Origin of the sequence: Burkholderia sp. BKH01, from assembly GCF_025685725.1 — a bacterium.
GTDB classification, from domain to species: domain Bacteria; phylum Pseudomonadota; class Gammaproteobacteria; order Burkholderiales; family Burkholderiaceae; genus Burkholderia; species Burkholderia pyrrocinia_C.
On record NZ_JAOTQT010000028.1, the window covers coordinates 1 to 56,412 of the forward strand.

A 56,412-nucleotide genomic window follows, 5' to 3' on the forward strand; every position below is an offset into this window, starting at 1 on the left:
GCTCGGGGCGCTCGAGCGCGCGCCGGAACGCGGCGGCCTCGTTCGCGCCGGCCGCCCATTCGCCGCGTGCGACGCCGAGGCCGGCGCGCGCGTCGCCGAGCGAGCCGGACACCCAGACGTCGTCGCCGTCGCGCGCGGCATCGCGCCGCAGCACCGCGTCGGGCGCGACTTCGCCGAATACGGTCACGCACAGGTTCAGCGGCCCGCTCGTCGTGTCGCCGCCGATCAGCTCGCAGCCGAACCGCTCGGCGAGCGCGAACAGCCCGTTGCTGAACGCCTCGAGCCACGCCGCGTCGGCACGCGGCAGCGCGCACGCGAGCGTGAATGCGCGCGGCTCGGCGCCCATCGCCGCGAGGTCGGACAGGTTGACCGCGAGCGTCTTGTGGCCGAGCGCGTCGGGTGCGACGTCGGGGAAGAAGTGGCGGCCTTCGACCAGCATGTCCGTCGAAATGGCCAGCAATTTCCCGGATCGAGGCGCGATCAGTGCGCAATCGTCGCCGATGCCGAGCGTCGACGCGCGTGCGCCCTGTGCCGCGCGGCGCGCGAAGAAGCGATCGATCAGCGAAAACTCGGAGAGGGCGGCTGGCACGGCGGGTGGATCCGATACGGTTCAGGGAACGGCATTGTACGAGGCGAACGGCGGCGTTCCTGCACCGTTCAGTTCATTTTTGTCGCGGCTGTTGCACCCGAATCGCCGGTCTGGCGGCCTTCGATTGGCGCTACAATGCCGTCGAACAGTTATTCTAATCCGCCCGTCACGAGACACATGTCCACCCAAGCCTCTTCCAAAGCCAAGCTCCGCGAAGCCGCGCTCGATTATCACGAATTCCCGACCCCCGGGAAGATCGCGATCGCCCCGACCAAGCAGATGATCAACCAGCGCGACCTCGCGCTCGCGTATTCGCCGGGCGTGGCGTATGCGTGCGAGGAGATCGTCGAGAACCCGCTCAACGCGGCACGTTTCACCGCGCGCAGCAACCTGGTCGGCGTCGTCACGAACGGCACGGCGGTGCTCGGTCTCGGCAACATCGGCCCGCTCGCGTCGAAGCCGGTGATGGAAGGCAAGGCCGTGCTGTTCAAGAAGTTCGCCGGCATCGACGTGTTCGACATCGAGCTGAACGAGTCGGACCCGCACAAGCTCGTCGACGTGATCGCCGCGCTGGAGCCGACCTTCGGCGGGATCAACCTGGAAGACATCAAGGCGCCGGACTGCTTCATCGTCGAGCGCGAAGCGCGCAAGCGGATGAAGATCCCGGTGTTCCACGACGACCAGCACGGCACCGCGATCGTCGTGGCCGCGGCCGTCACGAACGGCCTGAAGGTCGTCGGCAAGGACATCAAGAAGGTGAAGCTCGTCGCGTCCGGCGCGGGCGCGGCCGCGCTCGCGTGTCTCGACCTGCTGGTCGACATCGGCCTGCCGCTCGAGAACATCACGGTGACCGACCTGGCCGGCGTGGTCTACAAGGGCCGCACCGAGCTGATGGACCCGGACAAGGAGCGTTTCGCGCGCGAAACCGAAGCACGTACGCTGGCCGAAGTGATCGACGGCGCGGACATCTTCCTCGGCCTGTCGGCCGCGGGCGTGCTGAAGCAGGAGATGGTGAAGGGCATGGCCGAGCGCCCGCTGATCCTCGCGCTCGCGAACCCGACGCCTGAAATCCTGCCGGAGCTCGCGCTCGAAGTGCGCCCCGACGCGATTCTCGCGACCGGCCGCACCGACTACCCGAACCAGGTCAACAACGTCCTGTGCTTCCCGTTCATCTTCCGCGGCGCGCTCGACGTCGGCGCGACGACGATCACGCGTGAAATGGAGATCGCCGTGGTCAACGCGATCGCCGAGCTCGCGCAGCACGAGCAGAGCGACATCGTCGCGACCGCGTACGGCATCCAGGATCTGTCGTTCGGGCCCGAATACCTGATTCCGAAGCCGTTCGATCCGCGCCTGATCGTGAAGATCGCACCGGCCGTCGCGCAGGCCGCGATGGATGGCGGCGTCGCGACGCGCCCGATCGAGGACATGGAGGCATACCGCGTCCATCTGCAGCAGTTCGTGTATCACAGCGGCACGACGATGAAGCCGATCTTCCAGATCGCGCGCGCGGCGCCTGAAGAGAAGAAGCGCGTGGTGTTCGCGGAAGGCGAAGAAGAGCGCGTGTTGCGCGCCGTTCAGATCATCGTCGACGAAAAACTCGCGAAACCGATCCTGATCGGCCGTCCGTCGGTGATCGAGCACCGTATCCAGCGCTACGGCCTGCGCCTGAACCCGGGCGTCGACTTCACGGTCGTCAACACCGAGCACGACGAGCGCTACCGCGACTTCTGGCAGTCGTACCACAAGCTGATGGCGCGCAAGGGCATCAGCGAGCAGCTCGCGCGCGTCGAGATGCGCCGCCGCACGACGCTGATCGGCGCCATGCTGGTGAAGCGGGGTGAGGCGGACGGGATGATCTGCGGCACGATCAGCACCACGCACCGCCACCTGCACTTCATCGATCAGGTGATCGGCAAGCGCCCCGGCTGCAGCGTCTATGCGGCGATGAACGGCCTCGTGCTGCCGGGCCGCCAGATCTTCCTGGTCGACACGCACGTGAACGTCGATCCGACCCCGGAGCAACTGGCCGAGATCACGATCATGGCCGCGGAAGAAGTGCGCCGCTTCGGCATCGAGCCGAAGGTCGCGCTGCTGTCGCACTCCAATTTCGGCACGAGCAACGCACCTTCGGCGCAGAAGATGCGCGATACGCTCGCGATCCTGCAGAAAACCGCACCGGAGCTGAAGGTCGACGGCGAGATGCACGGCGACGTCGCGCTTGACGCCGCGCTGCGCAAGGAAATCCTGCCGGAATCGACGCTGGAAGGCGACGCGAACCTGCTGATCCTGCCGAACATCGACGCCGCGAACATCGCGTACAACCTGCTGAAGACGGCCGCCGGCAACAACATCGCGATCGGCCCGATCCTGCTGGGTGCTGCCCAGCCGGTGCATGTGCTGACCGAATCGGCGACCGTTCGCCGCATCGTCAACATGGCGGCGCTGCTGGTCGCCGACGTGAACGCGGCGCGCTGAGCAAAACGAACGCGCCAGGCCGGTCGAACCGGCGTGGCGCGTCGGGCGAAATTGTAAACAAAAGCAAAAAGAGGCGTGCCCGCCATGGGCACGCCGTCGGGCAGGGCGCAAACGCGCTTCCCTCAAAGCAACAGCAGCATCTCTCCACTCCGGGTAGCGAGCGCGGCAAGGAGGCAGGGTCTTGCCATACGAGAGATGCCGCTCGTATTTTATCTCATGTAAGATAAATGTAGTGTAAATTCGGTAAGAAATACGCAAATCCGCGCGTCGTCGGGCTTTCGATTCCCAAACGGACATTGATTCGCGCGGCCAATAACGCTACGCTAACGCCTTTGTTGGTCGTCAACTACTTGATTTAACAGCGGGAACCCTGGTTCATGGCACGCAAGTGGCTCCGCAACGGCGCGCTCGCGTCCGTCTTCGCGATGTTCGCGATGGGTATCGTCGGCACGCCGACGGGCAGTCTGGTTTCCGCCGCTTACGCACGGGAGGCCGTTTCGGCCGACGTGGCCGCCAGCGGGCTCGATACGATCCCGACCGCCCGTCTTCCGCGCGAGGCCGTGACCACGCTGGGCCTGATCGGCGCGGGCGGCCCCTATCCGTACGAGAAAGACGGCGTCGTGTTCGGCAACCGCGAGCGGATCCTGCCGAAGGCGAAGCGCGGCTACTACCATGAGTACACGGTGCCGACGCCGCGTGCCCGCAATCGCGGCGCGCGCCGGATCGTCTGTGGCGGGCCATTGCGCCGGATCGACAACTGTTATTACACGGGCGACCACTACAACAGTTTTAAACGTATTGTTGAATGACTTCGGGACGAATGGCATGAGCGACTCCATCTACGCGCACGATTCGGCGGCGGCGGAACTGTTCGCGGCCGGCGACGGCAACCTGTTTCAGCGCGTGATTCAACTGAACGCGGCGGCACAGGCCGTCGGCGCGCCGGAGCAACAGGAAGCCGAGCCCGGGCTTTCATCGAACGAGGAGCCTATGAGCCTTTTCACGACCGTGCGACCCAATCTCGTGCAGTCGATCCGCGCGTTCCGCGTGCAGGATCTCGCCGACGAAGCAGGTCGGCTCGGCCAGCACTTCCTGTACGCGTATTGCGGCGCCGCGCAGTCGAAGCAGGAAGTGATGGAAACGATCGCGACGTCGTTCCTGTTCCCGAAGCATTTCGGGAAGAACTACGACGCGCTGTACGACTGCCTGACCGACCTCGTCGCAAAGGCCGGCGCGCAGCCCGGTTTCGTGATCGTCCTCGAAGGGCTGCCGATCGCGCAGAAATTCGACAAGGAAGGGCGCGAGACGCTGCTCGACGTGTTCCGCGAGGCCGCCGAGTTCTGGGCCGAGCGCAAGGTCGCGTTCCGCGTGTTCTACTCGTTCGCGTAAGCGCGAATCGGCCCGCGGCCTTCCGCGGCCGGCCCGGCGAAAAGCCCGCTTCGAGCGGGCTTTTTTGCGTCCGCGCGTTTCGTGCCTGCTTGCCGGGCCCGACAAAATCCTTTCATCGGGCACTCTTTTTTTGAGACAATCGCCCGGCCGCGGCCGCCGCGCCGGGCGCACAAGACAAATCGTTCGAGAGAGGGCCGTTTTCCCATGACCGCTACCCGATTCGCGGCGCGCGCCCGTGCGCGCCGTCCGCTCGTGCACGCGCTGGCCGCGTGCACGCTGTCGCTTTGCATCCCGCTGGCCGCGCATGCGGCGGTGCTGACGCCCGAGCAGACCACCGATCTTTATCTCGGTGCCTTCGTCAATGGCGACGTCGCGAAGGCGGCGCAGTTCAACGATGCGATGCGCACGCGCTTCGAGGGCAAGGACGCGCTCGACGTGGCAGCCGTATCGAAGCTCGGTGACACGATGCACGAGCGCCTGGTCAGCGGACTGCTGTCGAGGATGCCGCTCAAGTCTCGTGCTGCGTTGCGCGGGCCGGTGAGCGCATCGATCACGTCGTATCAGCAGGTGCTGGCCCGTTCCGAATGCAAGGCCACCGGTTCGACGCAGAAACCCAACGAATATGTGGCGGGCGAGTCCATCGCGACGGTCGATTTCTCGTGTCGCGTCGTGGACGTCGAGCCCGGCGTGAAGGCACTGAAGGAGAAGCTCGGCAATCCGCGCCTGAAGACCGACAAGGCACGGTCGGCGTTTCTCGCGGCGTTTCTCTCGGGCATCGCGAAAGTCTACGACGAGGCTCCGATGGGCCGCACCGTGACGGGGCAGCTCGACCTCTACGGCACGAACGAGAAGGGCTGGCTCACGGGTTCCCCGGGGGATGTGCTGTCGCCGCTGGTCGACGCGCTGCTCGGCCCGATCGGTGCGCCGGACGGCGAAGCCGGTCAGTAAGCAACGGCAGCCGATCGCCGATGCACGTCGCGGGCGAGCCGGGCAGTCAACGGGGCGCGAACGATGACGATCTTCACGCGAGGGCTGCTGGTTGCAGCAGCCGTTGTTTCGATGGGCGGCGCGCCAATGCGGACAACCTCGACGCGCCGGCGTCGGCGCTCCGGAGTTCCAGCGTCATCGACATCGAACCGCTGAACGCGGCACGCTGACGCGCATTGCCGCGCGTCGACTTCATGTCGCGGCGCTGGCCCGGCCGTGCATCACCATCCGCCCCAGCGCGCCGCCAGCGCCGCGAGCACGGCCGCGCCGGCTGTCTCGGTGCGCAGCACGCGGGGCCCAAGCGACAGCGCGGTGAACCCGCGTGCGCGCGCCGCGTTTTCCTCGTCGGGCGACAACCCGCCTTCGGGTCCGATCAGCAGCGTGACGGCCGCCGTGGGCGGCGCGTCGGGCAGCGATGCGAACGGGATGCTCGCGCGTGGCGACAGCAGCAGCCGCAGTTCGCCGTCGGCCGGCGCGGCCGGCAGCGCATCGAGCCATGCATTGAAGCCGATTACCGGCGCGACGTCGGGCACGCGGTTGCGCCCGCACTGTTCGCACGACGCGCGCACGACGCCGCGCCAGTGCGCGACGCGCTTGTCCGCGCGCTCGCCGGCGAGCTTCACGACGCCGCGCGCGGTCGACAGCGGCACGACCGCCGCGACGCCGAGCTCGACGGCCTTTTCGATCACCCAGTCCATCTTGTCGCCGCCGGCGATCCCTTGCGCGAGCGTCACGCGGTACGGCGGCTCGGCCTCGGCCGGCTCGAACGCGTCGATCTGCGCGAGGGCGCTGCGCTTGTCGATCTCGACGAGCCGTGCGCGGTACTGGCCGCCCGTGCCGTCGAACAGCGCGAGCACGTCGCCGGGCTGCAGGCGCAGCACCTGTGCGTGGCGCGCGACGTCGGCCGGCAGCGTGAGCGTGGCGTCGGCGCGCAGTGCCGCGTCGACGAAAAAGCGCGGCACGGCCGCGGTGGTGGTGGCTTCGTTCATGCGTGTGGCGGTTTCGTTCATGCGTCGAGATGGCGCGCGAGCGCCCAGCGGTAGCCGTCGAGATCCTCGATCTGCGCGAACCGGTCGCCCCAGAACTGGTCTTGCGGCGCGGTCAGCGATTTCGCGCCCGCGTCGAGCGCGCGCTGCCAGGTGGCGTCGACATCGTCGACATACAGATAGAACGACTGCGGCGCGGTGGCGTGCGCGCTTTTCGGCGTGAGCGCGATCGAGCCGAATGCGCCTTCGGGCGCGAACATCACGATCAACTGGCCGCGGTAGGCCATCTCGACGTGCATGATCGCGCCGTCCTCGTCGTGCATGTCGCGCAGTTCGAAGCCGAAGGCGGCCTTGAAGAAATCGATGGCCGCGCGCGCGTTGCGCACGGCCAGATACGGCGTCAACCAAGGCACGTCGGCCGGACGTGGATCGGTCATGAAAATCTCCTGTCGAACAGTGTTGGCGCTTCGGCGCCTGCCCTGATCGCGTGCTTCGCGGTCTGTCAGCGTGTTGGCGCGGCATCCGGGTCGTTCCGGTCCCGCGTTTCGCACGGCGAACCATGCGAAGCCTCGAAGGAAAAACGGAGCGATGCGGCCGCCCGGACGCTCAGCGGCGAGCGCCCAGTGTATCGCGCAGCGCGTGCGGCAGGGCAAAGAGGGACGCATGCAGCCGCGCGTCGTAGTAGCGCAAGCCCTGGACGTGGCGCTCGGCGAGCCGTTCGTCGATGTCGTGCGCGAACAGCGCGGCCGCATCGAGCGTGTCGCTCGCGATCGCCATCAGCCACTGCGAACCGTACAGCGGCACGTGCGCGGACAACGGATCGACGACCGCGAAGCTCGCGTGCAGGTCGTCGAGCAGCGCGGCGATGCGCGCCGCGTGGAACACCGGCGAGCCGAGATGCATCGAGATCGCGCCGCACGGCGTGAGAATCCGCTTGAGCCGCGCGTAGAACGCACGCGTATAGAGGCCGGCCGCCGGCGAATCGGGCGGCGTGAGGTCGAACACGACGAGATCGAAATGCTCGACGGTCGACTCGACGAAATGCGCGGCGTCGCCGATCACGACTTCGACGCGCGGGTCGTCGAGCGCGCCCTGGTGTACGTCGTCGAGATAACGACGTGCCATCCCGACCACCTCGTCGTCGAGTTCGGCGATCACGATCCGCTCGATGCACGCGTGCTTGAGCAACTGGCGCGCCGCACCGCCGTCGCCGCCGCCGAGCACGAGCGCCTTCTTCGGCGACGGATGCGCAAGCGCGGCCGGGTGCGTCATGCACTCGTGATAGACGTACTCGTCGCCGACCGACGTCATCGGCCGGCCGTCGAGCGTAAACAGGCGGCCGAGCTGCGCGGTTTCCCAGACTTCGATCTGCTGGTGCGGGGACGCGACGCGCGCGAGCCGCCGAGCATTCGGGAAGCCGTAGGTGGCGTCGGGCGTAGGGTGAAAGAGTAGCGTGGTGCTCACGGGCGGGCCACTAGGGGCAGTCGGTTCTGACGTCTGAATTATAGGAGGCGCGCGGTTTGGCGGAAAACCGTGCCGGAACACCACGCGCCGACAAGGGAAATGTCGGCCCATCTGTTAAAATGACGAGCTTTGCAGCCCCGTCCGTAGGCTCCGTCCGCTTCGCGTCCGTCAGGCGCCGCACCGCGCGCCGGGAACGATTGACGCTCGAGCTTCCGGATGCCGCCGTGCCCCCGTTTCCTCGACTCGTTCTCCGGACTCGACATGACGACTTCGTCTCCCGCCTCCACCACCTTGATGGCCAACGCGATCCGTGCGCTCGCGATGGACGCCGTCCAGCAAGCGAACTCCGGCCACCCCGGCATGCCGATGGGCATGGCCGAAATCGGCGTCGCGCTCTGGTCGCGCCATCTGAAGCACAACCCGACGAACCCGCACTGGGCAGACCGTGACCGCTTCGTGCTGTCGAACGGCCATGGCTCGATGCTGCTGTACTCGCTGCTGCACCTGACCGGCTACGACCTGCCGATCGAGGAGCTGAAGAACTTCCGCCAGCTGCACTCGAAGACGCCGGGCCACCCGGAATACGGGATCACGCCGGGTGTCGAGACGACCACCGGCCCGCTCGGCCAGGGCCTCGCGAACGCGGTCGGCATGGCGCTCGGCGAAGCGCTGATGGCCGACGAGTTCAACCGGGACGGCGCGAAGATCGTCGATCACCATACGTACGTGTTCCTCGGCGACGGCTGCCTGATGGAAGGCATCTCGCACGAAGCCTGCTCGCTCGCGGGCACGCTGAAGCTGAACAAGCTGATCGCGCTGTACGACGACAACGGCATCTCGATCGACGGCGACGTCGTGAACTGGTTCCACGACGACACGCCGAAGCGCTTCGAAGCGTACGGCTGGAACGTGATCCCGAACGTGAACGGCCATGACGTCGACGCGGTCGACGCGGCGATCGCGAAGGCGAAGCTGTCGGACAAGCCGACGCTGATCTGCTGCAAGACGGTGATCGGCAAGGGCGCGGCGACCAAGGCCGGCGGCCACGACGTGCACGGCGCGGCGCTCGGCGCGGAAGAAATCGCGAAGACGCGCGAAGCGCTCGGCTGGAAGTGGGAGCCGTTCGTGATTCCGCAGGAAGTCTATGCGGCATGGGACGCGAAGGAAGCCGGCCAGCGTGCCGAGACCGACTGGGACGCGACGTTCGCGCAATATCGCGCGAAGTTCCCGGCAGAAGCCGCCGAATTCGAGCGCCGGATGGCCAACCAGCTGCCGGCCGACTGGGCCCAAAAGGCTGCGGCGATCATCGCCGGCGCGAACGAGCGCGCCGAGACGGTCGCGACCCGCAAGGCGTCGCAGCAGGCGATCGAAGGGCTGGCCGCCGCGCTGCCCGAGCTGCTCGGCGGCTCGGCCGACCTGACCGGCTCGAACCTGACCAACTGGAAGGCCTCGAAGGCGGTCCGCGCGAATCCGGAAGGCGCGGGCGTCGTGCTGGGCAACCACATCAACTACGGCGTGCGCGAATTCGGCATGAGCGCCGCGATCAACGGCCTCGCGCTGCACGGCGGCCACAAGCCGTTCGGCGGCACGTTCCTGACGTTCTCCGACTACAGCCGCAACGCGCTGCGCGTGGCCGCGCTGATGAAGGTGCCGTCGATCTTCGTGTTCACGCACGATTCGATCGGCCTTGGCGAAGACGGCCCGACGCACCAGTCGATCGAGCACGTGTCGAGCCTGCGCCTGATCCCGAACCACGACGTGTGGCGTCCGGCCGACACGGTCGAGACGGCCGTTGCCTGGACTCACGCGGTTGCCGCGGATCGTCCGTCGAGCCTGATCTTCAGCCGCCAGAACCTCGCGTTCAACCCGCGCACCGACGCGCAGATCGCCAACATCGAGAAGGGCGGCTACGTCCTGAAGGACTGGGACGAAGAAATCGTCGCGCGCAAGATCATCCTGATCGCGACGGGGTCGGAAGTCGAGCTCGCGATGAAGGCCGTCGAGCCGCTCGCGCAGCAGGGCATCGCGGCGCGCGTCGTGTCGATGCCGTCGACCAACGTGTTCGACCGCCAGGACGCCGAATACCGCGAACGCGTGCTGCCGCACGGCGTGCGCCGCGTCGCGATCGAAGCCGGCGTGACGTCCTTCTGGCACAAGTACGTCGGCCTCGAAGGCGGCGTCGTCGGGATCGACACGTTCGGCGAATCGGCGCCGGCAGGCGTGCTGTTCAAGTACTTCGGCTTCACCGTCGAGCACGTCGTCGAGACCGCGAAGGCCGTGCTGGCCTAAAAGCATTCGCGACGCGCGCCACCCGTTGCGCGCGTCGCACCGTGAAGCTGCACGAAACGAATTTTTTCAGCCATCAGGAGATAGACCATGACGATTCGCGTCGCAATCAACGGCTACGGCCGTATCGGCCGCAACACGCTGCGCGCGTTTTATGAAAACGGCAAGAAGCACGATCTCGAGATCGTCGCGATCAACGATCTGGGCGATGCGAAGACCAACGCGCACCTGACCCAGTACGACACCGCGCACGGCAAGTTCCCGGGCGAAGTGTCGGTCGACGGCGACTACCTCGTCGTGAACGGCGACAGGATCCGCGTGCTGGCGAACCGCAACCCGGCCGAACTGCCGTGGGGCGAGCTCGGCGTCGACGTCGTGATGGAGTGCACGGGCTTCTTCACGACCAAGGAAAAGGCAAGCGCGCACCTGAAGGGCGGCGCGAAGAAGGTGATCATCTCGGCGCCGGGCGGCAAGGACGTCGACGCGACGATCGTCTACGGCGTGAACCACAACGTGCTGAAGGCCGAGCACACCGTCATCTCGAACGCATCGTGCACGACGAACTGCCTCGCGCCGCTCGTCAAGCCGCTGAACGACAAGATCGGCCTCGAAACCGGCCTGATGACGACGATCCACGCGTACACGAACGACCAGGTGCTGACGGACGTCTATCACGAAGACCTGCGCCGCGCGCGTTCGGCCACGCACAGCCAGATCCCGACGAAGACGGGCGCTGCTTCGGCCGTCGGCCTCGTGCTGCCGGAACTGAACGGCAAGCTCGACGGTTACGCGATCCGCGTCCCGACGATCAACGTGTCGATCGTCGACCTGTCGTTCATCGCGAAGCGCGACACGACGGTCGAGGAAGTCAACGCGATCATGAAGGAAGCATCGGAAGGCGCGCTGAAGGGCATCCTCGGCTACAACGATGCACCGCTGGTGTCGATCGACTTCAACCACAACCCGGCTTCGTCGACGTTCGACGCAACGCTGACCAAGGTGTCGGGCCGTCTCGTCAAGGTGTCGAGCTGGTACGACAACGAGTGGGGTTTCTCGAACCGCATGCTGGATACGGCTGTCGCGTTCGCGAACGCGAAGTAATCCCGCACGTTGCGCGGCCGCGGCAACGCGGCACGCGCGGCGAACGAGCCCGGCCCGGTTTTCCGGCCGGGCTTTTTTATTGCACGGAATGCGTCGTCAAAGGTCCGCCGTCACGTGCTCGAATACGCCGACGAACGCACGCTTCAGCGGGCTGTCGAGGTCGGTCCACGCGAGGCCGATGCCGGTGCGGTAGCCGGCCAGGTCGAGCGGCCGCGCGAGCACGTTCGGCGGCAGCGCGCTGGCAGCTTCCGCCGGGATCAGCCCGATGCCCATCCCCGCCGCGACGAGCGCGAGCATCGTCGTGAATTCCCCGAACTCCTGCGCGATTTCGAGCGTCGTGCCAGCGCGGCTCAGCGCGAGCAGCATGTCGTCGTGAAAGCCGGGCGCGTAGCGGCGCGCGAGCACGAACGCGGGCTGGCCGCGCAGCGCGGCCGGCGGGATCGTGTCGTGCGCGGCGAGTGGATGGTCGAGCGGCAGCGCGACGACGAACCCTTCTTCCAGCACCACGCGCGTGTCGATGCCCGCATACGAGGCCGGCAGCCGGATCATCCCGAAATCGATCCGCCGGTCGCGCAGCGCGGCGATCTGGTCGGGCGTCGGCATGTCCTTCAGTTCGAGCGCGATCAGCGGATAGCGCTCGCGCATCGTGCGCAGCACGGCCGGCAGCAGCGCGGGCAGCACCGACGACACGAACGCGATCCGCAGCGTGCCGATCTCGCCGCGGCTCGACAGCCGCGCCATCTGTTCCGCGCGCGCGGCCTGCTGCAGCGTCGCGCGCGCTTCCGGCAGGAACACGCGCCCCGTGTCGCTCAGTTCGACCTTGTGCCGATCGCGCTCGAACAGCCGCGCGCCGAGTTCTTCCTCGAGCGCCTTGATCTGCATGCTCAGCGCGGGCTGCACGATGAACAGGCGCTGCGCGGCGCGCCCGAAATGCAGCTCTTCCGCGAGCGTGACGAAGGCGCGCAATTGCTTGAGTTCCATGGGCGGCGGGCAGGAGATGGCGGTAATCAGATTTCATGATAACCGGATCAAAAAAGACCATTGGCGCGGCCTCCGGCCGGCAGCCGAAGATACCGTCGACGCGAGACCGGCCGCGACGGGCAGCCGGCTCCACTGGCACGAGGAGACATGCATGGCAAGCGCACTTGACCGGTTCCGCCTTGACGGCCGCCGCGCACTGATCACGGGTTCCGGACGCGGGATCGGGCTGACGCTCGCCCGCGGGCTCGCGGAAGCCGGCGCGGCGATCGTCATCAACGATCGTAATGAAGAGAAGGCCGCGGCGCTCGCGCGCCATTTTCGCGACGAAGGCTTTGCGGCCGACCATGCGGCGTTCGACGTCGCCGAGCATGCGCAGGTGCGCGCGGCGATCGACGATTTCGAGGCGCGCGTCGGTGCGATCGACATCCTCGTGAACAACGCGGGCATCCAGCGCCGCGCGCCGCTTGACGCATTCGAGCCCGACGACTGGCATGCGCTGATGCGCGTGAATCTCGACGGCGTGTTCAACGTCGCGCAGGCCGTCGCACGTCACATGATCGCGCGCGGCCACGGCAAGATCATCAACATCTGCTCGGTGCAGAGCGAGCTCGCGCGGCCGACGATCGCGCCGTACGCGGCGTCGAAGGGCGCGGTGCGGATGCTGACGAAAGGGATGTGCGCCGACTGGGCGCGCCACGGCATCCAGGCCAACGGCCTCGCGCCAGGTTATTTCGAGACTGAGCTGAATCGCGCGCTGGTCGACGACGCGGCGTTCTCGGACTGGCTGTGCAAGCGCACGCCGGCCGGCCGCTGGGGGCGCGTCGACGAGCTGTGCGGCGCGGCGATTTTCCTTGCGTCGGCCGCATCCGATTTCGTCAACGGCCAGACGCTGTTCGTCGACGGCGGGCTGACCAGCGCCGTATAGGGGGGAAGAATCATGCGTATGCGTTGCATGTGTGTCGTGATCCACGGGCCGAACGACCTGCGGGTCGAAGAACAGGACGCGGGCGAGATCGGCCCGGGCCAGGTGCGCGTCGATGTCGCGATGGGAGGCATCTGCGGGTCCGACCTGCATTATTTCCGGCACGGCGGCTTCGGCGCGATCCGGCTGCAGCAGCCGATGGTGCTCGGCCACGAGGTCGCCGGTACGGTCGCGGAGGTCGCGCCGGACGTGACGTCGGTGAAGGTCGGCGATCGCGTCGCGGTCAATCCGAGCCGGCCATGCGGTGTGTGCCGCTACTGCCTCGAAGGCTTGCCGAACCAGTGTCTGGACATGCGCTTCTACGGCAGCGCGATGCGGATGCCGCACGTGCAGGGTGCGTTTCGCAACGCGCTCGTGTGCGACGCGGCGCAGTGCGTGAAGGTCGCCGATCATGTGCCGCTGTCGCTCGCGGCGCTCGCCGAGCCGTTCGCGGTCGGGCTGCATGCGGTGTCGCGCGCGGGCCCGCTGATCGGCAAGCGCGTGCTCGTGTCGGGCTGCGGGCCGATCGGCGTGCTGGCGGTCGCGGCGGCGCGCGTGCACGGCGCGGCGGAGATCGTCGCGACGGACGTCGTCGAAGCGCCGCTGGAAGTGGCCCGCGCGCTCGGCGCCGACCATGCGATCAATGCGGCGGCCGATGCCGGATGGGTCGCGCGCTACGGCGCCGACAAGGGCACATTCGACGTGATGATCGAGTGTTCGGGCAATGCGCGCGCGCTGCGCGACGGGCTGGACGTGATGCGTCCGCGCGGGGTCGTCGTGCAGCTCGGGCTCGGCGGCGATGTCAGCCTGCCGCAGAACGTCGTGGTCGCGAAGGAGTTGTCGATCTGCGGATCGTTCCGCTTCCATGCGGAATTCGCGCTCGCCGTGCAACTGATCAACGCGGCGCGCGTCGACCTGCGGCCGGCCATCACGCGCGTGTTCCCGATGCGCGACGCGAACCTCGCGTTCGAACTGGCCGGCGACCGGCAGCGTGCGATGAAGGTGCTGATCGATTTCGCGGACGAGGCCGCGTGATCGTCAGGCGCCAGCGCGTGCTTTTTTCGTGATCGACGCGAATCCGATCGCTGCGGTGTGATGCTCGTGCGGCGCGCGCCGCACGGCCGTCAGGCGTCCGGCGTCGGGAAGAAGATGCCCGCGCGCTGCGCGGCGTTCGCGATGTGCGTTTCGATCGCGCTGCCCGCGGCGGCCGCGTCGCGCGCGATCAGCGCATCGACAATCGCGCGGTGCTCGTGCCACGTCGACAGCAGCAGCTCGCGCCGGTAGAACGGCATGCGCTGGCTTTCCTTCATGATGTCCGCGCTGCTGCGCAGGATCGATTCGATCGCCGCGTTGCCGGCGAGATGGATGATCCGCATGTGGAAGTCGAAGTCGAGCTGCGACGCCTCGTCGAGCGCGCTCTCGGTCAGCGCGACGTGCAGGTCGGCGAGGTTGTCCTCGAACCACGCGATGTCGTCGTCGCTGACGACGCGCGCGGCCATCCGCGCGGCGAACCCTTCGAGCGCATAGCGCATCTGGTACGTGTCGGGCGGTGACGACTGCTCGGCGAACCGCCACGCATGCGCGACCGTCGCCTGCGCGCTTTCGACGTACACGCCCTTGCCCGCACGGATGCGCAGCATCCCGAGCGCCTCGAGCGTCGACAGCGCCTCGCGCAGCGACGCACGGCTGATCTCCAGCTCCTCGGAGAGCTGACGCTGGGCCGGCAGCAGGCTGCCGACCGGATAAACGCCTGCCTCGATCCGGTCGCGGATCGTCGCGATGGCGGCGTCGGTCACGGTGTGCGGAACATTTTTCATGATGTGAACGATGGCCGGTCTGACCGGCATTGTAATCCGCACATGCGCGGCGCATGACCGCACTACGGGAAAGCCACGATCAGGCCCGATTTCGGGGTCGCGCCGGACGCGCGCGGAGGGGCGGGAAATCCCTATTTGGTCCGTGCTTGACGTCACTATATCGGCTTCCTACTATCCACCATAACATCACTGGTCTTACCAGTATGAACAGACGAAACTGCAACCGTTGGATCGGGAGAGCGCCGTGTCGAAATTCCTCAATTCGCTGTTTGGCCGGGTAGTCGTCGCATTGATCCTGGGGGTCGCGCTCGGCGCGTTCTTCCCGCATTTCGCCGAGTCGTTGCGACCGCTCGGCGATGGCTTCCTGAAGCTCATCAAGATGGTCATCGGCCCGATCGTGTTCTGCGTGGTGGTCAGCGGGATGGCCAACGCGGGCGACCTGAAGAAGGTCGGCCGGGTCGGCCTGAAGGCCGTCATCTACTTCGAGATCATGACGACGCTCGCGCTCGGCATCGGGCTCGTGCTCGCGTGGCTCACGCGTCCGGGCGTCGGGATGAACATCGACCTGCATTCGCTCGACGCGTCGTCGCTCGCGTCGTATGCGAAGAACGCCGAAAGCCTGAAGGACACGGCCGGCTACCTGATGAAGATCATCCCCGAGACCGCGATCGACGCGTTCGCGAAGGGCGACATCCTGCAGATCCTCGTGTTCGCGGTGCTGTTCGGCTCCGCGCTGTCGCTGCTCGGCGACAAGGCGCAGCGTGTCAACTCGCTGATCGAGGAACTGTCGCACGTGTTCTTCCGGATCATCGGCTTCATCATCAAGCTCGCGCCGCTCGGCGTGCTCGGCGCGATCGCGTTCACGACCGGCAAGTACGGCGTCTCGTCGCTCAAGCAGCTCGGCTACCTGGTCGCGGTGTTCTACCTGAGCTGCTTCGTGTTCGTCACGGTCGTGCTCGGCATCGTGATGCGGCTCGCGGGCTTCTCGGTGTTCAAGCTGATCCGCTACCTGCGCGAGGAACTGTCGATCGTGCTCGGCACGGCATCGTCGGATGCGGTGCTGCCGCAGGTGATGCGCAAGCTCGAATACATGGGCGTCAAGGATTCGACGGTCGGCCTCGTGATCCCGACCGGCTATTCGTTCAACCTCGACGGCTTCTCGATCTACCTGACGCTCGCCGTGCTGTTCATCGCGCAGGCCACCAACACGCCGCTGTCGACGCATGACCTGATCGTCGTGCTGCTCGTGTCGCTCGTCACGTCGAAGGGCGCGCACGGGATTCCCGGTTCGGCGATCGTGATCCTCGCGGCGACGCTGTCGGCGATCCCGGCGATTCCGGTGCTCGGCCTGGTGCTGATCCTGCCGGTCGACTGGTTCGTCGGCATCGCCCGCGCGCTGACCAACCTGATCGGCAACTGCGTCGCGACGGTCGTCGTCGCGGTGTGGGAGAACGATATCGACAAGGTCCGCGCGAAGCGCGTGCTGAACCGCGAACTGCGCTACGTGCCGGCCGAAGAGGAAGGCCGCGCGGCGCCGGTCGCCGGCGACCAGGCCCACGCGCTCTGAACTCGGCTTGTCGCGCGGGGCGGCTTCTGTCCCGGTAGTCCCGCGCGATCGATTTACATGCAGCCGGCGCCTCGATGCGCCGGAACTCAATCAGAAATTGCTTTGCATGGGATGGCAGTAGGCGCTGAAGCGCCAACTCTCATCGACCGCGAAGCATGGGATGGGAGTAAGTGCTAAAGCACTAACTCCCATCGACAGGAGACGACATGGCAGCCCCCATCCTCGATCCGAACGCGCCGGCCTTCACGCGGCGCTACATGAACCTCGCCGACCCGCGCCTCGGTGCGCAGGCATTGTTTGCGAGCGACGAATTCTTCGCGCCGAAAGAGCGCATGCTGAACCCCGAGCCGGCCGTGTTCATCCCCGGCAAGTACGACGACCACGGCAAGTGGATGGACGGCTGGGAAACGCGCCGCAAGCGCACGACCGGCCACGACTTCTGCGTGGTGCGCCTCGCGCGGCCGGGCGTGATTTTCGGCGTCGATCTCGATACGAGCCATTTCACCGGCAACTTCCCGCCGGCCGCGTCGATCGAGGCGTGCGTCGCCGAAGGCGACACGCCGCCCGACGACGCCGAATGGCGCACGATCGTCCCCGCGACGACGCTGCAGGGCAATTCGCACCATTACATAAGCGTCGACGATGCGCAGCCGGTCACGCACCTGCGCGTGAACCTGTATCCGGACGGCGGGCTCGCGCGGCTGCGCGTGTACGGCCAGCCGCAGCGCGACTGGCGCCATGTGCCGGCCGGCGGACTCGTCGATCTCGCGGCGATCGAGAACGGCGGTTATCTGGTGGCCGCGAACAACCAGCACTTCGGCCCGGCATCGCAGATGCTGATGCCGGGGCGCGGCGCGAACATGGGCGACGGCTGGGAAACGCGGCGCCGCCGCGAGCCCGGCAACGACTGGGCGATCGTCGCGCTCGCGCGGCCGGGTATCATCCGGCGCGTCGAGGTCGATACGGCGTTCTTCAAGGGCAATTTCCCCGACCGCTGCTCGCTGCAGGCCGCGCGGGTCGCGGGCGGTACCGACGATTCGCTGGTCACGCAGGCGATGTTCTGGGCCGAATTGCTCGGCGAGCAGAAGCTGTCGATGGACCACGTGCATACGTTCGACCAGCTCGCGGCGCTCGGCCCCGTCACGCACGTGCGTTTCAACATCTTCCCGGACGGCGGCGTGTCGCGCCTGCGTCTGTGGGGCGAGCCGGCTTGACGGAGGGTAGCGGCATGAGCGGAGCACACATCCTGCGCGTCGAGCGCCTGACCCGCGAAGCGTTCGCGCCGTTCGGCGACGTGATCGCGCTCGAAGGCGCGCGGCATTTCCCGATCAACGGGGGCACGACCGAGCGCTTCCACGATCTCGCGACGATCGACGTCTGCGCGGACGGCGGCCGGCCGCTCGTCAGCGTGTTTCGCGCGCAGCCGCGCGCGCTGCCGGTCGCAATCACGCTGATGGAGCGCCATCCGCACGGCAGCCAGGCGTTCATCCCGCTCGCGGCCGTGTCGCGCTATGCGATCGTCGTCGCGCCGGCCGGCGAATTCCGGCCCGACGCGATGCGCGCGTTCCTGGCCGAAGGCTGGCAGGGCGTGAACTATGCGAAGGGCGTCTGGCACCATCCGCTGCTCGCGCTCGACGCGGTCAGCGATTTCGTGATCGTCGATCGCGGCGGCCCGCAGCCGAACTGCGACGAGATCCCGCTCGACCGTGCGTGGGCGCTTGAGTTCGAGCCGGCCTGCGCGAGCACGGCCTGACGCGGCGCCCGGCATCGGGCGCCGGTTTCGTGCGAATGCCGAAGGGATTTCGTAAGCGTTCCGAACCGGCCCGCGCGCGACGCGCGGCACGATCCCGAAAAGAACACGGCCCGGGCGGCGAGATGCCGGCCGGGCCGTGCTTCGTGCGCGCGGCGCGCGATTCAGTGCTTGCGGTGCGGGCAGTTCTCGGTCGTGCAGGAACCGTACATCGCGAGCGAGTGCTCCTGGAGCCGGAAGCCGCGCTCCTTCGCGATCGCCTGCTGGCGGCCTTCGATCTCGGCGTCGAAGAATTCCTCGACGCGGCCGCAATCGAGGCACACGAGGTGGTCGTGGTGCGAGCCTTCGTTCAGTTCGAACACGGCCTTGCCGGATTCGAAGTTGCTGCGCGTGAGCAGGCCGGCCTGCTCGAACTGCGTCAGCACGCGGTAGACGGTGGCGAGCCCGATGTCGAGCTGCTCGTTGAGCAGGTTCCGGTAGACGTCTTCGGCCGTCAGGTGGCGCACCGGGCTCTGCTGGAAGATCTCGAGAATCTTGAGGCGCGGTAGGGTGGCCTTTAGCCCGATATTCTTGAGATCCGTCGGATTGGTCATGGCTAGGCATCCCTAGAGTACAATGCAGGGCTTCAATGTTACCGGCTTTTCGCCGTTCCAGATACACGCGCGGCCTGCGACGCGGGCCAGCACGGTGAAGGAAATGATCCCAGAAACGCTTTCGCACTTTCAGAGGAGTCGCATGCGGAGTGCCATCATCGCTGCCGCCGCCGTTGCGGCGCTGGCTGGTTGTTCGTCGTACGACAGCGTGACGCAGCGCATCGCGCAGAGCATCACGCCCTATCGGATCACCGTCGTGCAGGGCAACTTCGTGTCGCAGGAGAAGGCCGCACAACTGCAGGTCGGCATGACGCGCGAGCAGGTGCGCGCATTGCTCGGCACGCCGTTGCTGGCGGACATGTTCCACGCGGACCGCTGGGATTACCTCTTCTACTTCAAGCGCGGCTCGACGGCGATCGTCCAGCAGCGCGATCTCGTCGTGACCTTCGCGGGCGATCGCCTCGCGGGCTGGACCGGCGCCGAGAACCTGCCGTCCGAGCTCGACCTGCTGGCCGATATCGACGGCGATCGCGGCGGCAAGAAGGCGAAGGCGGCCGCGGCGGCGAAGGCCGCTTCCGAGGCGGCTGCCGCGCGTGCTGCGCAAGCGGCGAGCGCGCCTGCGGCCGAGGCTGCCGCCAGCCCGTCCGCCGTGCCGGCGTCCGGCGCGGTGGTCGACCAGGATGCGAACGCGCAGGCCGCACGCGCGGCGAACCGCGCGACCAACCAGGTGTCGGGTCAGGGCTCGAACGCGCGCCGCTTCACGCCGTCCACGCAGGCTGCCGGCGGTGCGCCGGTGCCGGGCGGCCAGCCGCCGGGCGCGGTGCCGGCGATCCAGCCGCAGTTCCAGTTCCATCGTCCGCCGCAGCCGAACGCGTCGAGCGAGGTGTCGCCGCCGGTCGGCCCGCAAGGCTCGGACACGCTGCAGAACCAGCAGCTCACCACGCCGGCCCAGTCGCAGTAAGCGGCCGGCATGCGGAAACGGGGCGGCTTGCGCCGCCCGCCTTTAGACCTGTCGTGTAGAAAGCCATGAAGATTGCGATTGCCGGCGCATCGGGCCGAATGGGCCGGATGCTGATCGAAGCCGTTCTCAACGATCCCGACGCACAGCTCGTCGGCGCGCTCGACCGCGCCGATTCGCCGTTCCTCGGCCAGGACGCCGGCGCGTTCCTCGGCAAGGAAACCGGGATCAAGCTGACCGACGACCTCGACGCGGTGTTCGCGCAGGCCGACTACCTGATCGATTTCACGCGCCCGGAAGGCACGATCGCGCACGTCGAGGCCGCGCTGCGCCACGACGTGAAGCTCGTGATCGGCACGACCGGCTTCACCGCCGAGCAGAAGGCCGAGCTGCAGGCCGCTGCGGGCAAGATCGGCATCGTGTTCGCGGCGAACATGAGCGTCGGCGTGAACGTCACGCTGAAGCTGCTCGAATTCGCGGCCAAGCATTTTTCGCACGGCTACGACATCGAGATCATCGAGGCGCATCACCGCCACAAGGTCGATGCGCCGTCGGGCACCGCGCTGATGATGGGCGAAGCCGTCGCCGGCGCGCTCGGCCGCTCGCTCGACGATTGCGCGGTGTACGGCCGCCACGGCGTGACGGGCGAGCGCGATCCGTCGTCGATCGGCTTTGCCGCGGTGCGCGGTGGCGACATCGTCGGCGATCACACCGTGCTGTTCGCCGGGATCGGCGAGCGCATCGAGATCACGCACAAGTCGTCGAGCCGCGTGTCGTATGCGCAGGGCGCGCTGCGCGCGGTCCGCTTCCTGTCGGCGCGCGGCGCCGGCCTGTTCGACATGCAGGACGTGCTCGGCCTGCGCTGACACGCAACGGGGAAACTCCGATGGCGATTCCCACCGGCGTTGTCCACTACCTCGAAAGCGGCGATGCGATCACGCACGCCGTTGCCTATGTGCTGCTGGCGATGTCCGTCGCCAGCTGGTGCTTCCTCTTCATGAAAGCCTGGCTGCTGGTCCGCGCGAAGCGGCAGGGGCCGCGCGCGCTCGCCGCGTTCTGGCGTGCGCCGTCGCTCGACGCGGGCATCGCCGCGCTCGCCGGCGCCGATCGCGAGCGCGTATTCGCGCCGCTCGCCGAAGCCGCGCGCGACGCGGCCGACGACCACGATCCGGCCACGCTGGCCGCGCGCGTCGAGCGCAGCGAACGCGTGCTGCGCGCGTTGCGCCACGCGATGCTGCGCTCGCAGCGGCGTCTCGAATTCGGCCAGGTGCTGCTCGCGTCGATCGGCAGCACCGCGCCGTTCGTCGGGCTGCTCGGCACCGTATGGGGCATCTACCACGCGCTCGGCAGCATCGCCGCGAGCGGGCAGGCGCAGATCGAGAACGTCGCGGGGCCGGTCGGCGAGGCGCTGATCATGACCGCGTTCGGGCTCGTCGTCGCGATTCCGGCCGTGCTGGCCTACAACATCCTCGGGCGGCTCGTGCGGCAGCTCGCCGAGGAGCTCGACGGCTTCGCGCGCGACCTGCACGTGTTCGTGTGCGCGCAGGAATCCTGACGCGCCCATCCGGGAGGAGCAACCATGGCATTCGGCGGACTCGAGCACCACAAGACCTCCGCGCCGATGGCGGAGATCAACATGACGCCGCTGATCGACGTGATGCTCGTGCTGCTCGTCATCTTCATCATTACCGCGCCGCTGATGACGCACGCGATCCGGCTCGACCTGCCGAAGGTCGCGGCCAGCGTCGCACGCGACACGCCGCAGTCCGTCACGCTGTCGATCGACGACGCGGGCAAGCTGTACTGGGACGACGCGCCCGTGGCGCTCGACGCGCTGCCCGCGCGCTTCCGGACCGCCGCCGCGGCCGGCGCACCGCCCGAGCTGCGGCTGCGTGCGTCGCGCGCGACGCGCTACGACGTGATCGCGCAGGTGATGGGTGCCGCGCAGGCCGCGGGCCTCACGCGGATCGGCTTCGTGACCGACGTGCCGCCGCAGGCGGGCGGTTCCGTCGTGCCGTCTGCGGTGCCGGCGAACCGCTGAGCGGATCTTCCGGCCGGTCCGCGCCCGCCGCGGGATCGGCCGCGCGCCGCAAGACCGGCCGAATGGGCCGACGCGGGCGGTATAATCAACGTTTTTCCCGGTTGGCAGGCTTTTTCAAGGTAACCCGGAATTTTCCAGGTTACCCGGGCATGCTGCGGGTTACCCGGAAAATACCCGGAAACCGCGAACAGGTTCGGCAACAGCGAACCTGCAGGTCCGCCGGGCCAGCACGATTTTCGATCCACACCTGCGCGCGAGCCGTCGCGCCGCTTAAAGCCTAGTCCGAACCACACCATGCACGAGAGATACGTACCCGCCGACGTCGAAGCCGCCGCCCAGGGCGACTGGCGCGCAGCCGATGCCTACAAGACGAAGGAAGATTCGCAGAAGCCGAAGTTCTACTGCGTGTCGATGCTGCCGTACCCGTCCGGCAAGCTGCACATGGGTCACGTGCGCAACTACACGATCAACGACGTGATGTACCGCTATCTGCGGATGAACGGCTACAACACGCTGATGCCGATGGGCTGGGACGCGTTCGGGATGCCGGCCGAAAACGCCGCGATGGCGAACGGCGTGCCGCCCGCGAAGTGGACCTACGACAACATCGAGTACATGAAGGGCCAGATGCAGTCGATGGGCCTCGCGATCGACTGGTCGCGCGAGATCGCGACGTGCAAGCCCGACTACTACAAGTGGAACCAGTGGCTGTTCCTGAAGATGCTCGAGAAGGGTATCGCGTACAAGAAGACGGGCACCGTGAACTGGGATCCGGTCGACCAGACCGTGCTCGCGAACGAGCAGGTGATCGACGGCCGCGGCTGGCGTTCGGGCGCGCTCGTCGAAAAGCGCGAGATTCCGATGTACTACCTGCGGATCACGCAGTACGCGGATGAGCTGCTGAACGATCTCGACGGCCTCGGCTGGCCCGAGCGCGTGAAGATCATGCAGCAGAACTGGATCGGCAAGAGCTTTGGCGTGAACTTCGGCTTCCCGTATGAACTCGATGGCGAGAAGAAGCTGCTGCGCGTGTTCACGACGCGCGCCGACACGATCATGGGCGTCACGTTCTGCGCGGTCGCGGCCGAGCATCCGCTCGCCACGCGCCTCGCACAGGACAAGCCCGAACTGCTGGCGTTCATCGACGAATGCAAGCGCGGCGGCGTCGCCGAGGCCGACGTCGCGACGATGGAGAAGAAGGGCGTCGCGACGGGCTTCTCGGTCACGCATCCGCTGACGGGCGAGCCCGTCGAGGTGTGGATCGGCAACTACGTGCTGATGAGCTATGGCGAAGGCGCGGTGATGGGCGTGCCCGCTCACGACGAGCGCGACTTCGCGTTCGCGAAGAAATACGACCTGCCGATCAAGCAGGTGATCGCGGCCGAAGGCCAGACGTACTCGCTCGACGCGTGGCAGGAGTGGTACGGCGACAAGGAAGTCGCGGCCTGCGTCAACAGCGGCAAGTACGACGGCCTCGCTTACGGCGCGGCGGTCGACGCGATCGCGGCCGACCTGAAGGCCGGCGGCTTCGGCGACAAGCAGGTCACGTGGCGCCTGCGCGACTGGGGCGTATCGCGCCAGCGCTACTGGGGCACGCCGATCCCGATCATCCACTGCCCGTCGTGCGGCGACGTGCCGGTGCCTGAGAAGGATCTGCCCGTCGTGCTGCCGGAAGACCTCGTGCCGGACGGCTCGGGCAACCCGCTCGCGAAGTCGGAAGCGTTCCTGAACTGCACGTGCCCGAAGTGCGGCGCGGCCGCGAAGCGCGAAACCGACACTATGGATACCTTCGTCGATTCGTCGTGGTACTTCTCGCGCTACACGGCGCCGGATGCCGAGACGATGGTCGACGCGCGCACCGACTACTGGATGCCGATGGATCAATACATCGGCGGCATCGAGCACGCGATCCTGCACCTGCTGTATTCGCGCTTCTGGACCAAGGTGATGCGCGACCTCGGCCTCGTGAAGTTCGGCGAACCGGCGAAGAACCTGCTCACGCAGGGGATGGTGCTGAACGAGACGTTCTACCGCGAAGACGCATCGGGCAAGAAGACCTGGTACAACCCGGCCGACGTGACGGTCACGCACGACGACAAGGGCCGCCCGGTCGGCGCGACGCTGAACACGGACGGCCAGCCGGTCGTGCTCGGCGGCATCGAGAAGATGTCGAAGTCGAAGAACAACGGCGTCGATCCGCAGGTGCTGATCGACCTGTACGGCGCCGATACCGCGCGCCTGTTCACGATGTTCGCCGCACCGCCCGAGCAGCAGCTCGAGTGGTCGGGCGCGGGCGTCGAGGGCGCGAGCCGCTTCCTGCGCCGCGTGTGGAGCTTCGGCCATGCGAACCGCGAAGCGCTCGCCGCGCGCGCGGGCTTCGATGCGGCCGCGCTCGGCGAAACCGACAAGGCGCTGCGCCGCGAGATCTACAGCGTGCTGAAGCAGGCCGATTTCGACTACCAGCGCCTGCAGTACAACACGGTCGTATCGGCCGCGATGAAGATGCTGAACGCGGTCGACGGCGCGAAGGGCGCGACGCCCGGCGTGCTGCGCGAAACGTACGGCGTGCTGCTGCGCGTGCTGTACCCGGTCGTGCCGCACGTCACGTTCGAGCTGTGGAAGGCGCTCGGCTACGCGGACGAATTCGGCCCGCTGCTCGATGCACCGTGGCCGAAGGTCGACGAAGCCGCGCTCGAGCAGGCCGAGATCGAACTCGTGCTGCAGGTGAACGGCAAGGTGCGCGGCGCGCTGAAGGTCGCGAAGGACGCGAGCCGCGAGGCGATCGAAGCCGCGGCGGTGGCCGACGACGCGTTCGCGAAGTTCAGCGACGGCAAGCCGGCGAAGAAGATCGTCGTCGTGCCGGGCCGCCTCGTGAACATCGTCGTCTGACGGCCGCCGGCCGTCGGACGTACCCAGAAGGAGCGAAGGTGATCCGCAGATCGTTTTTGATGCTCGTCGGCAGCGCGGTTGCGCTGTCGGCATGCGGCTTCCAGTTGCGGGGCCAGCAGGACTATGCGTTCAAGCACCTGCTGGTGGCCGGCGCGCCGGCGGCCGTCGAGGCGCGGCTCACGCGCCTCGTCGAGGCCGGCAGCGACACGAAGATCGTCAAGTCGGCGGACGACGCCGACGCCGTGCTGCGCATGTGGGAGTCGCGTGGCCAGAACACGCTGACGCTCAACAAGTACGGCTCGGCGCAGGAGTACGCGCTGTTCTATACGCTGAACTACACGCTGACGAGCAAGGACGGCACCGTGCTGATCCCGCCGAGCGCGATCGCACTGAACCGCGCGATGACGTACAGCGACCAGTACACGAACGCGAAGGCGCAGGAAGCCGACATCCTGTACGGCGACATGCAGAACGATGCGGTCGACCAGTTGATGCGGCGTCTCGCGATCGTCCACTCGCTGACGCCGGCGCCGGAGGACGTGGTGCCGGGCGTCGCGCCGCGCGCGCCGCTGCCGCCGCCGCCGCTCTGATCGACGGCGCACGCACCGATGCAATTGCGACTTGATGCGCTGGAGCCGCACCTCGCGAAGGGGTTGGCCGGGCTCTATACCGTCTACGGCGACGAGCCGCTGCTCGCGCAGGAAGCGTGCGACCGCATTCGTGCGGCCGCGCGTGCTGCCGGCTTCACCGAGCGGTCGGTGCATACGGTCGAGCGCGGCTTCGACTGGAGCGTGCTGCTCGGCGCGACCCAGGCGATGTCGCTGTTCGGCGAGCGCCAGCTGATCGAGCTGCGCATTCCGTCGGGCAAGCCCGGCAAGGAAGGCGCCGACGCGCTGAAGACACTCGCGGCCACGCCCAATCCCGATGCGCTGATGCTCGTCACGTTGCCGCGTCTCGACGCGGCCACGCAGAAATCCGCATGGTTTACTGCGCTGCAGAACGGCGGCGTCGCGCTGAAGATCGATCCGGTCGACCGCGTGCAACTGCCGAACTGGATCGGCCAGCGTCTGTCGATGCAGGGCCAGCGCGTCGCGGCCGGCGACGACGGGCGGCGCGCGCTGCAGTTCATCGCGGAGCGCGTCGAAGGCAACCTGCTCGCCGCACACCAGGAAATCCAGAAGCTCGGGCTGCTGTATCCGCAGGGCGCGCTGTCGTTCGAGCAGGTGCACGATGCGGTGCTGAACGTCGCGCGCTACGACGTGTTCAAGCTGAACGAGGCGATGCTCGCCGGCGACGCCGCGCGGCTCGCGCGGATGATCGACGGGCTGAAGGGCGAGGGCGAGGCGATCGTGCTCGTGATGTGGGCCGTCGTCGAGGAGCTGCGCACGCTGCTGCGGATCAAGCGCGGTGCGACGGCCGGCAAGCCGCTGGGGACGCTGCTGCGCGAGAACCGCGTATGGGGCCTGCGCGAGCGGCTGATCGGCCCCGCGCTGAACCGCGTGTCGGAACCCGTGCTCGAGAAGGCGCTCGCGTTTGCCGCGCAGCTCGACCGGCAGGTCAAGGGGCTCACTGCCGTCGTGCCGGGCCGCCGCACGCAGGACCAGCCGCCGCCCGATCCGTGGGACGGCCTGTTCCAGCTCGCGATGACGGTCGCGGGCGCACGCGGCGAGCGACCGCCGATCGCGGGTCGCGTGCGGCGCTAGGCCCCATTCGGGCCTTCAGCGCGCGCTGCGCAACCCGCTTACAATGCTTCGATAGCCGGGGCAGCCATCCGCTGCGCGGCCTTCCGGCCGCCGCGCCATACGGATGGGCCGCCCCACGCTTCCCCACGAATTCATGCCGCCCAGCGCGGCTCGCTTCTCGAGTCACACGATGGATATCGATCAGTACATGACCGACCTGGGCCGTCGAGCCCGGCACGCTTCCCGCGCGATGGCGCGCGCCAGCACGGCCGCGAAGAACGCGGCGCTCGACGCCGTGGCGCGCGCGATCGAACGCGACGCGCAGGCGCTGAAGGACGCGAACGCGCGCGACGTCGCCCGCGCCCGTGAAAAGGGGCTCGATGCGGCGTTCGTCGACCGCCTGACGCTGTCGGACAAGGCGCTGAAGACGATGGTGGAAGGCCTGCGCCAGGTCGCATCGCTGGCCGATCCGATCGGCGAGATCGGCAACCTCAAGTACCGCCCGAGCGGGATCCAGGTCGGCCAGATGCGCGTGCCGCTCGGCGTGATCGGCATCATCTACGAGTCGCGCCCGAACGTGACGATCGACGCGGCCGCGCTGTGCCTGAAGTCGGGCAACGCGACGATCCTGCGCGGCGGCTCCGAAGCGCTCGAATCGAACACGGCGCTCGCGAAGCTGATCGGCGAAGGGCTCGCGGCGGCCGGCCTGCCGCAGGACGCGGTGCAGGTCGTCGCGACGGCCGATCGCGCAGCGGTCGGCAAGCTGATCACGATGACCGAATACGTCGACGTGATCGTGCCGCGCGGCGGCAAGAGCCTGATCGAGCGCCTGATCAACGAGGCGCGCGTGCCGATGATCAAGCACCTCGACGGCATCTGCCACGTGTATGTCGACGATCGCGCCGATCTCAGCAAGGCGCTCACCGTCTGCGACAACGCGAAGACGCACCGCTACGGCACTTGCAACACGATGGAGACGCTGCTCGTCGCGAGCGGCATCGCGGCGAAGCTGCTGCCGCCGCTCGGCAAGCTGTATCGCGACAAGCAGGTCGAGCTGCGCGTCGATGCGGCCGCGCGCGCGGTGCTCGCCGAGGCGGGCGTCGGTCCGCTCGTCGATGCGACCGAGGAAGACTGGCACACCGAATATCTCGCGCCGGTGCTCGCGATCAAGGTCGTCGACGGCCTCGACACCGCGATCGAGCACATCAACCAATACGGCTCGCATCACACGGATGCGATCGTCACCGAGGATCACGACCGCGCGATGCGTTTCCTGCGCGAGGTCGATTCGGCGAGCGTGATGGTCAACGCGTCGACGCGCTTCGCGGACGGCTTCGAATTCGGCCTCGGCGCGGAAATCGGCATCTCGAACGACAAGCTGCACGCACGCGGCCCGGTCGGCCTGGAAGGGCTGACGTCGCTGAAGTACGTCGTGCTCGGACACGGCGAAGGCCGCCAGTAAAGCGAGGCGCACAACTGATGGCAATGCTCTGGGTCAAGACGTTCCATATCGTTCTGATCGCCGCGTGGTTCGCGGGGCTGTTCTACCTGCCGCGCATCTACGTGAACCTGGCCATGGAAACCGATCCGGCCGCCGTGCGACGCCTGCTGCTGATGGCGCGCAAGCTGTTCCGCTTCATGACGATGATCGCGGTGCCGGCGCTGGCCTGCGGGCTGTGGCTCTGGCTTGTAATCGGCATCGGCCAGGGGCAGGGCTGGATCCATGCGAAGGTGACGGTCGTGCTGCTGCTCATCGTCTATCACGCGTATTGCGGGCACCTGCTGCGGGTGTTCGAGCGCGGCGAGAACCGCCGCACCGACAAGTGGTATCGCGTGTTCAACGAGCTGCCGGTGCTCGGCATGCTCGCGGCGGTCGCGCTGGTCGTGATCAAGCCGTTTTGAGCGGTGCGGCCGGCGAGGCTGTCGGCTCGATCCATGTGCAACGGCGCCCTTCGGGGCGCCGTTGTTCGTTTACGCGCGGCTTTGCGCGGCGCCTTCAATCCTTCGTGCCGTCGTCGATCCGCCGGCGCGTGATCGCTTCCTTCGCGCGGCCGACCCGTTCCATCAGCGCGGGGCCGCGCGACAGCGCGACGCCGACCGCGAGGATGTCGCCGATCGCGAGATGCGACATCCGCGACGTCATCGGCGAGAACACGTCCGTTTCCTCGGCGACGTTCGACGCGAGGCTCACCGTCGCGAGCTTCGCGAGCGGCGAATGGCTCTGCGTGATCGCAACGACTTTTGCGCCGCACGCGAGCGCGGAGCGCGCGGCGTCGACGATGTCGCGCGTGCGGCCGGTGTTCGAGATCGCGACGACGACGTCGTGCGGCCCGAGCAGCGCTGACGACATCGAGAACGTGTGCGGATCCGAATACGCGACGCTCGGCACGCCGAGCCGGAAGAACTTGTGCTGGATGTCCTGCGCGGCGATGCCCGAGCCGCCGGCGCCGTAGAACTCGATGCGCGACGCGTTCGACAGCAGTGCGATCGCATCGGCGACGCTGCCCGCGGACAGGCTGTTGCGCACCTCGATCAGCGCGCCGATCGTGCGGTCGAACACCTTGCCGATGATGCCGGGCGCCGGTTCGTCGGGCTCGACGTCGCGATACACCGACGACACGCCCGGCGCGACGCTCTGCGCGAGCCGGATCTTGAATTCGCGAAAGCCGCTGCAGCCGAGCGCCTGGCAGAAGCGCGCGATCGTCGGCTGGCTGACGCCCGCGCGCGTCGACAGCTCGGTCATCGCGAGGTCGAGCACCTCGCGCGGCGCGGCGAGGATGTAGTCGGCGAGCTTGCGCTCGGACGGGCGCAACTCGGCGCGGATCGCTTCAATGCGAGGCAGCATGGGACGGCAGATGGAAATCGGGTTCGGATGAGCGAGTGTATCGCAATCGAATTGTAGAAAATCTACATGAAAATACTAGCGTTATTGCAATGCCTCCGGCGCGATTGTGTTGACGGTAATTAGGGTTTTCACTAGGTAAAGCCTTGCTGGTGGCGGGAATGAGGGTTGCGCGTGAGTCAATCTGCATTGCATGCGTGTAGTTTTTCTACTAGACTGGCTTCGTTCAGTCGATGCATTCGACCGTCCCCACGATTCCAACCGCCGGTGTCGGCCGGCATACAGGAGCGCCCAGCATGACGTCGCTGCACCCCACTCTGGCGAAGGTCACCGAACGCGTGATCGCCCGCAGCCAATCGACCCGTTCCGCCTATCTGCACCGCATCGACGGCGCGCAGGGCAAGTTCCCGGCGCGCGGCGCGCTGTCGTGCGCGAACCTCGCGCACGGCTTCGCGGGCCTCGAGGGCAGCGACAAGTTCGCGATCAAGACGATCCGCGAGCCGAACATCGGCATCGTGTCCTCGTACAACGAGATGCTGTCCGCGCACGCGCCGTACAAGGATTTCCCCGACATCATCAAGGCCGCCGCGCGCGAGAACGGCGGGGTCGCACAGTTCGCGGGCGGCGTGCCGGCGATGTGCGACGGCGTCACGCAGGGCAACCCGGGGATGGAGCTGTCGCTGTTCTCGCGCGAGGCGATCGCGATGGGCACGGCGATCGCGCTTACGCACAACATGTTCGACGCGGCGCTCTGCCTCGGCATCTGCGACAAGATCGTGCCGGGCCTCTTGATCGGCGCGTTGCAGTTCGGCCACCTGCCGACCATCTTCGTGCCGGCCGGCCCGATGACGAGTGGCTTGTCGAATGACGACAAGGCGAAGATCCGCCAGCAGTTCGCGACCGGCCAGGTCGGCCGAGACGCGCTGCTCGAAGCCGAATCGGCCGCGTACCACGGCCACGGCACCTGCACGTTCTACGGCACCGCGAACAGCAACCAGATGCTGATGGAGCTGATGGGCCTGCACCTGCCGGGTTCGGCGTTCGTCCATCCGCACACGCCGCTGCGCACCGCGCTGACGGCCGAGGCCGCGCGCCGCGTGCTCGACCTGACCGTCGAGCGCGGCCACTACACGCCGATCGGTCATGTGATCGACGAGAAGGCGATCGTCAACGGGATCGTCGCGCTGCTCGCGACGGGCGGCTCGACCAACCATACGCTGCACCTCGTCGCGATCGCGCGCGCGGCCGGCATCCTGATCGACTGGAACGATTTCGACGAACTGTCGGCTGTCGTGCCGCTGCTCGCGAAGATCTACCCGAACGGCAAGGCCGACGTGAACCACTTCCATGCGGCGGGCGGCGTCGCGTTCCTGGTGCGCAACCTGCTCGAAGGCGGGCTGCTGCACGAGGACGTGACGACGGTTGCCGGCAAGGGGCTGTCGCACTACACGAAGGAGCCGAAGCTGATCGACGGCAAGCTGACGTGGGTCGACGGCACGGCCGAGAGCCACGACACGAAGGTGCTGCGCGGCATCCGCGACCCGTTCCAGCCGGACGGCGGCCTGCGCCTGATGCAGGGCCGGCTCGGCCGCGGCGTGATCAAGATTTCGGCGGTCGCGCCCGAGCACCGCAAGGTGACGGCGCCCGCGATCGTGTTCGATTCGCAGGAGGCCGTGCAGGAAGCGTTCGATCGCGGCGAGCTGAAGCGCGATTTCGTCGCGGTCGTGCGCTTCCAGGGCGCGCGCGCGAACGGGATGCCCGAGCTGCACCGTTTGACGCCGCTGCTCGGCGTGCTGCAGGATCAGGGCTTCCACGTCGCGCTCGTCACCGACGGCCGCATGTCGGGCGCGTCGGGCAAGGTGCCGGCGGTGATCCACGTGTCGCCGGAAGCGCTGCTGGCCGGCCCGCTCGGCAAGGTGAAGACGGGCGACACGCTCGTGATCGACGCGGAGGCCGGTGTGCTCGACATCGAGGTCGACGAGGCCGAGTGGCACGCGCGCCCGGTCGCGCAGCCGCTGCACCAGGCGGAGAACGAGGTCGGTTTCGGGCGCGAACTGTTCGGCGTGTTCCGCGCGGCCGCGGCGCCGGCCGAGCAGGGCGCATCGGTTTTCGGGACGCTGGTCGGCGAAACGGCCGTCCGCGTCGACGCATGAATTTCAAGGAGCGAATTTGATGAAGACGATTGCTGAAATCGTGAAGCTGGGCCCGGTCATTCCGGTGCTCGCATTCGACTCGGTCGAGCAGGGCGAACACGTGTCGCGCGCGTTGCACGCGGGCGGCGTGAAGGTGCTCGAGATCACGCTGCGCACGCCGGCCGGCCTGGAGGCGATCCAGCGCGCGAGCCAGCTCGCGGACGACATCGTCGTCGGCGTCGGCACGATCACGAAGCCCGAGCATTGCGCGCAGGCAAAGCGCGCGGGCGCGAAGTTCGGCGTGTCGCCGGGCCTGACGAAGGACCTGCACCTCGCGTCGCTCGACGCGGGCCTGCCGCTGCTGCCGGGCGTGATGACGCCGAGCGACATCATCCAGGCGCTCGAATTCGGCTACGAGATCGTGAAGTTCTTTCCCGCGCAGCAGGCCGGCGGCGTGCCGATGCTGCAAGCGTTCCACGGCCCGTTCCCGGCGCTGAAGTTCTGCCCGACGGGCGGCATCACGGTCGACACCGCGCCGAATTTCCTGAAGCTGCCGAACGTCGTGTGCGTCGGCGGCTCGTGGCTCACGCCGAAGGCCGCGCTCGCCGCGCAGGACTGGGCCGAAGTCACGCGCCTCGCGCAAGCCGCGAGCCAGCTTTCCCGCTAAAACTCGTACGGAATGATGGTTTGACCCTCGGAAGGCAAGCGCTTAGTGCTTGTTTTACCGAGGGTTTTTGCTGATGGAACCGGTTCTATCCGCGAACCGTAAAGATAAGTAAAATTCAGCGTCCTGACGGTGGGGGTCTCCCCGCTGTTTCGGAGACCTGCACAGCCGGGCATACTCGCAACGACCCGCCCGGTTCGAATAATCCCAAGGAGGAGTCCACATGGGGGCTGTCCAAGGCAGCATGCTGCTCATCTATACCGTGATCGCGATCGTGGCGTTGATCGTGATGATCGCGCGGTTCAAGATCTATCCGTTCCTGGTGCTCATCATCGTGTCGCTCGGCCTCGGCCTGGTGGTCGGGATGCCGATGGACAAGATCGTCAAGTCGTTCGAGACGGGCAACGGCAATACGCTCGGCCACATCGCGATCGTCGTCGGCCTCGGCACGATGCTCGGCAAGATGATGGCCGAATCGGGCGGCGCCGAACGGATCGCGACCACGCTGATCGACTGGTTCGGTGAAAAGAACATCCACTGGGCGATGATGTTCGTCGCGATCATCGTCGGCCTGCCGGTGTTCTTCGAAGTCGGCTTCGTGCTGCTGATCCCGATCGCGTTCAACGTCGCGAAGCGCACCGGCAAGTCGCTGCTCGTCGTCGGCCTGCCGATGGTGGCCGGCCTGTCGGTCGTGCACGGGCTGATCCCGCCGCACCCGGCCGCGCTGCTCGCGGTCCAGCAGTACGGCGCCGATATCGGCAAGACGATCGCATTCGGCCTGATCGTCGGCGTGCCGACCGCGATCGTCGCGGGCCCGCTGTTCGCGCTGACGATCTCGAAGTTCGTGAAGCTGCCGGAGAACAACCCGCTCGCCGCGCAATTCGTCGACACGCACACCGAAGGCAAGAAGCGCGAGCTGCCGGGCTTCGGCATCACGCTGTTCACGATCCTGCTGCCGGTGATCCTGATGCTGGTCGGCAGCTGGGCCGACCTGGTCTTCGCGCCGAAGACGCTGCCGAACAACCTGCTGCGCTTTGCCGGCAACTCGGACGTCGCGCTGCTGATTGCCGTGCTCGTGAGCTTCTTCACGTTCGGCAAGCTGCAGGGCTTCAACCGCGACCAGATCCAGAAGTTCTGCGGCGAATGCCTGGCACCGATCGCCGGGATCACGCTGATCGTCGGCGCGGGCGGCGGCTTTGGCGGTATCCTGCGTGATAGCGGGATCTCGCAGCAGATCGTCGCAACGGCCACGCAGGCGCACCTGTCGCCGCTGCTGCTCGGCTGGTTCGTCGCCGCGCTGATTCGTCTGGCCACGGGCTCGGCGACGGTCGCGATGACCACGGCCTGCGGCATCGTCGCGCCGATCGCGGCGGCATCGGGCGCGGCGGTCCGTCCGGAACTGCTGGTGCTCGCGACCGGCTCGGGCTCGCTGATCTTCTCGCACGTGAACGACGGCGGCTTCTGGCTGATCAAGGAATATTTCGGGATGACGGTCGGCCAGACGTTCAAGACGTGGACGCTGCTCGAAACGATCATCTCGGTGCTCGGCCTGAGCTTCACGCTGCTGCTGAGCATGGTTTTGTAACAAGGGGTACGTAATGATTCTGATCGCAATGGGCGTGTCGGGCGCGGGCAAGTCGCGAATCGGCGAAATGCTGGCGGAACGCCTGTCGTGCAGCTATACCGACGGCGACGCGTTTCACAGCGCGGCGAACAAGGAAAAGATGCACCACGGCATTCCGCTGACCGACGACGACCGCTGGCCGTGGCTGCGCTCGATCCGCGAGGCCATCGAGGAAAAGCAGCGCGCGGGCGAGACGGCCGTGTTCACGTGCTCGTCGCTGAAGCGTGCGTACCGCGACGTGCTGCGCGGCACCGACACCGACGTGCGGTTCGTGTATCTGCAGGGTTCGTTCGACGTATTGCGCGAGCGCCTGAAGACCCGCACCGGCCACTTCTTCGATCCGTCGCTGCTGAAGAGCCAGCTCGACACGCTCGAGGAGCCGGGCCCGGACGAAGCGATCGTGGTCAGCATCGAGCTGACGCCCGAACAGATCGTCGATCAGGTGATGGTGAAGATCGGCCTCGCGCAGCAGCACTGAGCGCGGTTCGCGGCAATCATGATGAAAAAGGCGCTCTTCGGGGCGCCTTTTTCGTTGGCGGCATGCAAACCGGTCAGGCGGCGTGCGCGCGTTTCGCGATGCCGTCGAGCAGCACGTCGAGCATCGTGTCGTGCACGATCTCCGGATCGAGCTGCGCATAGAGCGGGGCAGCCGACCTGACGAGCGGATGCTCGGTGTCCGACAGCGCGTTCATTTCCTCCAGCTCCACGTCGTTCGCGGGCCGCGTGAGGCCGCCGGCCTCGGCGGCGGCAAGCCCGATCACGCTCGCATACCAGCCGACGCACACCGACGGCAGCGCCGCGCGCGGGATGCCGGCGTCGACCAGCGCGCGGTGCACGGCCTCGATGTGCGCGAGATCGGCCGGCCCGGTGCTCATGTGGCGCTGCAGGAGCGCGAACGCGGCAGGGTGGCGCAGCGCGAGCGCGCGGTACTGGCGCGCGAGGTCGCGCAGCCGGTCGCGCCATGGCAGCGCGTCGTCGACCGGCACGAGCGAGCGCGACAGCGCGTTCGCGATCGCGCGGCTCAGGCCGTCCTTCGACTTGAAGTGATACAGCACGCTCATCGGGTCGCAGCCGACCGACTGCGCGAGCTTGCGTACGCTGAATGCGGCTTCGCCGACGTCTTCGAGCAGCACGAGCGCGGCCGCGACGATCGCGTCCTTGTCGAGGCCGCGCGGGCCCTGGGCGGGTTTGTCTTTCATCGATGCGGGCTGGCAGCCGGAGCGGGGCCGGCCGTAAACTTGACGAAAGTATATTCTACACTGTAGAATTATTTCTGCGATGTAGAAATTGGGTGTCCCGGCACCTTTCAATACGTGCTTTCGCACAGTCCGGGATCCAGGCGGCACGAGCGTGTCCGCCGTCAACACGGGCCACCGCGCCTCTTTTCTCGTTGACACCCATGTGGAACCGGCTGCCCCACACGCAAAGCCAGAAGGCTTCGACAGGCGGCCCAAGACCATGCAAGTGCAATCATGACTTCCAATCACAAACCCCTGATCCAGGGCGAATCGCGTTTCGAGCAAACGCAACTGAACATCGAGAAAGACAACTGGAACTGGTGCGCCCCGGCCCGCTACGACGGCGAGCGCCCGGCCAACTGGTACGAGGCGTCGCTGTCGCACCACGCGAACGGCGCACCGCTCGCGCGCGACGTCGTGTGCGACGTGCTCGTGATCGGCGCGGGCCTGCTCGGCGCATCGGCCGCGCTGCATCTCGCGGAAGCGGGCGTCGACACGATCCTCGTCGACAAGCATCACGTCGGCTCGGCCGCATCGGGTCGCAACGGCGGACAATTGACGCCCGGCCTCGCGCGCTGGGAAGCGGCCGACATGATCGATTACCTGTCGCACGACGATGCGAAGCGGCTGTGGCGCTTTGCGTCGACGGAATCGATGGACCTGATCGATGCGATCGGCGCGCGTTACGCGCTCGAACTCGACCGCAAGCGCGGCCACATCACGGCGGCGGTCCACCCCGGCCACATGAGCGCGCTGCTCGACGGCGCGGATGCGCGCCGCCATCTCGGCGACGCGGGCGTGACGCTCGTCGGCCGCCATCAACTGCACGACGAATACGTGCGCTCGGGGCTGTACCACGGCGCGGCGATCGACGCGCTCGGCGGGCAGATCCATCCGCTCGCGCTCGTGCGCGGCCTCGTGCACGGCTTCCGGCTGAACGGCGGTGCGGTGTTCGAGGGCACCGAGGTGCTCGAACTCGACGAGACGCCTGCGGGCGTCGTCGCGACGACGCCGGGCGGCACGATCACCGCGCGCAAGGGCGTCGTGCTCGCGCTGCACAACACGACGTTCCGTCTGCTCGACGATGGTGCGACGACGACCGTGCCGTTCTTCACGTACGTGAGCGTGACGGCGCCGCTCGACGTCGATGTCGCGACGCTGATGCCGGCCGGCATGCCCGTTTACGACACGCAGTTCCAGATCGACTACTACCGGCCGGTGCGCGGCAACCGGCTGCTGTTTGGCGGGCAGGGCACCGGCAGCTGCTGGGCGCAGCCCGACGTCAATGCGTATCTGCTGACGCGGCTGAACACGGTGTTTCCGCAGGCCGACGGCAGTTTCGCGCTCGACTACTGCTGGAGCGGCGTCAGCGACTTCACGCTGAACGGCGCCACCGACAGCCGCAAGACCGACGGCCGCGTGCCGATGTACATGGTGCAGGGCTGGAGCGGCCACGGCGTCGCGCAGACGGTGCGGATCGGCAAGGCGATCTGCGACGATTTCGTCGGCCGCAACGACGATTTCTCGATGCTGACCGGCATCGACCATCGCGAGATTCCGCTCGGCCGGCAGTTGTCGCCGATCGCGATCCCGGCTGCGAAAGCAGCGATGAGCGTGATGAGCGCGCTCAACCCGGGCCGGATGATTTCGTTCTGAGCGTCGGAAAAGGAAAAAGCCCGATGCGATTGCTCGCATCGGGCTTTTGTTCGTCCGGCGACGGCGGCGCTTACGCGATCCGCTTCGCGAGTTCGACGGCCTTGCCGATGTACGACGCGGGCGTCATTGCGAGCAGGCGGTCCTTCGCATCCTGCGGGATCGCGAGCGTGCCGACGAACTGCTGCAGCGCTTCGCGCGTGATGCCCTTGCCGCGCGTCAGTTCCTTCAGCTGCTCATACGGGTTCTCGATGCCGTAGCGGCGCATCACCGTCTGCACCGGCTCGGCGAGCACTTCCCAGCAGTTGTCGAGATCTTCGTTCAGGCGCTGCGGGTTCACCTCGAGCTTGTCGAGGCCGCGGATCAGCGAGTCGTACGCGAGCAGCGAGTAGCCGAGCGCGACGCCCATGTTGCGCAGCACCGTCGAGTCGGTCAGGTCGCGCTGCCAGCGCGACACCGGCAGCTTGTCGGCGAGGTGGCGCAGCGTCGCGTTCGCGAGGCCGAGGTTGCCTTCCGAGTTTTCGAAGTCGATCGGGTTGACCTTGTGCGGCATCGTCGACGAGCCGATCTCGCCGGCTTTCGTCTTCTGCTTGAAGTAGCCGACCGAGATGTAGCCCCACACGTCGCGATCGAGGTCGAGCAGGATCGTGTTCGCGCGTGCGACCGCGTCGAACAGCTCGGCCATGTAGTCGTGCGGCTCGATCTGGATCGTGTACGGGTTGAACGTGAGCTTCAGGCGGTTTTCGATCACGTCGCGCGAGAACGCTTCCCAGTCGAATTCCGGATACGCGGACAGGTGCGCGTTGAAGTTGCCGACCGCGCCGTTCATCTTGCCGAGGATCTCGACCTTCTCGATGCGTGCGATCGCACGCGCGAGACGCGCGGCGACGTTCGCGAGTTCCTTGCCGAGCGTCGTCGGGCTGGCCGGCTGGCCGTGCGTGCGCGACAGCATCGGCTGTTCCGCATGCGCGTGTGCGAGCGCGACGAGGCGCTGGTAGACCGTGCGCAGCGCCGGCAGGATCACGTGTTCGCGCGCGCCGGCGAGCATCATCCCGTGCGACGTGTTGTTGATGTCCTCGGACGTGCACGCGAAGTGGATGAATTCGCTGGCCTTCTCGAGTTCGGCCTGGCCCTTCACCGATTCCTTCAGCCAGTATTCGACGGCCTTCACGTCGTGGTTCGTCACGCGCTCGATTTCCTTGATGCGCGCGGCGTCGTGCGCGGTGAAGCGCTCGGCGAGCTGCAGCAGGAACTGCTCGGATGCGTCGGAGAAGCGCGGGACTTCCGCGAAGCCGGCGCGCGACAGCGCGATCAGCCAATGCACCTCGACGGTGACGCGGTGGCGCATGAAGGCGGCTTCGGAGAGCCAGTCGCGCAGCGCTTCGGTCTTGCTGGCGTAGCGGCCGTCGATGGGCGAGAGCGCGGTGAGGGCGAAAAGCGTATCGGGACGAGTGTCGGACATGATCGGGCGGGCCTTGGGGCCGGGTCGAGCGAGGGGAGGGAGAATCCGGCATTTTACCATCGGCGCGCGACGATCCCGGCCGCGTGCGGCCGGCGGGCGCCGCCGCGTGCCGACGCCGCGCCGGCGCGGGTGCGCAGCGGGCCGCCGGGCCGTGCGCGCCGCCGCCGGCCGGGCCCGCCCGCCGGTAGAATGCAGGCTTCCTCCCGACCGCCGCCCGCCGCGCCCGCCTGCATGGAACTGAAATGGCTCGAAGACTTCGTTTCGCTCGCGGAAACGCGCAGCTTTAGCCGGTCCGCCGAACTGCGACACGTATCGCAGCCCGCGTTTTCGCGGCGCATCCAGGCGCTCGAAGCGTGGCTCGCGACCGAACTGATCGATCGTTCGGTCTATCCGACGCGGCTTACGCAGGCCGGGCAGATCTTCTACGAGCAGGCGCTGACGATGCTGTCGCAGGCGCATGAGGCGCGCACGCTCCTGCGCGGCCACGTCGGCGCGCCGGTGCCGACGATCGAGTTCGCGGTGCCGCACACGCTGTCGCTCACCTATTTCCCGCGCTGGCTGCAGCGGATCGAAGCGAAGATGGGCCAGGTCCACACGCGGCTGCGCGCGCTGAACGTGCACGACGCCGTGCTGTCGCTGGTCGAGGGCGGCTGCGATCTCGTGATGGGCTACCACCACCCGAGCAATCCGGTCGCGCTCGATCCGGCGCGCTACGACATGCTGATCCTCGGCAGCGAGCCGATCAGCCCGTTCTCGGCCCCCGGCCGCGCGGGCCGGCCGCGCTATACGCTGCCCGGCACGGCCGACGCGCGCGTGCCGTACCTGTCGTATACGCCGAACGCGTATCTCGGCCGGATGACGGAAGTCATCATCGCGAACGCACCGACGCGGCTGTTCCTCGATCGCGTCTACGAGACCGACATGGCCGAAGGGCTGAAGGCGATGGCGCTCGCGGGGCACGGCGTCGCGTTCCTGCCGCACAGCGCGGTCGAGGACGCGGTCGCGGGCGGCCGGCTGATCCGGCTCGACCGTTCGGTGCGCGGCGGCGCGCATCCGTTCACGCTGACGATGGAGATCCGGCTGTATTGCGACAAGCTCGCGCTGCAGGGCGACGATCCGCGGCAGAAGCTCGTGCGTGCGCTGTGGGAGGTCGTGCGCGACGAACTGCGCGATACGGACGGCTGACTGCGCACGATCGACCGCGGCCGACTGACGGCGAGCTTACCGCGCCTGTCGGACAGCTGTCCGGCGGCCGGCCGGCGCGCGGGCAACACGATTTTTCGCGGACGCGATGCACGGCCGATCGCGTGCGTTCTTGCGCAAATCGACCGCGGATTTGCGAAAAATCGCGATCATGCAAGAAACGCATAATCGAATAAGCAAACGGCATTGGATAAAAAAAACGGGTTTTTCGACAATGTGCGCACCTGTTGACCGTTGGAGCATCCATGTCTTCGCAATTGCAGTCCATCCCGTCCTACCTGCACGCCGACGATCTCGGCCCGTGGGGCAACTATCTTCAGCAAGTCGATCGCGTCGCGCCGTACCTCGGCTCGCTGTCGCGCTGGCTCGAAACGCTGAAGCGCCCGAAGCGCATCCTGATCGTCGATGTGCCGATCGAGCTCGACAACGGTACCGTCGCGCACTTCGAGGGCTATCGCGTGCAGCACAACGTGTCGCGCGGCCCGGGCAAGGGCGGGGTGCGCTACCACCAGGACGTGACGCTGTCGGAAGTGATGGCGCTGTCCGCATGGATGTCGGTGAAGAACGCGGCCGTGAACGTGCCGTACGGCGGCGCGAAGGGCGGCATCCGCGTTGACCCGCGCAAGCTGTCGCGCGGTGAGCTCGAGCGCGTGACGCGCCGCTACACCAGCGAAATCGGCATCATCATCGGCCCGAACACCGACATTCCGGCGCCGGACGTCAACACCAACGAACAGGTGATGGCGTGGATGATGGACACGTTCTCGATGAACCAGGGCCAGACGTCGACCGGCGTCGTGACCGGCAAGCCGATCGCGCTCGGCGGTTCGCTCGGCCGCAAGGAAGCGACGGGTCGCGGCGTGTTCGTCGTCGGCTGCGAAGCGGCGAAGAAGAAGGGCCTCGAGATCGAAGGCGCGCGCATCGCGGTGCAGGGTTTCGGCAACGTCGGCGGCATCGCGGCGAAGCTGTTCCAGGAAGCGGGCGCGAAGGTGATCGCGGTGCAGGATCACACCGGCACGATCTACCGGCCGGCCGGCCTCGATTCGAACAAGCTGCTCGACCACGTCGCACGCACGGGCGGCGTCGCGGGCTTCGAAGGCGCGGAGCCGATGCCGAACGACGAGTTCTGGACGGTCGAGACCGACATCCTGATCCCGGCGGCACTGGAAAACCAGATCACCGAGAAGAACGCAGCGAAGATCCGCACGAAGATCATCGTCGAAGGCGCGAACGGCCCGACGACGACGGCGGCGGACGACATCCTGAGCGCGAACGGCGTGCTCGTGATCCCCGACGTGATCGCGAACGCGGGCGGCGTGACCGTGTCGTACTTCGAGTGGGTGCAGGATTTCTCGAGCTTCTTCTGGACGGAAGACGAGATCAACCACCGCCTCGAGCGCGTGATGCGCGAAGCGTTCGCCGGCGTGTGGGCGGTCGCGGAAGAGCACAAGGTGACGGTGCGTACCGCGGCGTTCATCGTTGCGTGCAAGCGCATCCTGATGGCGCGCGAAATGCGCGGCCTCTACCCCTGATCGTCGACTATGATCAAGCCATGACGCAATCCATCCGGTTGCGTACATGAACCCTCGCGGGCGGTGCCGAATCCGGTGCCGCCCGCGCGTGCATTGGGGCGCGGAAAGGGTGCCCGGAGCCGGGAGGAAGGCGCCGGACAGCGCGATTCGTAGTTCGGTAAACAACCAGTACTTTCAAAAATATTACTTTGATACACTGGCGCGGGTTTTAGCCAAGGAGATGACCAAAATGAAATACCACAAGGCAGTCCTGACGGTCGCGGCGCTCTGCGCGTTCGCAAGCGGCGCGCATGCTCAGGAGACGGGCACGCTGAAGAAGATCAAGGACACGGGCGTGATCGCGCTGGGCCACCGCGAATCGTCGATCCCGTTCTCCTACTACGACCAGAATCAGCAGGTAGTCGGCTATTCCCGCGAATTCCAGCTGAAGGTGGTCGACGCGGTGAAGAAGAAGCTGAGCCTGCCGAACCTGCAGGTGAAGAACATCCCGGTCACGTCGCAGAACCGCATTCCGCTGGTGCAGAACGGCACGGTGGACATCGAGTGCGGCTCGACGACCAACAACACCGAGCGTCAGCAGCAAGCTGCGTTCTCCGACACGATCTTCGTGATCGGCACGCGCCTGATGACGAAGAAGGATTCGGGCGTCAAGGATTTCGCGGACCTGAAGGGCAAGACGGTCGTGACCACCGCCGGCACGACGTCGGAGCGCCTGCTGCGCAAGATGAACAACGACAAGCAGCTCGGCATGAGCATCATCAGCGCGAAGGATCACGGCGATTCGTTCAACACGCTGGAATCGGGCCGCGCGGTCGCGTTCATGATGGATGACGCGCTGCTCGCGGGCGAGCGCGCGAAGGCGAAGCAGCCGGGCGAGTGGGTGATCGTCGGCACGCCGCAATCGGAAGAAGCGTACGGCTGCATGATGCGCAAGGGCGATGCCGACTTCAAGAAGGTCGTCGACGACGCGATCTCGCAAGTCGAGAAGTCGGGCGAGGCCGCGAAGATCTACGCGAAGTGGTTCGAGAACCCGATTCCGCCGAAGGGGCTGAACCTGAACTTCCCGCTGTCCGATTCGATGAAGAAGCTGTACGCGAACCCGAACGACAAGGCACTCGACTGACCGCACGGCCGTTGATGCAGAAATGACGCTAATGAGACGGAAGAGGCCACGCTTCTTCCGTCTCTTTTTGCTGGAGTCTTGCCCATGTCTTACCACTGGAACTGGGGCATCTTCCTGAGCCCCGTCTCGACCGGCGAGCCGACGACTTATTTCGGATGGCTGATGTCCGGCTTCCGGGTGACGATCGAAGTGTCGCTCTCCGCCTGGGTCATCGCGCTGATCGTCGGTTCGCTGTTCGGCGTGCTGCGCACGGTGCCGAACAAGTGGCTGTCCGCGCTCGGCACCTTCTACGTGTCGATCTTCCGGAACATTCCGTTGATCGTGCAGTTCTTCATCTGGTATCTCGTGATACCCGAGCTGCTGCCCGCATCGATCGGCACCTGGATCAAGCAGTTGCCGCCCGGCACGCAGTTCTTTACCGCGTCGATCGTCTGTCTCGGCCTGTTCACGGGCGCGCGCGTGTGCGAACAGGTGCGCTCGGGGATCAACGCGCTGCCGAAGGGCCAGCGCGCCGCCGGCCTCGCGATGGGCCTCACGCAATGGCAGACGTACCGCTACGTGCTGCTGCCCGTTGCGTACCGGATCATCGTGCCGCCGCTCACATCGGAATTCCTGAACATCTTCAAGAACTCCGCCGTCGCGTCGACGATCGGCCTGCTCGACCTGTCCGCGCAGGCGCGCCAGCTCGTCGACTACACGGCGCAGACCTATGAGTCGTTCATCGCGGTCACGCTCGCGTATGTGCTGATCAACCTCGTCGTGATGTCGCTCATGCGCTGGATCGAAGGCCGCACGCGGCTGCCCGGCTATATCGGAGGCAAGTGATGCATCAGTTCGACTGGAGTAGTATTCCCGGCGCGCTGCCGACGCTATGGACGGGTGCGATCGTCACGCTGCAGATCACGCTGATCGCGATCGTCATCGGGATCGTCTGGGGCACGCTGCTTGCGCTGATGCGGCTGTCGGGCGTCAAGCCGCTCGCGTGGTTCGCGCAGGGCTACGTGACGGTGTTCCGCTCGATCCCGCTCGTAATGGTGCTGCTGTGGTTCTTCCTGATCGTGCCGCAGCTGCTGCAGGGCGTGCTCGGGTTGTCGCCGACGATCGACATCCGCCTCGCGTCGGCGATGGTCGCGTTCTCGCTGTTCGAAGCCGCGTATTATTCCGAGATCATCCGCGCCGGCATCCAGTCGGTGCCGCGCGGGCAGGTGAACGCCGCATTCGCGCTCGGCATGAACTACTCGCACGCAATGCGCCTCGTGATCCTGCCGCAGGCGTTCCGCGCGATGGTGCCGCTGCTGCTCACGCAGGCGATCGTCCTGTTCCAGGATACGTCGCTCGTGTACGTGATCAGTCTCGCGGACTTCTTCCGCACGGCCGCCAACGTCGGCGATCGCGACGGCACGACCGTCGAGATGGTCCTGTTCGCCGGCGCATGCTATTTCGTGATTTGCTCGTTGGCGTCTGTTCTCGTCAAGAGTCTCCAGAAAAAGGTCACACGATGATTTCCATCAAGAACGTTTCCAAGTGGTACGGCCAGTTTCAGGTTCTCACCGACTGCACGACCGAGGTCAAGAAAGGCGAAGTGGTCGTCGTGTGCGGCCCGTCGGGCTCCGGCAAGTCGACGCTGATCAAGACGGTGAACGGCCTCGAGCCGTTCCAGCAGGGCGAGATCCTCGTGAACGGCCAGTCGGTCGGCGACAGGAAGACGAACCTGTCGAAGCTGCGCTCGAAGGTCGGGATGGTGTTCCAGCATTTCGAGCTGTTCCCGCACCTGTCGATCACCGAGAACCTGACGCTCGCGCAGATCAAGGTGCTCGGCCGCAGCAAGGACGAGGCGGCCGAGAAGGGCATGAAGCTGCTCGATCGCGTCGGCCTGAAGGCGCATGCACACAAGTTTCCGGGCCAGCTGTCGGGCGGCCAGCAGCAGCGTGTCGCGATCGCGCGCGCGCTGTCGATGGACCCGATCGCGATGCTGTTCGACGAACCGACGTCCGCGCTCGATCCGGAGATGATCAACGAAGTGCTCGACGTGATGGTCGAACTCGCGCAGGAAGGGATGACGATGATGGTCGTCACGCACGAGATGGGCTTCGCGAAGAAGGTCGCGCATCGCGTGATCTTCATGGACAAGGGCGCGATCGTCGAGGACGACCGCAAGGACGATTTCTTCTCGAATCCGAAGTCGGAACGCGCGAAGGACTTCCTCGCGAAGATCCTGCACTGAGCATTCGCGCACTTCGTGCGCGCCCATGCGAAACCGCCCGGCCGAGCGCCGGGCGGTTTTTTTTCGTCCGCCGTTACCAGCTATACCGGTAGCCGACCTGCCCGACGATGCCGCGCCGGTACGCGCCGCCGATGTTGCGCGCTATCTTCGCGTTCGCGTACAGCTCGCCCGACTTGCCGAAGCCCGCGGTGACGCCGACGCCGAGCTCGTACCACGTGCGGCCGAGATGCGTCGCGAACGGTGTGCCGCCGACGACGGTTTGCCCCGGCGACAGGAAGTCGTGCAGCACGTCGGCCGTGAAGTACGGCGTCGCGGCGCCGCCGCCCGAGTCCGCTTCGAGGTTCGGCCGGAAGATGCGCACGCCGACGCGGCCGCGCAGCGCGTTCGTCGTCGTGCCCGACACGGCCGACACGTTGTCGTTGAACCCGTTGAGCTTCAGGTACTGGTACATCAGTTGCGCCTGCGGCTCGATCGCGATCGGCGTGCCGCCGATGCCGAACGGCTTGCCGATCTCCTGCGACAGCGCGAAGCCGAAGCCGTTCTGCGATGCCTCGTTGCCGTAGCTGTCGCGATAGCGGTTGCCGTAGTGCGTGACCTGCCCGACGCTGTCGAAGTACGTGCCGTCGGGCAGGTAGCGCGTCCAGTAGCCGCCGATGCTCTGCGCGTGCATCTCGACCGAGCCCGTCGACGTCGACAGGTTCTGCGAGTCGGCGCGCGCCATGTCGCTGAAGCTCGCGTTCGACACGCCGATGCTGGCCGTCACGCCCGCATGCGTGCTGCTGCCGCCGGGCGCCTGGCCGAGCGTCCAGTCCTTGCCGAACTGCGCGAAGAACGTGCGCTCGTCCGCCGCGAATCGGCCCGCGTCCGCATCGAGGCTCTGGCCGCCGATGCGGCCCCACACGCCGTCGCGGTTGCCGGGCTGCTGCTTGCCGAGGTTGTAGATGTCGCCGACGCGTTCGTGCAGCTTGCCGAGCGTCGAGAAGCCGTAGTCGGCGCTCAGCAGCGGCGTCAGTGCATAGCCGGCGACGCCCGGACGATACGCGAGCGTGCCGCCGCCGGACGGGTGGATCGTCGGGTCGCCGGGGTCCGTCGGATCGAGCTGCGAACGCAGGTACCAGCCGTTCGCGTCGCTTTGCCCGCCGCGATAGAGCCGGTATTCGTATGCGCCGGCCTGTACCGGGCCCGCGAGATGGAACGCCGACGCGGTGGTCGTGCCGCCGTTGGCGGTGACGACCACGGGAATCCCGTCGCCGGTCGTCCTTGCGCCGGTGCCGGCCGTGTTGGCGATCTTCAGGCCGGTCGTGCCGCTCGCGGCGCCGCCGTTCACGATCAGCCGGTCGGTCGGTGAAGCATCGGCGCCGAGATATGTGTTGAGCGCGATCGTGCCGCCGTTGCCGACGTAGCTGCCGGTCGTCAGCGTCTTGTAGCTGCCCGTGAGCGTCGGCGAGCCGGCCGGTGCGGCGAACGCGACGAGGCCCGCGTTGTTCAGGCTGCTCAGCACCGAGCTGTCCGTCATGTGCCACGTGCTGGTGCCGTCGATCGTCAGCGCGACCGGATCGATCCTGCCGGTCAGCGTCGTGTCGTTCGCGAGGAACACGTTGCCGGTGCTCGACGCGTCGGAGACGATGTCGCCCGCGAGGTTCACCGCCGACGCGTTGAACGTCACGTTGCTGCCGTTCGCGAGGTTCAGCAGCGTGCCGTTGCCGGCCGTCACGACCGTGCCGTTGCGCACCGCGATGTCGGCCGTGCCGCCGCGCGCGGCGAATGCCGGCCCGGCGGCGGCCGTCACGCTGCCGCCGTCGACGAGCACCGAGCTCGTCGCGCCGTTCGCGAGCGTGTCGGATGTCAGCACGCCGGCCGTCGCACCCTTGAGCGTCGTGGCGGTCAACGCGAGCACGCCGCCGCCGTCCGCGGTCGCGCCGTTGCCGGCCGCGCTGGCGATCGACGAACCCGTATCGCCGATGCGGCCGCCGTTGCGCGCGACGACGCCGTCGGCCGCGGCACCTGACGCGGCGACTTTCGCGCCCGACAGCAAGGCCGTCGCGCCGCCGTCCATGACGATCGCATGCGCGCCGGCGCCCGTCGTCGCGACGGTCGTGCCGTTGACCGCGAGCGTCGAATCCGCGCCCGATACGAACAGGCCGCGCGCGTTGGTGCCGGCGGTGCGGACGACCGTTGCCGCATCGGTCGCGATGTGCGCCCCCGTGCCCGTCGACGCGAGCCCGTCGGCGCCGTTGCCGGTGGTCGTGACCTGCGTGCCGGACAACGCGATCGCCGTGTTCGTGCCGAGGTTGTGGATCCCGCTTCCCGAGCCGCCGACCGCGATCGACGTTGCGCCGGCCGCGAGCCCGCCGCCCGATACGGTCGAGTCGATCAGCACGCCGTCGGCGCTGCCGTTCGCGACGACGGTGCCCGCGCCCGACAGCGCGACCGATGCGCCGGCGCCCGTCAGGCGCACACCCGCGACGCCGTCGTCGGCTTCGATCGAACCCGTGTTGGCGAGCGTCGCCGACGCACCCTGCACGAGCGCGCCGGTGCCGTCGGATACGCGGATCGTCGATGCGTTGTTCACCGTGCCGAGCGTGCCGGCCACGACGCCCGTCGAGCCGGCGCCCGTCAACAGCACCGTGTCGCGGTTCTCGAGCGTGCCGAGGTTTTGCGCGACGAAGCCCGTCACGCCGGCGGTCGACGACGCGACGGCGGCGTCGTTGGTCAGCGTCGTCGCAACCGGCACGCCGGCGTTCGCGCCGGCAAGGTCGTGCGCCTGGCCGTCGACGACGCCCGCGATCGCACCGGCCGCGTTCAGGTTGATCGTCGCACCCGCATCGATCGTGCCTTTCGCGCCGCCTTCGACCGCGATCGCGATGCCGTTCGCGCCGTTGACGTTGTAGATCGCGTTGCCGGTCGACAGCGTGGTGCCGGCGTCGGTCGCGAGCACGCCGCGCGCACGCTGGCCGTTGACGTCGGTCGTCAGCGTGCCGGCCGCCGACGTGCCGGTGTAGGCCGCGCCGCCCGCGACGCGAAACAGCGTCGAATCGTCGGTGTCGACGCCGAGGTGCTGCGCGGCGACGTTGATCTTCGAGCCCGCACCATACGCGTAGAAGCCGATCTGGTTCGTGCCCGACCTGAAGGCCGGCACCGCGTTCGCGCCGACGTCGATCGTCGCGCCCGAGCGCGCATGCACGCCGATCGCGCCGGTGCCCGTCAGGTTGAGCGCGCCGTCGAGCGTGGCCTTCGCGAGCGGCCCCTCGGCCCAGACGCCGTAATTGCGCGTGCCCGATGCCGGATCGAGGCCGCCGGCCACGTTGATCGTGCCGGTCGACGTCGCGGCCGTCGCGTTCGTGCCGGTCCCGACGACCATGATGCCGATCCCGTTCACGCCATTCAGCGTGATCGTGCCCGTGTTGGTCACGGTCGCGGCGGTATCGGCCACGAGCATGCCGACGTTCGCGAGCGGCGTGCCGGGCGCCGCGCCGTTGACGACGATCGAGCCCGCGTTGGTCAGCACGCCGGACGACGAGCCGATGCTCGCCAGCGCGGCGCCGTTCTGCGTCTGCGAGCCGATCACGATCGTGCCGTGGTTGCTCGCGGTGCCCGATGCGCCGAGCAGGATGCCATACGCGTGCGCGGACAGCGCGATGTCGTTCGCGGCCTCCGGCGCCGCGGCATCGTACTGCGCGGCGCGGCCGACGTAGATCGTGCCGCCGGCTTCGTTCGTGAAGCTGCCGCCGGCGACGAGGCCGCCGATCACCTGGCTGTCGAGCGTCGTCGCGTTGACGCCGACGTTGATCGTGCCGGCGTTCGACGCGCTCGCGCCGTCCGTCGCGGCCACCGCGTAGTTCTGCAGGTCGGGGCGATTGCCGACGAGGTTCCACGCACCGACGTTCATCACGCCGTTGTTGACGAACGTCGTGCCCGCGCCATTCGCGTATACGCCGTTTCCTTCCGTGTACGCGTTGAAACCGAAATTGCCCGGCTGCGTGCTGCCGCCCGTGTTGAAGTTGTCGCCGGACGCGTACCCGGACGAGATCGCGCCGTTGTTGACACCGCTCGCGCCGGTCAGCAGGCGCACGAGCGTGAAGTCGCCCGACAGGCGGCCGTCGTTGACGAAGTGCGCGCCGTGTTCCGCGAGGACGGCCGAGCTCGAGTCGATCGTATTGGTGCCGCGGAAGTCGATCTGGCCATCCTTGCCGATGTGCAGCGTCGCGTTCGCGCCTGTGCCGTGCATCACCGACAGATAGTTCATCGGCAGCGCATTCTTGTCGCTCGGCGACACGTTGTTCGCATACTCGAAGGATTGCGTGGAGAGCGTGACGGCCTGGCCGAGCGCGTTGTCGTAGGCGGCCTGCGAAGCGAGCGCGCCGTTCTGGACCGAACGCACGAGAAAGTTGTTGTACGCGGCGAGCGACGCGGCATCGGTGACGGTCCATGCGCTGCCGTCGAAGGCGGTGAAGGTGCCCGCATAGGCCGGCACGTCGAGCAGGACATGGCCGACCGGGCCGCCGCTCGCGAGATAGTCGCCGGTGCCGAGCCAGATCTGGTTGCGCGAATTCCAGTTGACGACGCTTTTCGCGGAGCCCGTGCCGTCCGCGACGAACAGGTCGGTCTGCTTCGGTGCCATCGTGATCGCGTTGCCGGCTGCCGTGGGCGAGGCCGCTGGATTGCCGATCGACACGTCGAGCGTGCCGCCGGAGCTTTCGACCGTGCCGATCCGCGTGTTCACGTACTGGTTGCCGTTCACGTCGTGATAGACGGGCACGTTGGTCGAACCCGCGCTCGACGCGGCGAACCTGGCCGAATCGTAGGTGGCGATCGAGGTACGGCTGCCGGTGATCGAGTCGGGCGTGCTGACGCTCTGCGTCTTGCCGCCGAGCGACAGCAGCGGCTGGTTCGGGTTGCCCGAGACGATGGTCGCACTGCCGATCGGCATGAGTGTGTAGCCGGGGTCGCCGCCGACGCCGGTCCATGCGCCCGTCAGGCCGACCCTGTCGCCGCCCGACACGGTGGTTGCGCCGGCCAGGTTGTCGTTGGCGGTCGGGCTGAAACTGCCGAGCGCGCAGGTGCCGCCGTTCGCGACGGCCGCGCCGCTGCCGCAGGTCGATGCATACGCCGGGCTGGCCGACAATGCGGCCAGCGCGGCGCCGAGCGCCGCGATGCGCAGCGGCGACCGGCGCGCTGCCGTGTGCGCGGCGCCGCGGCTTGCGCCGGATTCGCTGCCCGAGCGCTTGCCGCGCGCCCGTGCCGTTTCCGCAACCGCGACCCAGCAGCCGGCGGTTTCGCTCCATATCGATCGAAATGAGTGATTCACGACAAGCCCCTCTCTCTTTTTTGAAGTGGTATTCACCGCGCTGCAGTGAAATCGCAATCCGCGGTGGAGCAATGGCCTGAATGGACGTGCGGCGACCGTGGCCGCTTCTGCGCCAATCGTGATTCGTTACACCGAGGATGGATGGAGTCTACTGATCGGAAGGGTGGCTGATTCTCAAAAAAAATAACGAATGTGGCGATAATGCTGATTTCGTTCGGTATTTTTTGATTATGTGACGAATCGAACTGAAAGCCTTTGTGGATAAGGGTTTGGGTGATTTTTTTGGCGTGAATGCATGATTGTCGGGTCGGTGCGATGGCGCACGGTTCGCATCGAGGGTATGCGTTAGAATACGGTTCCCGGATTATATATGCTTCGGATTTTATGGATTATTTTTAGGGTTTTAACTATTTTCCCCTGGAAATTAATAAATTCAAGCGAATGTTGTGTGGTGTTGATTCGATGTGCGGGAATATGGTCCGGGTGAAACGGAACCGGCGCACGGCAAGCGATTTTCTCCAGCGCTGAAAATCGCCACATCGCGTGCACGCGAAATCGCCCGCACGATCGAACGTTGCGGGCGACGGTACTTGCCGTACGGGAAATGGAAAGCGGGAAGGGCGCCGGTGCGCCGCGTTCAGAAGTCGATCGCGTCGTCGGAGTCGCCGTCGGCGGCGGTTGCGAGCGCTTCGCGTGCGTCGCGCGGCGCCGAGGCCGACGCGTCGAGCGCCGGATTGCGCAGCTTTTCGAGCACGCGTTCGGGCACCGGGATCTGCATCCGCGCGGCGACGTCACCGCACTGGAACATGATCAGCTCGCCCGGCTCGAACGCGGTCCAGACCTCGTTGTCGGTGAGCGGCTGCGTCGCGATCACCGCGACGCGATCCTCGGGCGTCGTGTATTTCGCGAAGTCGATCGACAGGTCTTCGTCGACGAGATGCGCGGTCGAGAACGGCCAGCGCCGCACCAGGTAGTGCAGCCGCGTCGAGCAGTGCGCGAACAGCGCTTGGCCGTTCGACATCAGGAAGTTGAACACGCCGTGGTCGGTGATGCCGCGCGTCAGCTCGCCGACGCGTTCGAACAGTTCGGGCAGCGGCGGCTGCGCGCCGGGAAATGCCTCGCGCAGCCCCTGCATCAGCACGCAGAACGCCTGTTCGCTGTCGGTCGTGCCGACCGGGTGGTAGACGCTGCCGTCCATGTTCGGCGCGTAGTCCTGCAGGTCGCCGTTATGCGCGAAGATCCAGTGCCGACCCCACAGCTCGCGCATGAACGGATGGCTGTTCTCGAGCAGGATGTGCCCTTGCGTCGCCTTGCGGATGTGCGCGATCGTGTTCTTGGACTTGATCGGGTAGCGCTTCACCATCTCGGCGATCGGCGAGGTAGCCGATGCCTGGTGATCGATGAACAGGCGGCAGGCCTTGTCTTCGAAGAACGCGATGCCCCAGCCGTCGGCATGGTGATCGGTGAGCCCGCCCCGGGCCGCGAAACCTGTGAAGGAGAATGTGACGTCCGTCGGCGCGGCGCAGTTCATTCCTAGGAGTTGGCACATTTTACTTGGGGCGGCAGGCAGAAGCGGGGGGTAACGAACCGGGCGAACCCCGGTACAATGCGGCTTCTAGCATATCACCGAGCCTTGAGCGGTAAAAAGCGGATTCCGCTGGCCAAAGGCCTCGTGTTGCGGTTTGCCGTCAGTCGGCCCGCGCACGCGTGTTCCGGCCCCGCTGATGGCCAGTCCGTTCCTCACGACGCCTCCTATGACTGCCTCGAACGCTTCCTCCCCGGCGACGCTTTCGCTCGCCCGTCCCGACGACTGGCACCTGCACCTGCGAGACGGCGACATGCTGGCCGCCGTGCTGCCGCATACCGCGCGCCAGTTCGGCCGCGCGATCGTCATGCCGAACCTGAAGCCGCCCGTGACGACCACCGCACAGGCGCAGGCCTATCGCGAGCGCATCCTCGCCGCGCTGCCGGCCGGGATGACGTTCGAACCGCTGATGACGCTGTACCTGACCGACAACACGCCGCCCGACGAGATCCGCCGCGCGCGCGAAAGCGGCTTCGTGCACGGCGTGAAGCTGTATCCGGCAGGCGCTACGACGAACTCCGACCACGGCGTAACCGATCTCGCGAAATGCGCGAAGACGCTCGAGGCGATGCAGGAAACGGGCATGCCGCTGCTCGTGCACGGCGAGGTGACCGATGCGTCGATCGACCTGTTCGACCGCGAGAAAGTCTTCATCGACCGCGTGATGACGCCGCTGCGCCGCGATTTCCCGGGCCTGAAGGTCGTGTTCGAGCACATCACGACGAAGGACGCGGCCGACTACGTGCGCGATGCCGACGCGGCGCCCGGCCTGCTCGGCGCGACGATCACCGCGCATCACCTGCTGTACAACCGCAACGCGCTGTTCGTCGGCGGGATTCGCCCGCACTACTACTGCCTGCCCGTGCTGAAGCGCGAGACGCATCGCGTCGCGCTGGTCGAGGCCGCGACGTCGGGCAACCCGCGCTTCTTCCTCGGTACCGACAGCGCGCCGCATGCGCGCGGCGCGAAGGAAACCGCGTGCGGCTGCGCAGGCTGCTACACGGCGCTGCACGCGCTCGAACTGTATGCGGAAGCGTTCGACCACGCCGGCGCGCTCGACAAGCTGGAAGGCTTTGCGAGCTTCTTCGGCGCCGATTTCTACGGTCTGCCGCGCAGCGCCGAAACGGTCACGCTGCGTCGCGAGGCGTGGGAACTGCCGCGCGAGATCTTCGCGGGCGACACGACGGTCGTGCCGCTGCGCGGCGGCGAGACGATCGGCTGGAAACTCGTGTGACCGGCGCGCCGCCGCGCGGAGCCGGCCACGCGGCCGGCAGCGGGGCGGCGGATTTCGCGCGGATCGACTGGTCCGCGCCGTGGCTCGCGCGGTACGCGGAGCCGGGCCGCGCCGCACAGGCGGCCGCACGGGCGGGCGATGCCGCGCTGCTCGGCGCGCTGAACGGCGCGCTAAGCGGCACGAACCGCGACGGCGGGCGCGTCAGCGGTCGCGGCAGGCCGCTGCGGTTCGTGCCGCAGGCTGAGTTGCCGCCCGGTGTCGCGTACGAGACCCATATCGCCGACACCGGTGGCGTGCCGACCCGTCACAACCTTCACGACTTTTTCAATGCGCTCGTCTGGTTCGCGTATCCGCGCATCAAGGCCGCGTTGAACGCACGCCAGGCCGCGGCGATTGACGCGGCGGGTGGCGTCGGGCCCGTGCGCGGCACGCTGCGCGATGCGCTCACGCTGTTCGACGAGAACGCCGCGCTGTTCGTGACAGCCGATCGCGCGCTCGCCGATGCGCTGCGCGGCTTCGACTGGCCGCGGCTGCTGGTCGCCGCGCGCGAGGCGTGGGGCACGCGCTGCGAAGCGCGGCTCGTCGGCCATGCGCTGCTCGAGAAGCTCGTCGCGCCTTACAAGTCCTGTACCGCGCACACGTGGATCGTCGAAGTGAGCACCGACTATTTTTCGTGGCCCGATGCGCAACGCGTCGCGCATGTCGACGCGCGTGTCGCCGCCGAACTCGCGACGCGCGCGCTGACGAGCCGCGATTTCTCGCCGCTGCCGGTGCTCGGCGTACCGGGCTGGTGCGATGCGAATGCCGACGCCGCGTTCTACGACGATCCGGCCGTATTCCGCAGCGGCCGCCGCATGCGCACAGCCGGCGGCGGCGCGCAGTGCTAGAATGCGCGTCGCAAAGCAGGCCAGGCAGTCGCGGCCTCGCCGCCTTCGGGCGCGCGGGGGCGAGGAAAGTCCGGACTCCATAGGGCAGGGTGATGGCTAACGGCCATCCGTGGCGACACGCGGAACAGGGCAACAGAAAGCAAACCGCCGATGGCCCGGCGCAAGCCGGGATCAGGTAAGGGTGAAACGGTGCGGTAAGAGCGCACCGCGGCGACGGCGACGTTCGCCGGCACGGTAACCTCCACCCGGAGCAATTCCAAGTAGGCAGGCGCGCATCTTCGGATGCAGGACGGGGCCCCCGTCTCGTCTGCGGGTAGGAAGCTTGAGCGCGTCAGCAATGGCGCGCCTAGAGGAATGGCTGCCACGCGCTGTGCGCTTCGGCGCGCAGCGTGCACAGAATCCGGCTTATCGGCCTGCTTTGCCGTTCGAATGCGAAAGGGCCGGCGTCTCCTTGCGGAGCGCCGGCCCTTTTTTCATGCGCGAACGCCGTGCGTTCAGGCGGCGACGATGTCGAACGAATGCGTGAGTTCGGCCGTCTTCGCGATCATGATCGACGCGGAGCAGTATTTGTCGTGCGACAGGTTGATTGCGCGTTCGACCGTGGCCGGATTCAGGTTGCGGCCGGTGACGGTGAAGTGGAAGTGCACCTTCGTGAACACCTTCGGGTCTTCGCTCGCGCGCTCGGCCTTCAGTGTGACCGAGCAGCCGGTGACTTCCTGGCGGCTCTTCTTCAGGATCAGCACGACGTCATAGGCCGTGCAGCCGCCGGTGCCGAGCAGCACCATTTCCATCGGGCGCGGCGCGAGGTTGTGGCCGCCGCCTTCGGGCGCGCCGTCCATCGTGACGAGATGCCCGCTTCCGGTCTGGGCGGAAAACGCCATGCCGTCCTGCCCCATCCAGCTTACTTTGCATTCCATGCTTGCACTCCAGCGTTGCCTGATTCGGATTCGATCCGGCATTGTAGCCCGCTGCACAACGGTCGGCTGATGCGGTGCACGACGCGCAATGCCGGAGCCGCGTCGGCGGCGTGCCGAACAGCAATTTCCCTGCGGATTTTAGGGGTTTCACTCTAGCCGCGGGCCATCTTTGCTTGCTCTGGCCGACAGCAGGTGATTGATTTCAAAGGGAAAATAAATTTTCCCGACTGGCTGTCCGGAATTTCGCATTATGGGGTTTGATTTCGTAATGCAAATTTTCTTGTGAAGCCGGCGGCACGTTCGTATAATGAGCCTCATTGGTTGTCGCGCTGCGGCAACCTCCGAATGTCTCCTCCACCCTCCTCCTGAGGTGGATTAAGCCCGAACCAGCCGTTCGGGCTTTTTTTCGTCCCGTGCAATCATCGGTGCGCGGCTTGCGCGCCCCGGCATCCGTTGCATCCGTTAGGCAGGCTGCCGTGCGGCCGGCTGCGATGTCGCGTCGGGCAGCGTGCCGTGCAAGCGTGCGTCGGGTGCCGGCGCGGGCACGGCCGACGCATGGCCGTGCCCGCGTGCGCAGAAGTGGCGGACGCGTTCGCGCACCGCACGCAGGCGGACGACGCGATCCTCGGCATGGGCGGTCCGCGCTTCGGCAATGCGCGCATCGAGCGCGTCGAGCTTGGCTTCGCAGCCGGCGCGGGCGGCGACGGCAGGCGCTGCGGCAGCCAGCAGCGCGGCCGCGAAGAAGGGCGTAAGTCGTTGTTTCATCATGCTTGTTTGTTGTTTTCCGTATTCGGCCGGTCTGGCGCGGCAAGGTCATGTGCCGCGCGTCGATGGGTGCCTCCCCGGGCGCTCGGATCGCCTGGCTTGTCGGGGCACGACCGAATTTTGGCCCATTTTGGGCGCCGCGGACACGGGACGTGGATTCCCTTTGACCGCGTTGCCGTATTTCCTTTATAATTCAGGGCTTTTCCGCATTCATGCCCACGGAAAAAGAACAGGGAGAGCCTGCACCGCGCCTCGAAGCGCACACAGACAAGCAGGAAGAACACATCGGGCAAAGCATTTTTTTTGGATCGATCATGAAGACGTTTTCCGCAAAAGCCCATGAGGTGACGCGCGAATGGTACGTGATTGACGCGACGGATAAGGTTCTCGGCCGTGTTGCCAGCGAAGTGGCACGCCGTCTGCGCGGCAAGCACAAGCCTGAGTTCACCCCGCACGTCGACACTGGTGATTTCATCATCATCATCAACGCGAGCAAGTTGAAGGTCACGGGCAACAAGACGCTGGACAAGAAGTACTACCGTCACTCGGGCTACCCGGGCGGTATCTATGAAACGACGTTCGGCAAGATGCAGGAACGCTTCCCGGGCCGCGCGCTCGAGAAGGCGGTCAAGGGCATGCTGCCGAAGGGCCCGCTCGGCTACGCGATGATCAAGAAGCTGAAGGTCTACGCAGAAGCGACGCATCCGCATTCGGCGCAACAGCCGAAGGCGCTCGAGATCTAAGGGGACCCACATGATCGGTAACTGGAACTACGGTACGGGCCGCCGCAAGAGCGCAGTCGCACGTGTCTTCATCAAGGCTGGCAAGGGCGACATCATCGTCAACGGCAAGCCCATCGCTGACTACTTCTCGCGCGAAACGTCGCTGATGATCGTGCGTCAACCGCTGGAACTCACGAACCACGGCCAGACGTTCGACATCAAGGTGAACGTGAATGGTGGCGGCGAAACGGGTCAGGCAGGCGCAGTGCGCCACGGCATCACCCGTGCACTGATCGACTACGATGCGACGCTGAAGCCGTCGCTGTCGAGCGCAGGCTTCGTGACGCGCGATGCGCGTGAAGTCGAGCGTAAGAAGGTCGGTCTGCGCAAGGCACGCCGCGCCAAGCAGTTCTCGAAGCGTTAATTCCGCTTCATGGCCGCGCCGCTTCCGGGCGGCGTCCGCCGGAAAAACCGCCAGCTTTCGCGCTGGCGGTTTTTTTATGTCCGCTTCCAGGCTCGTGCTGCGGCGGCTCGCACGGGTAGGTTTGATGAAATCGACAAGAACCTATTGATTTCATGGACTTCAGCACGATCTTCTGATCGGCCCTACAATAGCGGCTAAAGCTTCTTGGAGAGTTCGCAATGAACGCTGTTACCGAATCCGCAGCAACGACGACCGAAATGCCGCTTCCGTTCGTCTTCACCGACGCAGCGGCCGACAAGGTCAAGCAACTGATCGACGAAGAGGGCAATCCCGACCTGAAGCTGCGCGTGTTCG

51 protein-coding genes and 1 other RNA gene (1 of these 52 only partly in view) are annotated in these 56,412 nt (G+C 66.9%); 37 read left to right on the top strand and 15 right to left on the bottom strand.

The genetic code is table 11. The features are described from left to right. Positions 1 to 589: thiamine-phosphate kinase (gene thiL / locus OEJ37_RS29115; RefSeq protein ID WP_263347926.1), on the bottom strand; the 589-nt coding region annotated here is incomplete at its 3' end. Positions 590 to 724: 135 nt separating this feature from the next. On the opposite strand from thiL, the gene OEJ37_RS29120 reads away from it, so the two are divergent. From OEJ37_RS29120 to OEJ37_RS29135, 4 genes are all read left to right on the top strand, one after another. Continuing rightward, on the top strand, positions 725 to 3,067 hold the full coding sequence (locus tag OEJ37_RS29120; protein ID WP_368041911.1) for an NADP-dependent malic enzyme: 2,343 nt from the start codon (positions 725 to 727) through the stop codon (positions 3,065 to 3,067). A gap of 377 nt (positions 3,068 to 3,444) precedes the next feature. Next, positions 3,445 to 3,876, top strand: coding sequence for a ribonuclease domain-containing protein (locus OEJ37_RS29125; protein WP_034182701.1), 432 nt, complete (start codon positions 3,445 to 3,447; stop codon positions 3,874 to 3,876). Positions 3,877 to 3,892: 16 nt separating this feature from the next. Continuing rightward, entirely contained in the window at positions 3,893 to 4,456 is a 564-nt protein-coding gene (locus OEJ37_RS29130) for a barstar family protein (protein ID WP_027783519.1), read from the top strand. Between the two features lie 204 nt (positions 4,457 to 4,660). Beyond that, positions 4,661 to 5,404, top strand: coding sequence for a hypothetical protein (locus OEJ37_RS29135; RefSeq protein WP_263347931.1), 744 nt, complete (start codon positions 4,661 to 4,663; stop codon positions 5,402 to 5,404). Positions 5,405 to 5,477: 73 nt separating this feature from the next. On the opposite strand, the gene OEJ37_RS29140 is transcribed toward OEJ37_RS29135, so the two are convergent. The 4 genes from OEJ37_RS29140 to speE all read right to left on the bottom strand — a co-directional run bounded on the left by OEJ37_RS29140 (position 5,478) and on the right by speE (position 7,893). Beyond that, a complete protein-coding gene (locus tag OEJ37_RS29140) occupies positions 5,478 to 5,639 on the bottom strand; it encodes a hypothetical protein (RefSeq protein WP_263347933.1) in 162 nt (53 codons plus the stop codon). A 25-nt stretch (positions 5,640 to 5,664) separates the two neighbouring features. After that, positions 5,665 to 6,432 carry a 16S rRNA (uracil(1498)-N(3))-methyltransferase gene (locus tag OEJ37_RS29145; RefSeq protein ID WP_263347936.1) on the bottom strand — a complete coding sequence of 256 codons (768 nt, stop codon included), beginning with the start codon at positions 6,430 to 6,432 and terminating at the stop codon, positions 5,665 to 5,667. 17 nt (positions 6,433 to 6,449) lie between these two features. Next, complete coding sequence (locus OEJ37_RS29150; RefSeq protein WP_175948018.1) at positions 6,450 to 6,866, bottom strand: VOC family protein; 417 nt, start codon at positions 6,864 to 6,866, stop codon at positions 6,450 to 6,452. A 169-nt stretch (positions 6,867 to 7,035) separates the two neighbouring features. Then, complete coding sequence (speE, locus tag OEJ37_RS29155) at positions 7,036 to 7,893, bottom strand: polyamine aminopropyltransferase (RefSeq protein ID WP_174420946.1); 858 nt, start codon at positions 7,891 to 7,893, stop codon at positions 7,036 to 7,038. Between the two features lie 216 nt (positions 7,894 to 8,109). Here speE and tkt point away from each other — a divergent pair, with 216 nt between their 5' ends. Both tkt and gap read left to right on the top strand, forming a co-directional pair. Further along, on the top strand, positions 8,110 to 10,182 hold the full coding sequence (gene tkt / locus OEJ37_RS29160; RefSeq protein ID WP_174420947.1) for a transketolase: 2,073 nt from the start codon (positions 8,110 to 8,112) through the stop codon (positions 10,180 to 10,182). Between the two features lie 87 nt (positions 10,183 to 10,269). After that, positions 10,270 to 11,280 (top strand): type I glyceraldehyde-3-phosphate dehydrogenase, encoded by a 1,011-nt coding sequence (gene gap, locus OEJ37_RS29165; RefSeq protein WP_174420948.1) that lies wholly within the window; start codon positions 10,270 to 10,272, stop codon positions 11,278 to 11,280. Between the two features lie 96 nt (positions 11,281 to 11,376). On the opposite strand, the gene OEJ37_RS29170 is transcribed toward gap, so the two are convergent. Then, the gene (locus OEJ37_RS29170; RefSeq protein WP_175948609.1) at positions 11,377 to 12,261 is read right to left on the bottom strand and encodes a LysR family transcriptional regulator; all 885 of its coding nucleotides are present in this window, start codon (positions 12,259 to 12,261) and stop codon (positions 11,377 to 11,379) included. Positions 12,262 to 12,412: 151 nt separating this feature from the next. Between OEJ37_RS29170 and OEJ37_RS29175 the strand changes: the two genes are divergently transcribed. Further along, on the top strand, positions 12,413 to 13,186 hold the full coding sequence (locus OEJ37_RS29175; RefSeq protein WP_263347940.1) for an SDR family NAD(P)-dependent oxidoreductase: 774 nt from the start codon (positions 12,413 to 12,415) through the stop codon (positions 13,184 to 13,186). 12 nt (positions 13,187 to 13,198) lie between these two features. Then, positions 13,199 to 14,257, top strand: a complete 1,059-nt coding sequence (locus OEJ37_RS29180) for an L-idonate 5-dehydrogenase (protein WP_175948608.1) — start codon at positions 13,199 to 13,201, stop codon at positions 14,255 to 14,257. 89 nt (positions 14,258 to 14,346) lie between these two features. Here the strand turns inward: OEJ37_RS29180 and OEJ37_RS29185 are convergent, their stop codons facing one another. Next, positions 14,347 to 15,069, bottom strand: a complete 723-nt coding sequence (locus OEJ37_RS29185; protein ID WP_263347944.1) for a FadR/GntR family transcriptional regulator — start codon at positions 15,067 to 15,069, stop codon at positions 14,347 to 14,349. 214 nt (positions 15,070 to 15,283) lie between these two features. Between OEJ37_RS29185 and OEJ37_RS29190 the strand changes: the two genes are divergently transcribed. From OEJ37_RS29190 to OEJ37_RS29200, 3 genes are all read left to right on the top strand, one after another. Next, positions 15,284 to 16,606, top strand: coding sequence for a C4-dicarboxylate transporter DctA (locus tag OEJ37_RS29190; RefSeq protein ID WP_174420953.1), 1,323 nt, complete (start codon positions 15,284 to 15,286; stop codon positions 16,604 to 16,606). Positions 16,607 to 16,812: 206 nt separating this feature from the next. Beyond that, complete coding sequence (alc, locus tag OEJ37_RS29195; RefSeq protein ID WP_263347947.1) at positions 16,813 to 17,820, top strand: allantoicase; 1,008 nt, start codon at positions 16,813 to 16,815, stop codon at positions 17,818 to 17,820. Positions 17,821 to 17,834: 14 nt separating this feature from the next. After that, positions 17,835 to 18,359: an ureidoglycolate lyase gene (locus OEJ37_RS29200; protein WP_152859018.1), complete on the top strand. Its 525-nt coding sequence runs from the start codon at positions 17,835 to 17,837 to the stop codon at positions 18,357 to 18,359. A gap of 161 nt (positions 18,360 to 18,520) precedes the next feature. Here the strand turns inward: OEJ37_RS29200 and fur are convergent, their stop codons facing one another. After that, positions 18,521 to 18,949 carry a ferric iron uptake transcriptional regulator gene (fur, locus tag OEJ37_RS29205; protein WP_011350926.1) on the bottom strand — a complete coding sequence of 143 codons (429 nt, stop codon included), beginning with the start codon at positions 18,947 to 18,949 and terminating at the stop codon, positions 18,521 to 18,523. Between the two features lie 142 nt (positions 18,950 to 19,091). On the opposite strand from fur, the gene OEJ37_RS29210 reads away from it, so the two are divergent. The 9 genes from OEJ37_RS29210 to OEJ37_RS29250 all read left to right on the top strand — a co-directional run bounded on the left by OEJ37_RS29210 (position 19,092) and on the right by OEJ37_RS29250 (position 28,421). Next, positions 19,092 to 19,910: an outer membrane protein assembly factor BamE gene (locus OEJ37_RS29210; RefSeq protein WP_263347952.1), complete on the top strand. Its 819-nt coding sequence runs from the start codon at positions 19,092 to 19,094 to the stop codon at positions 19,908 to 19,910. A gap of 65 nt (positions 19,911 to 19,975) precedes the next feature. Continuing rightward, positions 19,976 to 20,773 (top strand): 4-hydroxy-tetrahydrodipicolinate reductase, encoded by a 798-nt coding sequence (dapB, locus tag OEJ37_RS29215; protein WP_034182713.1) that lies wholly within the window; start codon positions 19,976 to 19,978, stop codon positions 20,771 to 20,773. A 20-nt stretch (positions 20,774 to 20,793) separates the two neighbouring features. After that, positions 20,794 to 21,462, top strand: a complete 669-nt coding sequence (locus tag OEJ37_RS29220) for a MotA/TolQ/ExbB proton channel family protein (protein WP_034182714.1) — start codon at positions 20,794 to 20,796, stop codon at positions 21,460 to 21,462. A gap of 24 nt (positions 21,463 to 21,486) precedes the next feature. Then, a complete protein-coding gene (locus OEJ37_RS29225; RefSeq protein WP_263347955.1) occupies positions 21,487 to 21,948 on the top strand; it encodes an ExbD/TolR family protein in 462 nt (153 codons plus the stop codon). Positions 21,949 to 22,242: 294 nt separating this feature from the next. After that, positions 22,243 to 24,837 (top strand): leucine--tRNA ligase, encoded by a 2,595-nt coding sequence (gene leuS / locus OEJ37_RS29230; protein WP_263347958.1) that lies wholly within the window; start codon positions 22,243 to 22,245, stop codon positions 24,835 to 24,837. A 38-nt stretch (positions 24,838 to 24,875) separates the two neighbouring features. Next, positions 24,876 to 25,427, top strand: coding sequence for an LPS assembly lipoprotein LptE (lptE, locus tag OEJ37_RS29235; protein ID WP_174420958.1), 552 nt, complete (start codon positions 24,876 to 24,878; stop codon positions 25,425 to 25,427). 18 nt (positions 25,428 to 25,445) lie between these two features. Beyond that, positions 25,446 to 26,540 carry a DNA polymerase III subunit delta gene (gene holA, locus OEJ37_RS29240; RefSeq protein WP_263347963.1) on the top strand — a complete coding sequence of 365 codons (1,095 nt, stop codon included), beginning with the start codon at positions 25,446 to 25,448 and terminating at the stop codon, positions 26,538 to 26,540. Between the two features lie 169 nt (positions 26,541 to 26,709). Beyond that, entirely contained in the window at positions 26,710 to 27,981 is a 1,272-nt protein-coding gene (locus OEJ37_RS29245; protein ID WP_263347964.1) for a glutamate-5-semialdehyde dehydrogenase, read from the top strand. Between the two features lie 17 nt (positions 27,982 to 27,998). After that, positions 27,999 to 28,421: a CopD family protein gene (locus OEJ37_RS29250; RefSeq protein ID WP_089464534.1), complete on the top strand. Its 423-nt coding sequence runs from the start codon at positions 27,999 to 28,001 to the stop codon at positions 28,419 to 28,421. A 94-nt stretch (positions 28,422 to 28,515) separates the two neighbouring features. Here OEJ37_RS29250 and OEJ37_RS29255 read toward each other — a convergent pair whose 3' ends face one another. Then, positions 28,516 to 29,364 carry a MurR/RpiR family transcriptional regulator gene (locus OEJ37_RS29255; protein WP_027783542.1) on the bottom strand — a complete coding sequence of 283 codons (849 nt, stop codon included), beginning with the start codon at positions 29,362 to 29,364 and terminating at the stop codon, positions 28,516 to 28,518. A 293-nt stretch (positions 29,365 to 29,657) separates the two neighbouring features. Here OEJ37_RS29255 and edd point away from each other — a divergent pair, with 293 nt between their 5' ends. From edd to OEJ37_RS29275, 4 genes are all read left to right on the top strand, one after another. Then, positions 29,658 to 31,514: a phosphogluconate dehydratase gene (gene edd / locus OEJ37_RS29260; RefSeq protein ID WP_174420961.1), complete on the top strand. Its 1,857-nt coding sequence runs from the start codon at positions 29,658 to 29,660 to the stop codon at positions 31,512 to 31,514. A gap of 19 nt (positions 31,515 to 31,533) precedes the next feature. Next, positions 31,534 to 32,160, top strand: coding sequence for a bifunctional 4-hydroxy-2-oxoglutarate aldolase/2-dehydro-3-deoxy-phosphogluconate aldolase (eda, locus tag OEJ37_RS29265; protein WP_174420962.1), 627 nt, complete (start codon positions 31,534 to 31,536; stop codon positions 32,158 to 32,160). Positions 32,161 to 32,380: 220 nt separating this feature from the next. Continuing rightward, positions 32,381 to 33,742, top strand: coding sequence for a GntP family permease (locus OEJ37_RS29270; protein ID WP_034182722.1), 1,362 nt, complete (start codon positions 32,381 to 32,383; stop codon positions 33,740 to 33,742). 13 nt (positions 33,743 to 33,755) lie between these two features. After that, entirely contained in the window at positions 33,756 to 34,259 is a 504-nt protein-coding gene (locus OEJ37_RS29275; protein ID WP_174420963.1) for a gluconokinase, read from the top strand. Between the two features lie 73 nt (positions 34,260 to 34,332). On the opposite strand, the gene OEJ37_RS29280 is transcribed toward OEJ37_RS29275, so the two are convergent. Then, complete coding sequence (locus OEJ37_RS29280; protein WP_174420964.1) at positions 34,333 to 34,980, bottom strand: TetR/AcrR family transcriptional regulator; 648 nt, start codon at positions 34,978 to 34,980, stop codon at positions 34,333 to 34,335. A 273-nt stretch (positions 34,981 to 35,253) separates the two neighbouring features. On the opposite strand from OEJ37_RS29280, the gene OEJ37_RS29285 reads away from it, so the two are divergent. After that, a complete protein-coding gene (locus OEJ37_RS29285) occupies positions 35,254 to 36,675 on the top strand; it encodes an NAD(P)/FAD-dependent oxidoreductase (RefSeq protein ID WP_174420965.1) in 1,422 nt (473 codons plus the stop codon). A 70-nt stretch (positions 36,676 to 36,745) separates the two neighbouring features. On the opposite strand, the gene purB is transcribed toward OEJ37_RS29285, so the two are convergent. Beyond that, entirely contained in the window at positions 36,746 to 38,134 is a 1,389-nt protein-coding gene (gene purB / locus OEJ37_RS29290; RefSeq protein WP_096472451.1) for an adenylosuccinate lyase, read from the bottom strand. A 231-nt stretch (positions 38,135 to 38,365) separates the two neighbouring features. On the opposite strand from purB, the gene OEJ37_RS29295 reads away from it, so the two are divergent. From OEJ37_RS29295 to OEJ37_RS29320, 6 genes are all read left to right on the top strand, one after another. Further along, entirely contained in the window at positions 38,366 to 39,319 is a 954-nt protein-coding gene (locus OEJ37_RS29295; RefSeq protein WP_174421725.1) for a LysR substrate-binding domain-containing protein, read from the top strand. Positions 39,320 to 39,582: 263 nt separating this feature from the next. Continuing rightward, on the top strand, positions 39,583 to 40,869 hold the full coding sequence (locus OEJ37_RS29300; RefSeq protein ID WP_152859053.1) for a Glu/Leu/Phe/Val family dehydrogenase: 1,287 nt from the start codon (positions 39,583 to 39,585) through the stop codon (positions 40,867 to 40,869). Between the two features lie 229 nt (positions 40,870 to 41,098). Beyond that, positions 41,099 to 41,992: a glutamate/aspartate ABC transporter substrate-binding protein gene (locus OEJ37_RS29305; RefSeq protein WP_174421726.1), complete on the top strand. Its 894-nt coding sequence runs from the start codon at positions 41,099 to 41,101 to the stop codon at positions 41,990 to 41,992. Between the two features lie 84 nt (positions 41,993 to 42,076). Further along, a complete protein-coding gene (locus OEJ37_RS29310) occupies positions 42,077 to 42,817 on the top strand; it encodes an amino acid ABC transporter permease (protein WP_152859057.1) in 741 nt (246 codons plus the stop codon). Continuing rightward, the gene (gltK, locus tag OEJ37_RS29315) at positions 42,817 to 43,494 is read left to right on the top strand and encodes a glutamate/aspartate ABC transporter permease GltK (RefSeq protein WP_111015304.1); all 678 of its coding nucleotides are present in this window, start codon (positions 42,817 to 42,819) and stop codon (positions 43,492 to 43,494) included. The genes OEJ37_RS29310 and gltK overlap by 1 nt, the downstream gene beginning before the upstream one ends. Next, the gene (locus OEJ37_RS29320) at positions 43,491 to 44,216 is read left to right on the top strand and encodes an amino acid ABC transporter ATP-binding protein (RefSeq protein ID WP_263347983.1); all 726 of its coding nucleotides are present in this window, start codon (positions 43,491 to 43,493) and stop codon (positions 44,214 to 44,216) included. The genes gltK and OEJ37_RS29320 overlap by 4 nt, the downstream gene beginning before the upstream one ends. 73 nt (positions 44,217 to 44,289) lie before the next feature. Here OEJ37_RS29320 and OEJ37_RS29325 read toward each other — a convergent pair whose 3' ends face one another. Further along, positions 44,290 to 49,524: an autotransporter outer membrane beta-barrel domain-containing protein gene (locus OEJ37_RS29325; protein ID WP_263347986.1), complete on the bottom strand. Its 5,235-nt coding sequence runs from the start codon at positions 49,522 to 49,524 to the stop codon at positions 44,290 to 44,292. Positions 49,525 to 50,161: 637 nt separating this feature from the next. Continuing rightward, a complete protein-coding gene (locus tag OEJ37_RS29330) occupies positions 50,162 to 51,073 on the bottom strand; it encodes a class II glutamine amidotransferase (protein WP_174421729.1) in 912 nt (303 codons plus the stop codon). A 205-nt stretch (positions 51,074 to 51,278) separates the two neighbouring features. Here OEJ37_RS29330 and pyrC point away from each other — a divergent pair, with 205 nt between their 5' ends. The 3 genes from pyrC (at position 51,279) to rnpB (ending at position 53,654) form a co-directional block, all read left to right on the top strand. Then, positions 51,279 to 52,343, top strand: a complete 1,065-nt coding sequence (gene pyrC / locus OEJ37_RS29335) for a dihydroorotase (protein ID WP_263347989.1) — start codon at positions 51,279 to 51,281, stop codon at positions 52,341 to 52,343. Next, positions 52,340 to 53,230: a DUF3025 domain-containing protein gene (locus tag OEJ37_RS29340; protein WP_263347991.1), complete on the top strand. Its 891-nt coding sequence runs from the start codon at positions 52,340 to 52,342 to the stop codon at positions 53,228 to 53,230. The genes pyrC and OEJ37_RS29340 overlap by 4 nt, the downstream gene beginning before the upstream one ends. A 12-nt stretch (positions 53,231 to 53,242) precedes the next feature. Next, positions 53,243 to 53,654: RNase P RNA component class A (gene rnpB, locus OEJ37_RS29345), an RNA gene on the top strand. Positions 53,655 to 53,724: 70 nt separating this feature from the next. Here the strand turns inward: rnpB and OEJ37_RS29350 are convergent. Together OEJ37_RS29350 and OEJ37_RS29355 are read right to left on the bottom strand one after the other, a co-directional pair. Further along, entirely contained in the window at positions 53,725 to 54,189 is a 465-nt protein-coding gene (locus OEJ37_RS29350; RefSeq protein WP_072436316.1) for an OsmC family protein, read from the bottom strand. Positions 54,190 to 54,609: 420 nt separating this feature from the next. Beyond that, a complete protein-coding gene (locus tag OEJ37_RS29355) occupies positions 54,610 to 54,915 on the bottom strand; it encodes a DUF1090 family protein (protein ID WP_174421731.1) in 306 nt (101 codons plus the stop codon). Between the two features lie 311 nt (positions 54,916 to 55,226). On the opposite strand from OEJ37_RS29355, the gene rplM reads away from it, so the two are divergent. The 3 genes from rplM to erpA form a co-directional block, all read left to right on the top strand. Beyond that, positions 55,227 to 55,655: a 50S ribosomal protein L13 gene (gene rplM, locus OEJ37_RS29360; RefSeq protein ID WP_009687896.1), complete on the top strand. Its 429-nt coding sequence runs from the start codon at positions 55,227 to 55,229 to the stop codon at positions 55,653 to 55,655. A 10-nt stretch (positions 55,656 to 55,665) separates the two neighbouring features. Beyond that, positions 55,666 to 56,058 (top strand): 30S ribosomal protein S9, encoded by a 393-nt coding sequence (gene rpsI, locus OEJ37_RS29365; RefSeq protein ID WP_006476904.1) that lies wholly within the window; start codon positions 55,666 to 55,668, stop codon positions 56,056 to 56,058. A 218-nt stretch (positions 56,059 to 56,276) separates the two neighbouring features. Then, positions 56,277 to 56,412, top strand: the 5' portion of a protein-coding gene (gene erpA / locus OEJ37_RS29370) for an iron-sulfur cluster insertion protein ErpA (RefSeq protein ID WP_174421732.1). 236 nt of this gene lie beyond the right edge of the window; only the first 136 of its 372 coding nucleotides appear in the window; it begins with the start codon at positions 56,277 to 56,279; its stop codon lies beyond the right edge, outside the window.

What these genes read in the sequence shown, in the direction of transcription:
- OEJ37_RS29250 (WP_089464534.1), top strand. Translation starts at nt 27,999, where the DNA reads ATGGCAATGCTCTGGGTCAAGACGTTCCATATCGTTCTGATCGCCGCG.
- OEJ37_RS29305 (WP_174421726.1), top strand. Translation starts at nt 41,099, where the DNA reads ATGAAATACCACAAGGCAGTCCTGACGGTCGCGGCGCTCTGCGCGTTC.
- tkt (WP_174420947.1), top strand. Translation starts at nt 8,110, where the DNA reads ATGCCGCCGTGCCCCCGTTTCCTCGACTCGTTCTCCGGACTCGACATG.
- fur (WP_011350926.1), bottom strand. Translation starts at nt 18,949, where the DNA reads ATGACCAATCCGACGGATCTCAAGAATATCGGGCTAAAGGCCACCCTA.
- OEJ37_RS29120 (WP_368041911.1), top strand. Translation starts at nt 725, where the DNA reads ATGCCGTCGAACAGTTATTCTAATCCGCCCGTCACGAGACACATGTCC.
- OEJ37_RS29255 (WP_027783542.1), bottom strand. Translation starts at nt 29,364, where the DNA reads ATGCTGCCTCGCATTGAAGCGATCCGCGCCGAGTTGCGCCCGTCCGAG.
- rplM (WP_009687896.1), top strand. Translation starts at nt 55,227, where the DNA reads ATGAAGACGTTTTCCGCAAAAGCCCATGAGGTGACGCGCGAATGGTAC.
- OEJ37_RS29350 (WP_072436316.1), bottom strand. Translation starts at nt 54,189, where the DNA reads ATGCCGGATCGAATCCGAATCAGGCAACGCTGGAGTGCAAGCATGGAA.
- OEJ37_RS29355 (WP_174421731.1), bottom strand. Translation starts at nt 54,915, where the DNA reads ATGATGAAACAACGACTTACGCCCTTCTTCGCGGCCGCGCTGCTGGCT.
- gltK (WP_111015304.1), top strand. Translation starts at nt 42,817, where the DNA reads ATGCATCAGTTCGACTGGAGTAGTATTCCCGGCGCGCTGCCGACGCTA.
- OEJ37_RS29185 (WP_263347944.1), bottom strand. Translation starts at nt 15,069, where the DNA reads ATGCCGGTCAGACCGGCCATCGTTCACATCATGAAAAATGTTCCGCAC.
- OEJ37_RS29280 (WP_174420964.1), bottom strand. Translation starts at nt 34,980, where the DNA reads ATGAAAGACAAACCCGCCCAGGGCCCGCGCGGCCTCGACAAGGACGCG.
- OEJ37_RS29130 (WP_027783519.1), top strand. Translation starts at nt 3,893, where the DNA reads ATGAGCGACTCCATCTACGCGCACGATTCGGCGGCGGCGGAACTGTTC.
- edd (WP_174420961.1), top strand. Translation starts at nt 29,658, where the DNA reads ATGACGTCGCTGCACCCCACTCTGGCGAAGGTCACCGAACGCGTGATC.
- OEJ37_RS29170 (WP_175948609.1), bottom strand. Translation starts at nt 12,261, where the DNA reads ATGGAACTCAAGCAATTGCGCGCCTTCGTCACGCTCGCGGAAGAGCTG.
- OEJ37_RS29175 (WP_263347940.1), top strand. Translation starts at nt 12,413, where the DNA reads ATGGCAAGCGCACTTGACCGGTTCCGCCTTGACGGCCGCCGCGCACTG.
- OEJ37_RS29270 (WP_034182722.1), top strand. Translation starts at nt 32,381, where the DNA reads ATGGGGGCTGTCCAAGGCAGCATGCTGCTCATCTATACCGTGATCGCG.
- gap (WP_174420948.1), top strand. Translation starts at nt 10,270, where the DNA reads ATGACGATTCGCGTCGCAATCAACGGCTACGGCCGTATCGGCCGCAAC.
- leuS (WP_263347958.1), top strand. Translation starts at nt 22,243, where the DNA reads ATGCACGAGAGATACGTACCCGCCGACGTCGAAGCCGCCGCCCAGGGC.
- rpsI (WP_006476904.1), top strand. Translation starts at nt 55,666, where the DNA reads ATGATCGGTAACTGGAACTACGGTACGGGCCGCCGCAAGAGCGCAGTC.
- OEJ37_RS29285 (WP_174420965.1), top strand. Translation starts at nt 35,254, where the DNA reads ATGACTTCCAATCACAAACCCCTGATCCAGGGCGAATCGCGTTTCGAG.
- OEJ37_RS29145 (WP_263347936.1), bottom strand. Translation starts at nt 6,432, where the DNA reads ATGAACGAAGCCACCACCACCGCGGCCGTGCCGCGCTTTTTCGTCGAC.
- OEJ37_RS29180 (WP_175948608.1), top strand. Translation starts at nt 13,199, where the DNA reads ATGCGTATGCGTTGCATGTGTGTCGTGATCCACGGGCCGAACGACCTG.
- eda (WP_174420962.1), top strand. Translation starts at nt 31,534, where the DNA reads ATGAAGACGATTGCTGAAATCGTGAAGCTGGGCCCGGTCATTCCGGTG.
- OEJ37_RS29210 (WP_263347952.1), top strand. Translation starts at nt 19,092, where the DNA reads ATGCGGAGTGCCATCATCGCTGCCGCCGCCGTTGCGGCGCTGGCTGGT.
- OEJ37_RS29125 (WP_034182701.1), top strand. Translation starts at nt 3,445, where the DNA reads ATGGCACGCAAGTGGCTCCGCAACGGCGCGCTCGCGTCCGTCTTCGCG.
- dapB (WP_034182713.1), top strand. Translation starts at nt 19,976, where the DNA reads ATGAAGATTGCGATTGCCGGCGCATCGGGCCGAATGGGCCGGATGCTG.
- OEJ37_RS29140 (WP_263347933.1), bottom strand. Translation starts at nt 5,639, where the DNA reads ATGAAGTCGACGCGCGGCAATGCGCGTCAGCGTGCCGCGTTCAGCGGT.
- purB (WP_096472451.1), bottom strand. Translation starts at nt 38,134, where the DNA reads ATGTCCGACACTCGTCCCGATACGCTTTTCGCCCTCACCGCGCTCTCG.
- OEJ37_RS29245 (WP_263347964.1), top strand. Translation starts at nt 26,710, where the DNA reads ATGGATATCGATCAGTACATGACCGACCTGGGCCGTCGAGCCCGGCAC.
- OEJ37_RS29320 (WP_263347983.1), top strand. Translation starts at nt 43,491, where the DNA reads ATGATTTCCATCAAGAACGTTTCCAAGTGGTACGGCCAGTTTCAGGTT.
- OEJ37_RS29220 (WP_034182714.1), top strand. Translation starts at nt 20,794, where the DNA reads ATGGCGATTCCCACCGGCGTTGTCCACTACCTCGAAAGCGGCGATGCG.
- alc (WP_263347947.1), top strand. Translation starts at nt 16,813, where the DNA reads ATGGCAGCCCCCATCCTCGATCCGAACGCGCCGGCCTTCACGCGGCGC.
- OEJ37_RS29295 (WP_174421725.1), top strand. Translation starts at nt 38,366, where the DNA reads ATGGAACTGAAATGGCTCGAAGACTTCGTTTCGCTCGCGGAAACGCGC.
- OEJ37_RS29150 (WP_175948018.1), bottom strand. Translation starts at nt 6,866, where the DNA reads ATGACCGATCCACGTCCGGCCGACGTGCCTTGGTTGACGCCGTATCTG.
- OEJ37_RS29200 (WP_152859018.1), top strand. Translation starts at nt 17,835, where the DNA reads ATGAGCGGAGCACACATCCTGCGCGTCGAGCGCCTGACCCGCGAAGCG.
- OEJ37_RS29275 (WP_174420963.1), top strand. Translation starts at nt 33,756, where the DNA reads ATGATTCTGATCGCAATGGGCGTGTCGGGCGCGGGCAAGTCGCGAATC.
- holA (WP_263347963.1), top strand. Translation starts at nt 25,446, where the DNA reads ATGCAATTGCGACTTGATGCGCTGGAGCCGCACCTCGCGAAGGGGTTG.
- OEJ37_RS29310 (WP_152859057.1), top strand. Translation starts at nt 42,077, where the DNA reads ATGTCTTACCACTGGAACTGGGGCATCTTCCTGAGCCCCGTCTCGACC.
- pyrC (WP_263347989.1), top strand. Translation starts at nt 51,279, where the DNA reads ATGACTGCCTCGAACGCTTCCTCCCCGGCGACGCTTTCGCTCGCCCGT.
- OEJ37_RS29135 (WP_263347931.1), top strand. Translation starts at nt 4,661, where the DNA reads ATGACCGCTACCCGATTCGCGGCGCGCGCCCGTGCGCGCCGTCCGCTC.
- OEJ37_RS29225 (WP_263347955.1), top strand. Translation starts at nt 21,487, where the DNA reads ATGGCATTCGGCGGACTCGAGCACCACAAGACCTCCGCGCCGATGGCG.
- OEJ37_RS29330 (WP_174421729.1), bottom strand. Translation starts at nt 51,073, where the DNA reads ATGTGCCAACTCCTAGGAATGAACTGCGCCGCGCCGACGGACGTCACA.
- OEJ37_RS29300 (WP_152859053.1), top strand. Translation starts at nt 39,583, where the DNA reads ATGTCTTCGCAATTGCAGTCCATCCCGTCCTACCTGCACGCCGACGAT.